We start from the raw sequence: 56,082 nt of genomic DNA on the forward strand, positions 1-56,082 counted from the left end.
AAAAAAGTTGAACACAATCACATGCCAACCAATCCATCTCAATGCAGCCGAAACACCAAACAGCATTCAAAAAGGTACATGTTCCACATACCCAACCGGCACACACCAACCAACAAACCACCTAGGCCTGCTGGCAGACAAACCAATCAACACACAACCATGCACACAAAAAATAAAAAGTACATTGGCACACTATTGAGTTCTCAAACATCATCACCACACAATAACCACACATTATGGCGTGCAGCTCATTGTGAGCAAAAAGAATTTTGTTTTGTCAGGGCCTGTTTTCCTATCGCCGCTTCAGCCAGGAACTTTTCTTTTCCTGTGGGGCGCTGTCGGTCGCGCTGACTCGTATTAAGTTACACAGCCACTTAAACAAACACAAATCCCCAGGCCAAAGCTCCTTTTGAGTGGTTTAAGATATGCCCATCCAAGCACTCATTCCGCCACGGTGTGCATTTGCTCGGCGAATGTAGCTGGGCAGCGTCAATGCCCAGACTGCATAGAAGGCGACCGCCAACAAAAGCTGGGTACCCGCAGAGACCGGCACCAGAGTATGCAGAAGAGCCATCGCGGCAACGAGGACCAGATAGAGAGCGGGTAGATACCAGTTCTTCTTTCCCAGAAATTCCACGCTGACCACCACAGGGGCGCAGGTGGCACTAAGCAGCACGATGTCCGCTATAAGTTCACCGTCGTTCGTCAGTACCGCGCTAAAGGCGCTCGCGACTAGGACAGGTATCAGGCCGAGCACGGCAGTATGCCGGGACCAAACAGCACGGCTTCCACCAAGTACCGTGTATTCGCGCAGAGATACTCGCAAACTGTGGAAAGCTGCAGCGAGCATCGCAATTGACAGTGCCCAGATAAAGATGCCAAGGAAACCAAGCAACGGGATTTCCTCCTTATACCGGCTAAGGACAAATCCGATTGCTTGTGCCAGACACGCAGCACCCCATGCCTTGACCTGCCGGCGGTAAATAGTTTGCCCAGCCAAGGTGCGGGGGAACCATCCGAATCTGCTTGAGGGTTGGGTGCCGGTGGTGGTGTACCCGGTCCGTTGAGGCGCAGCTTTGCGGTACATAGACCACGCCGCTGCGACGGCATAGATCGGCAATGCCCACCACAACTGCATGGTGAGGGCGCCAATAGCTGCCGCCAATGCGCACAGGGCAACAAGACTGCGGCGATGCTCATTCCAGATTTTCGAACCCAGACCCACCAGCTGGTACTTCTTAAAGTCTGGTGCCAGGGTAAGTATTAGCGACAAAGAAAAGATCACCGGGAACACGTTCCACGCTCCCTGCGCCATGACGGGCATGACCAGCAAAGCAACAAAGAAAAAGGACCAGCTCCACCAATCGCCTAGGTACCACAGTAGCTTCATGCTTTCTCCTCCAATGCCAGCACCGCTCGCTCCAAGGAGACCTCATTGACTCGCAGGCCGTAGGCCTGGGCCGTGCGGAAAATGGGGTCGGTGGAAGCGGAGCGGGCGTCGATAAGCACGCGATCCCCTAAGGACGTAGTTTCCCTAGTCAGCTCAGGAAGGCCAAGCTCTTCGGCCGCTGCGGTGAGGGACTCGGATGGACCGGTGAGCTCCAGAATTCCCTCGATGAAGTCATCGATGGGACCGGAAATGGGGTTATCCCCCATAAGCGAGACGGTATCGAGGAGGCCGGCCACCTCATTGAGGTGATGGGTGGAGATGACGATGGTACGGCCGTGCTCCTCGCGCAGCACCTGATAAAAGAGCTCGCGGCGCTGTGTATCGAGGCCCAGATAGGGTTCGTCGAGGAGCATGACTTCGCAGCCAGAAGCAACGGCGAAGATGAAGCCCACCGCAGACTTTTGCCCGCGGGACAGGGAAGAATAGGCCTTGGCCGGTACGTCGAAGCGAACCAACAGCTCATTGAACCGCTCCTCATCCCAACGCGGCCAGCGCGCCTTACCAATGACGCCCAGCTTTCCGATGCCCCAGGAATCCGGCAGTGGGTTATCAATCCCCATCAAAATGACCCGGTTAAGGACCGATTGCTTGTCAAAGGGCTCTTCCCCGAAGACCGTAATACCGCCAGATTGGATTTGGCCAGCTATTTTGCGCAGGAGCGTGGTTTTGCCAATGCCATTGGGGCCAACTAAGCCGTGTGTGAGGCCATCAGCAAAAGTGAATTCTCGTGTTGTAATCATGAGTACATTCCTCGACTTTCTGCGACGCGATCAAATAGGTCGTGGAGCTGGGCGCGGTTGTAGCCAAGGCGGACGGCTTCATCGACCAGCGGTGCCATGTATTCCGCCGCAAAGTCCGCTCTCCGCCGCTCGCGGATAGTCGCCAGGGCCCCTTCCGCCACAAACATGCCGATGCCACGGCGCTTATCCAGCACCCCGATATCCACCAGGAGGCTGATGCCCTTGCGGGCCGTGGCCGGGTTGATGTTGTGAAAATCAGCAAGCTCATTAGTGGAAGGGGCCCTATCCCCCTCGCCCAAGGTTCCGTCCACGATGGCGTCCTCCACCAAGGAAGCAATCTGGCGGAAGAGTGGTTGCGTGGAATTATCCATTGACCCTCGGTTCGTTGGTTAGTTACTTGTGTAACCAACCATATCGGCAACACCCCACCCCTGCAATACTTCCAAAGAGAAAACTTTTTTGCTGCCACTGCGCTGGGATTTTGTCCAAGGTTATCGACGTTTTGTGACTAATGGGGCACACTGGAAACCACAAAGATTTTTATTTAGAACAATTAGAACGGAACTTAGGAGCCATGCTTGAACGCACACTCGTCTTTGTCGATACCTCATACTTGCTCGCTAGCTTTTATAACTCGTGGGAAACGGGTGCCCGCGCACAACTAGAGATTGACCTGCCCGAGGTGGTCAGCACTATGGGCGGGATGATCGAGAACCAACTTGGGACCCCCATCCAACGCCAATACTGGTATGACGGCATTCCCGACACCGGCCCGCACCGCTACCAGCGTGCACTACGCACCTGCGAAGGAGTCCAGCTGCGCACCGGTCAGCTCATCGAATGGGGCGAGCGCCGCACCCAGAAGGCCGTAGATACCCGCCTCGTGGCAGACATGGTCATCGCCGCCATGAAGGGCCAATTCACTGACTTTGTGCTCGTCAGTGGCGATGCGGACATGATTCCCGGCGCTCAAGCGGCCGTGGATAACGGCATCCGTGTCCATCTTTATGGGTTTGGCTGGGACTCCATGTCCTCCGCACTGCGCCATGCCTGCGATTCCACCACCATCTTGGACCCTCGCGAGGACTTCGCAGACGCTATGGAATTGCAGGTCCTAGAAGGCCCGCTTCCTCCAGTGGTGCGCGAAAATGCGCATAAAGATGGCGAGGAAATGCCCGAACCGGATGAATGCGGCGAGCCCTCAGAGGTGGAGGCAGCCTTCGGCGCCACAGAAAAACCCACCCCGGCCCCGACACCCAAGCCGGCTCCGCCCAAGGTGGATGCTGCAGAGGATTCCCCCGCCGAGGAGGACTCTCCCGCGGAGAAGCCGGCACCCAAGCCATCCATGATGGCACCGCGCCGCAAGCTGCGCTCCAAGTATGTGCCGCTGCCGGAGGAAGTATGGAGCTCGGCTGGGTTCCAATCCCCCTTTGATGTGGGCCAGCAATACGCCTCGTGGTGGTTCGATAACGCTGCTAGCACCGAGCAGCGCGATCAGGCACACCTACTTTCAGGCGGCGGGCTTCCCCCGGAGATAGACCGCCCGCTGTTGCAGTTTGCCTGCGAAACCCTGCACGAATACACCCTGACCGAAACCCAGCGCGTGAACCTGCGCGATGGATTCCACTCCGGTATTCGTGGGGTTCTGATTAACGTTCGCCGGCAGAATTAATCCCCGGATTCGAGCTCTTTCTTCTTTTTAAGATCCGCCCGGATGGCATCGAGGCGCGCAGTCGCCTTCATGTCATTGCCGGCGGCTTGGATCTCATTAATGCGATCGCCGCCGGTGGCGTGCTGCAATTCTTGGGCGCCAAGGGCATCGGCGTAGCGCTTTTCAATCTTGGCACGCACGGAATCAAGAGTAGGTACGGAATCGTCCGGGTTGAGCTGATTCATGGAATCAATAGCCTGGGCGTTCTTTTCTTGCATAGCCGCCTGGTCCGCCTGAGCCTCCAGCTGGCTAACCTGCGCTAGTTGTTCCTTCAAGCGCGCTTCAGACTGCTGCTGCTGGCTCTTGGCCTGCGCGGCAGCCTGCTCTGCGGCTGCGTACTGCTGCTTAACGTCTTCCAGCTCCTGCTCCACTGCAACCAGCTGGGAAGCAACAACTTCGGCAGCCTGATTGTACTCGGAGGCCTTTTGCGGGTCCTCTGCAGAGTCCGCCAGCTCCAACGCACGCTGGGTTTGAGACTGGTAATCCTGCTGAGACTTAACCAGGCGGTTCATCTGCATCTCCAGCTGGGACTTATGACCGATGATTTCTGCAGCGTGATCAGAAATCTGCTGGTGCTGCTCCTTCGCAGCCTGGACGGCCTGCTGGATCTGCACCTTTGGGTCAGCGTTCTCATCAATCTTCTGATCGAAGGAACTCATCATGTACTTCCAGCCCTTGCTGAAGGGATTAGCCATTATCTTCTCCTTTGGTCATAAAAAAGACGCTTTCTAGCGAGTTTAGCGATACTCACCAGAAAGCGCCGAGGAAGTTGGTGGGTTTAACCCTGCGCATTCTGCTCTTCTACTTGGCGGCGAACCTCTTCCATGTCGAGGTCCTTCACCTGCTTCAACAGGTCCTCCAAGGCCGCGGGAGGCAGAGCTCCAGCTTCACGGAAGACAAGGATGCCATCGCGGAAGATCATCAACGTAGGAATGGACTGAATCTCCAGCGCGGATGCCAAGCCCTGATTCGCTTCAGTGTCGAGCTTGGCAAAGGTGGCATCCGTGTGCTCTTCGGAGGCCTTTTCAAAAACCGGCGCAAAGCGCTTGCAAGGGCCGCACCAATCGGCCCACGCATCTACAAGCGTGATGCCCTCGCCGGTGACGGTTTCTTCAAAGTTTTCTTCGGTGACATCGATAGTAGCCATGATCGTTCTAACTCCTTTGCGGATTGCTTTATTCCCCAACGTACATGAAATATCCTTGACATATACCCCTAGGGGGTATAGAATGAGCCCAGAAACCAACTCTAAGAAAGGATCATTATGAGCACCAAGAACTACACCGTAGAGGGCATGACCTGCGGACATTGCGAAATGTCAGTAAAGGAAGAAGTCGGCGAGATTTCCGGCGTTAGTGAAGTCACTGCTGACCACACCACCGGCGCCGTTACGGTTACCGGAACCGATTTCACCGACGAGCAAGTAGCGGCCGCCGTAGCAGAAGCCGGCTACACACTGAAGTAGGCGAGACTATGTCCCACTTGGACCTTGGCGTCACGGGCATGACGTGCACCTCCTGCTCCTCCCGCGTCGAGCGCAAGCTAAACAAGCTCGACGGAGTAAACGCCAGCGTCAACTTCGCTACCGAAGCGGCGGCCATCGAGTACGACTCCCAGACGGTAAGTCCACAGGAGCTCATTTCGGTGGTAGAGGGTGCGGGTTACGGCGCCTTCGATATGGCAGCGGCAAAGACGGAGGAGCCCCAAGCCGAGAAGAACAGTGACGGGGGATTGCTGCGCCGCACCGTTATCTCCGGCGCACTATCGCTACCGCTCATGGTGGTATCGATGTGGCCGGCGTTGCAATTTCCCAATTGGCAGTGGGCCTGTGCCATCGTAGCCACCATCGTTTTCGTCTTCGGCGGCGCGCCTTTCCACACTGCTACGTGGACGAACCTCAAGCACGGTTCTTTTACCATGGACACGCTTATCACCATGGGAACCTCAGCGGCCTACTTTTGGTCGCTGTGGGCGCTATTTTTCGGCAACGCGGGCGAACCGGGCATGAAAATGCACATGACGCTGGACGCGAACGCGGCACAGATGGATCACATCTATTTCGAGTCCGTGGGCATGGTCATTACCTTCCTCCTGCTCGGTCGGTGGTTCGAGGCACGAGCCAAGGGCCAGTCCTCTGAGGCCCTGCGGGAGCTACTCTCCCTAGGAGCTAAGGAAGCTTCGGTGCTGCGCGAGGGAGGCGAGCAGCGCATTCCAATTGCCCAGTTGCAAGTAGGCGATGTCTTCGTAGTACGCCCGGGCGAAAAGATTGCCACCGATGGCATCGTTGTTGCCGGCAATTCGGCGGTCGACGCCTCCATGATTACCGGCGAGCCCGTGCCCGTTGAGGTCGGCTCCGGCGATGCAGTGACCGGCGCGACCATTAATGCCTCCGGCAAGCTTGAAGTTCGAGCGACCAAGGTGGGCGAGGACACGGTACTGGCCCAAATGGCCCAGCTGGTCACGGATGCACAAACGTCCAAGGCACCAGTACAGCGCCTCGTGGACCGCATTGCGCAAGTCTTCGTCCCCGCGGTCATCGCCGTAGCAGTGCTAACACTCCTCGCCCATCTCCTCTTCGGCGGGGTGGCCCCGGCCTTTATCGCCGCGGTCTCCGTCCTCATTGTGGCCTGCCCTTGCGCCATGGGCTTGGCGACGCCCACGGCGATCCTCGTCGGCACCGGCCGCGGCGCGCAGCTGGGGCTTGTCATTAAAGGCCCGGAGATCCTGGAATCTACACGGCAAATCGATACCATCGTCATGGATAAGACCGGCACGGTCACGGCCGGAGAGATGTCCGTTACCGCCGTACACGGCGACGTCCTCGACTTAGCCGCAGCCGTGGAACACAACTCCGAGCATCCCATCGCGCGCGCCATAGCCAAAGAGCGCGACGTTAAGCCGGCTACCGACTTCGCAGTAGTTCCGGGTGGCGTGGAAGGAACTGTGGAGGGAGCCCGGGTGGGCGTCGGCAAGCCGCAAGGCCCTTTGGGTGACTTAGAAGCACCGTTCCGCGAGGCACAAGATTCTGGTGCCACGCCGGTGGTTGTCTCCGTGGACGGCCAACCCGCTGGAATCATTGAGGTCCGCGATACTATCAAGCCGAGCTCGGCGGCCGCTGTGGCCCAAATGAAGGAGCTGGGGCTTACCCCTTACCTGCTGACCGGCGATAACGCTGGGGCCGCCCGCGCCGTGGCCGCCGAGGTGGGGATCGAACACGTCAGCGCCGAGGTACTACCAGAAGACAAGGTAAACCACATCAAGAAGTTGCAGTCCGCCGGGCACACCGTGGCGATGGTGGGCGATGGCATTAACGACGCCGCCGCACTGGCCCAAGCCGACCTCGGCCTCGCCATGGGCGCGGGTACCGATGTAGCCATCGAAGCCTCCGATATCACCCTCATGAATGGCGATCTGCGTTGCGCTGCTGATGCTATTCGGCTCTCGCGCCGCACACTAGCAATTATTAAGGGCAACCTTTTCTGGGCCTTTGCCTATAACGTCATACTCATTCCCGTGGCCGCGCTGGGCTGGCTCAACCCCCTACTGGCCGGCCTTGCCATGGCACTGAGCTCGGTTTTTGTAGTTACCAACTCACTACGCCTGAAAGGTTTTTCTGTTCAGCGATAGTATTATCGCATGCTCAGCCGCACCGAACGTCTCGATCGCCTTCCCGTCACCTCTAAGCACAAGCGCCTACTCCTAGGTTCCGGCCTTGGATGGGCGCTTGATGCCATGGATGTAGGGCTAATCTCCTTCATCATGGCCGCCCTTGCCGTTCACTGGGATCTAGGTCCTAGCCAGACCTCTTGGTTAGCCTCAGCAGGCTTCCTTGGCATGGCGCTCGGCGCAACCTTTGGCGGATTGCTGGCAGATAAATTCGGGCGCCGCAATGTCTTTTCTCTCACCTTGCTTATCTACGGTTTGGCAACAGGGGCTTCCGCGCTAGCTGGGGGACTTACGGTTCTCATCTTCTTCCGATTCATCGTCGGGCTGGGCCTCGGAGCCGAGCTACCAGTTGCCTCCACGCTCATATCCGAATTTGCGCCTCGACGGGTCCGCGGAAGGATGGTAGTCATTCTCGAGGCATTCTGGGCATTGGGATGGATCCTTGCGGCCATCATCGGCACTTTCGTAGTGAGCACGGGTGAATCCGGATGGCGCTGGGCCCTGGCCCTTGGCATGCTGCCAGCCGCGTATTCAATCTATGTGCGCCGCGGTCTACCAGAATCTGTGCGCTTTCTTGAATCCAAGGGCCGTCATGATGAGGCCGAAGCTATCGTTGCCAGTTTCGAAGCCGCGGCAGAAGATCGTCCGCTGGACGATGCCCTCCCAGACCCCACGCCTTCCCCCGCAGCGTCTATTTGGAGTCCGCAGCTACGAAGGCGGACCGCAGCGTTATGGACCATTTGGTTCTGTGTAAACCTCTCCTACTATGGCGCCTTCATCTGGATTCCCTCTCTGCTAGTAGCCGACGGTTTCTCCCTAGTGAAGTCGTTTAGTTTCACCCTCATCATCACCCTTGCCCAGCTGCCTGGCTACGCGGTGGCAGCTTGGCTCATCGAGCTCTGGGGCAGGCGGGTAACCCTCGCGGTATTCCTGCTCGGCTCGGCAGCAGCGGCCGGCCTATATGGAGCAGCAGCTACGGAAGCATTAATCATCCTGGCTGGTTGTCTGCTCTCCTTCTTCAACCTCGGCGCCTGGGGAGCCCTCTATGCCATCGGTCCGGAGCTGTATCCCACTTCACTGCGAGGGCGTGGTACGGGAGCGGCAGCAGGCTTCGGTAGGCTAGCATCTATTGCAGCGCCACTTATTGTCCCGCCACTGCTTGCTGCGGGTGGGACGGCCTGGTTATTTGTTGTATTCGCCGCAGCGTTTGCCATTGCGGCTGCCGCCGCCTTCAGTCTGCCCGAGCAGAAAGGAATAGCGCTTGCTCAGTAGGCTCTCCCTCGCCGCGTGGACGGCCGTTATGGTCGCATTGACCACGCTCAAGCCTTTCTACCAGATCGGCTATTTGTGGAAGCCGGAAAATCAGCGTGCACGAGAACTGCGCTGGGTGCCACTGGATGAATTCTCCGGCGGCAGCTGGTTTGGTCCGCTATTTGAGTACGCGGGAAACACAGCCTTCTTTATCCCGTTTGGAATGCTGGTGTTTAGTCTGTGCCGTTCCATTAAAACTACTGCGGCGTGGGGATTTGGCCTGAGCCTAGCGCTGGAGGTGTGCCAATATGCGTTTGCGCTTGGGCGAACGGATATTGACGACCTCATATTTAACACCATAGGCGCATTCATCGGTGCTGTATTGGCACGCCTGTGCGGCAAACGCCTTTTCCCTGTGTGGCGCTGGTTAACCCTTGCCGCAGCTGCGGTTTTCTTGGTATTGGTCATACTCGGCCCACGATTGGGCGATCCCAACGCGGTGGTGGACCTATAATTTATCCGTGCGCCATATTGACGAACTTGGAGTAGTGCAGCTGGTGAGCCACCTGCACGGTATCGATCGGGCCGCCACGGTGCTTAGCTAGGATAATATCCGCCTCGCCGGCGCGCTCATTATCGCGGTCCTGGGAATCGGGACGGTAGAGCAGCATGACCATATCGGCGTCCTGCTCCAGCGAGCCAGACTCACGAAGGTCCGCAAGCTGCGGCTTTTTATCCGTACGCGCCTCAGGTCCGCGGTTCAGCTGCGAGATCGCGATGAGAGGAACCTCCAGCTCCTTGGCCAGGAGTTTCAGCTGACGGGAAAACTCAGAGACCTCTTGCTGGCGGGACTCAACCTTTTTGCCCGAAGACATTAGTTGCAGGTAGTCCAAGACGATGAGATCCAGGCCGTGCTGCTGCTTGAGGCGGCGGGCCTTGGACCGAATTTCCATCATCGTGAGGTTCGGTGAGTCATCAATGAAGAGTGGGGCGTCTTGCACTCGGTTGAGGGTCTCATCGATCTTTGCCCAGTCCTCGGTGGAAACTCGGCCACCGCGCATATCGGCCAGCTTCACCTCTGATTCCGCCGAGAGCAGGCGCATGACAATCTCAGAAGCTGACATCTCGAGAGAGAAAATCACCGAAGACTTACCGTGCTGCAAGGAGCAGGAGCGCATAAAGTCCATGGCCAGGGTCGATTTACCCACACCAGGGCGAGCAGCAACGATGACCATCTGGCCCGCGTGAAGGCCGTTGGTCAACTTATCGAGGTCGATGAAGCCAGTAGGCACGCCTAGCTCCACGCCGCCGGCTTGCTGCAGGGCAGCGAGCTCATCAATGGTCGGGTCAATAAGGTCTCCCAGGACTCGGTAATCTTCTGCCGTCTTGCGCTGGGCGACGGCGAAAACTTCCTGCTGCGCACGGTCCAGCACGGACTCGATTTCTGCGTCTTCGGTGCCGGAAAATCCGAGCTGTACTACGCGCGTGCCGGCATCCACAAGCTTGCGCAATACTGCCTTTTCCGCGACGATTTCGGCGTAGTAGCGAGCGTTTGCAGCCGTGGGCACCGTGGCCAGCAGCGTGTGGAGATAGGGGGCGCCGCCAACGCGCTCGAGGTTATTAAAGCGGTCGAGCTGGGAGGCCAAAATGACGGCGTCGACGTCCTTGCCCTCGGAATATAGATCCAGCATGGCGCGGTAAATCAACGTGTGCGCCGGATAGTAAAAATCCTCTGGCTCCAGCTCTTCAATGACTTCCATCACCGTATGGGGACTGAGCAACATTGCGCCCAGAACACCCTGCTCCGCTTCGCGGTCCGCGGGGGGTTGGCGGAACTCGCCATAGCGCTTTGGCTCTTCCTGCTGATAGCGGCGGCGTGGGGCCGGTTCTTCCTCCGGCGGCGGCTCCGGTGGCAGGTGTTCATCATCAAAACTGGCGTTGGTCATGTCTTCCCCCTTGTAGCTATTCGAGCGAGCGTATCGGAATCTCAGTGTAGTCTAGTGCCCAGACACCACCCCCTGGGCATAACTTCCACAGTTATCCACAGGGCGCTGTGAAAATTGCAGGTCGCGAGAGCCTTTGCCCATATCTGCCCTGCATAGGCCTGTGGATAACTCCAAAACTCTATGACCTGCACAAATCAAATTCCCAGCTCAGAGCATGTTTTTCTAGGTGTGAAAATAGGCACACCCTGCGTGGATAAGCGGCCTGACCTGCGGGTTAATAAAAAGGCCTCCGCGTAAACATAGAGTTAATTTGCCAAAGAGTTATCCACAGAATTCCACAGTTATCCACAGCCCGGTGAAAACGCGCTAAAGGCCTCAAGTTCCTGCCACCTCACATAGCGGGAACTTGAGGCCTAAAGCGTTGCTGTTGTCTTTGGGTCTATATGGACCGTCGTGCGCCTAGTTAGGCAGCAACGACCGAGAAGTTCACCTTGCCGATAACATCAGCGTGCAGCTTCAGCTCGACCTGGTAGTTGCCGGTCTTCTTGACCAGGCCCTTAGGAAGCACAACGATGCGCTTATCCAGCTTGGGGCCACCGGCCTTGGAGACGGCGTTGACAATGTCTTCTGCTTGAACGGAACCGAAGAGCTTACCGGATTCGGAGGTCTTAACCTCTACCTTGACATCCGTCAGCTGCTCGAGCTGGTTGCGGACCTCACGTGCGTGATCCAGGTCGCGAATCTCGCGAGCTTCCTGGGCACGCTTGATGCCCTCAATCTGCTTCTCTGCGCCGCGGGTAGCCACGATGGCCAGGCCGCGAGGAAGCAGGTAGTTACGTCCGTAGCCGTCCTTAACCTCAACAATTTCGCCAGCGGCGCCGAGGTTCTCAACGGCAGCGGTGAGGATCAGCTTCATGATCCCTGCCTTTCAATTGAGTTAGTTGAATAGTTGCGGGTGACAGACTTAAAACGGAGGTTCAGAATCAGCGCCTCCGAAACCACCGGCAGGTGGTGCGGAGTTCCACGGATCCTCAGAAGGAGCCTGGTTCTGCTGCGGCTGCTGTTGCTGGCCGCCTCCAAAACCGCCCTGATTATTGTTATTCGAACGCTGCTGGCCACCGCCAAAGTTATTGCCGCCCTCACGCGGATTGCGGTTTACCTGGGCGGTGGCGTAGCGCAGAGACGGGCCGACTTCGTCGACGTCAATCTCGAATACGGTGCGGTTATCGCCCTCACGGGTTTGGAAGGAACGCTGCTTCAAGCGGCCGGTAACGATGACGCGCATGCCCTTAGACATGGTCTCGGCAACGTTTTCCGCTGCCTGACGCCATACGTTGCAGGTCAGGAACATAGCTTCGCCGTCTTCCCACTGATTCGTCTGCGAGTTATAGCGACGAGGGGTGGAGGCGACGCGGAAGTTAGCTACTGCCGCACCCGCCGGGGTGAAGCGCAGCTCGGGGTCAGCAACGATGTTGCCCACCACCGTAATATTGGTATCTCCCTGTGCCATGTCTTTACTCCTTATCGGTTACGTGGATTGTGCTTGATCCCAGTATCCGCTACTTGCTGTCGGTGCGCAGAACCTTGGTACGCAGGATGGTGTCGTTCAGGTTCAGACGGCGGTCGAGCTCGGCAACCGAAGTGTGCTCGCACTCCAGGTTGACGACGGCATAAATGCCCTCTTCCTTCTTGTTGATGGGGTATGCAAGACGGCGCTTGCCCCATACATCAAGGTTCTCAACCTTGCCGCCTTCCTGGCGGACGATTTCGAGGAACTTATCCAGGGACGGGGTTACGGTGCGCTCATCCTGATTAGGATCCAGAATGATCATGACTTCGTAGTGACGCACGGACCTCATCACCTCCTATGGTCTAGTAGTTTTCGGCTGCATCACCTTTGCGGATGCAGCAGGAGGGTACGTTGCGTCAAGCAACCCCACTACAGTACCGCAAATGACCGGCGAAAAGAAATCTAACCAGTGGTCGTTGCGGCGAAAAACACAGCCGCAGTCGCCGGAATGATGGTGAGGAAAAGAATGGCCAAAAGCCCCAGCACGATTGGCCCGCGACGATCCTCCCGATTGTGGAAGAGCCAGAAGGCTGCCATCACGCAGAGGAATCCCAAGAAGATGGATGCCATTCCGATATAGGTAACGATCATGCGAATGCTCCTGCTAGAGGGTCGCGGCCGGCGTGCGCATCGCGCACCTTATCCGTGGTCTTGCCGCACATCTGGCGAATAACGAGCACTGCCATGGTGATGATGAGGGCATCACGGGAGATAATCGCAACGTCAAGCAGCTCGTGCGGAATGCCTTTATTATCTGTTCCCAGCATGTGCCACATGAGCAGGGGCCACACCAGGGCATCGACAAGCGCCCAGCTAAAGACCAAGCGCCAGCGTGGCAGGGCTAGAGCCGCGGGTACCACCAGCCACAGCGAATACTGGGGCGACCACACCTTGTTGAACAGTAAGAAGGCTGCCACGATGAGGTAAACCAGCTCAGCCATGCGCGGGGTCCGTGAACTGCGCAGCCCCAGCACCGCAATCGCCGCACAGAGAGCCAAAAACGCCACTAGGCTGAAGGTATTGAGGAACTCTGGGCTAAAGCTAACCCCAGTATTGCGGGTGAACACCGAGTAGATGGTGGTCCACTCCGCACCGCGTTCTTGGTTGAGGCGGAAAAATTCGCGCCATGCCTCCGGGTACTTCAGTGCGACTGGCGCGTTGACCACAATCCAGGTCACGGCCGCAGCGAGCAAAGCTTGAAAAAATTGCGGCCACCGGCGGTTGCGCGCCGCCAAGACCAGGAACGCCCCCAAGAGAAAGAGCGGCCACAGCTTAAATGAGGTACCAAGGCCGATGAGGACACCCGCTACGGCAGGGCGCTTGCGCGCGGCGGCCACGAGCGCTCCTACGGCAAAGGCGATGGAGGGGATATCCCAGTTACTGAAAGCATGGATGATGACAAGGGGGCTGGCGGCGACGAGGATGGTGTCCCAAGTGCGGTTGCCCACCAGCAGGTAGACCATGTACAGCACGCCTATCCAGATGCACGCCATGACCAAGGCCGTCAGGCCGAAATACCATCCGGCCTCTGGGATGCCGGCCCACTCAACCAGAGAGTACGTATTGCGGGCAATCCAGCCCATCAGCCCCTGAAATAGGCCCGCGAGGACTGGGTACTCCATGTAGCGGGTCAGGTCACCCTCTTGCCAAGAATAGGCATAGGGGAAGCCGCCTTCATCGAGGCCACGGCCGCCGTAGAGCGGGATGATGTCGTTATAGCAAAAAGAGGTGTACTGGCGGTTGCCCGCCCAATTCAGGTTAATGACCCCGTCATCACCGCGGGTACCGCCGGCGCAATTGGCTTTGGAGAGGAATCCGCAAGCCAGGAATACCCAACCTACGGCGATAATGGCGCGCAGCGGGGTCCACCACTGGGTGCGGCGTACACCGGCAAAACGGCCCATTGGCCCGCCGAGGAATTCAATTACCCCGCGGGCCAAGGGTTCTGAGGAGGCGGGAATGCGCTGGTGCGGATTCGCTGTCACTGTCGCCTACCCTAGAAGGTCTGCCAAGTCGCTATCGGGGCCGATGAGGTCATCCAACGACGGCGCCTCTGGCTGGGTCGGTGCCTGGTTGTTATTACCACTATTGCCGCTATTGCCATTGCCGCGTTGCGGTTTCGGGGCAGGCTTCGGGCTCTCCGGCTTGTTCTCCGGCTGAACCGGTTTGGTCTCCTCTTCCGGAGCTGCTTGCTCGGCAGGGGCCTCGTAGTCCTGGGTATCGCCGGCGCCGCTATCCCAGCTCGGGTCATAGGCCGGAGCGGCCGTTCCGGCGCCCACATTGCCGAATCCCAGTGGATAGGCGGCCGGGAAGTTTTGGAATTCGGAGTTGGCCAGGGAGTTGTCCAGCACGGCCTTCCAAATCTTGGTCGGCGCGCCCGCGCCGTACATGATGCCGCCGTACTGGTCGAAGATGGCGGAGGTATTATCTGCGGTACCTACCCACACGGCGGTAGCCAGCTGCGGGGTAGCACCGACCATCCAGGCATCCTTGTTATTTCCGGTATCGCCCATCTGAGTGGTACCGGTCTTGGCGGCGGAAACACGGCCACCGGCTAGGGCGCCATTAGACCATGCGGCCACCGGCTCCATGGCTTCGAGGACGTTATTGGCAACGTTGGACGAAACGCGGCGCTCGCCGCCGTCTTCGGGGTGCTCGTACAGCACTTCGCCAGCAGCGTTTTCTACGCGCTGCACAAAGTGCGGGTTATGCCATACGCCCTGGTTGGCCAGGGTGGACATGGCGGTGGCCATATCGAGCGGGCGGGACTGGTACTGGCCCAATACGATGCCTTCGAATGGCTGCTTGCCCTTTTCCGTCAGCGTCTTTTCAATGCCCGGCAGGGACTTAGCCACGCCAAGGGCGTGCGCCATATCCGCGGTGTCCTGCGTGCCGTTCTTGAGGTCCGCCTGCAGGCGAAGGAAGGAGGTATTCAGGGATTGCTTAGTAGCCTCGCGCAGGTTGCATACGCCGCAGCCGCCGCCCACGTTGGTGACAACATCCGAGCCGGGCAGCTGGTACGGAGCGGACGAGTAATTGGTATCTAGGCTGATGCCCTGCTGCAGGGCGGCCGCAAGGGTCATGATCTTGAAAGTAGAACCGGTTTGCAGCGGCGAATTGGCGTAGTCCCAGCCATTGGAATCGTGGCCGCCAAAGTATCCGCGGACCGCACCGGTCTTCGGATCGATGGTCACGGAAGCCGCACGCGCATCCTCTTGTAGCGGAGCCATCTGGTCATCGACTGCCTGAATGGTGTTGTTCTGCACATTCATGTCGATGGTGGTGGTAATGCGCAGGCCGCCGGTCGACACCTCGTTTTCGGTGATGCCTACCTCTTCCAATTCACGGATGACCTGATCCTTGATGTGGCCATTGGCGCCGGGTGCCTCGGTGTAGGCGGAGTACTCAGCTGGGTCGCGGGTCTCTGGGAAGATCATGCCATCGCGCTGTTCCTGGGTGAGGTCACCCATTCCCACCAGGCCGTCAAGAACGTAGTTCCAACGGTCCTCGGAGCCCTCCTGGTTCACACGCGGGTCGAGGCCGGACGGGGACTGAATGAGACCGGCGAGCATGGCGCCTTCCTCCGGAGTGAGATCCTTGGCGTCCTTATCAAAGTAGGCGTTGGACGCTGCCTGGATGCCGTAGGCATTGCGGCCGAAGTACACGGTGTTGAGGTAGGCATTGAGAATATCCTTCTTATCCCACTCATTGGTCATCTTCACCGAGTAGATGAGCTCGCGAATCTTGCGCACGTAGGAGTATTCGTTGCCCACCAGCGTGTTTTTCACATACTGCTGGGTAATGGTGGAACCGCCGCCAGCATCTTCATTGCCGGTTACCTTACCCACCACGGCTCGGCCGAGGCCGGTGAAGGAGAAGCCGGAGTTATCCCAGAAGTCACGGTCCTCCGCGGCCAGCACGGAGTCCTGCACATATTCCGGGATTTCATCCAGCTTCACGTGGGTGCGGTTGCCTTCCGGCGGCACCAGGCGGGCGAGCTGGGTCTGATTATCGCCCGCGTAGATGGTGGAGACTTGGTTATTGGCTAGGTCCTTGGGCTCCGGAACGGTGTATTGCGAGTATGCGTAAGCAAAAAGTCCTGCGGGCAATGCCACAAAGACCAGTAGGATCGCCAAAACGACCCACGGCCAGATGCGGCGCTTCTTTGTCGCCTGCTTTTTGCTGGGGCGAGCCACTTTAGTGGACTTGCCGGTAGATTCCTTCTCGGTCACTGATTCGTGTCCTCATTCATCCCTGATCACAAACTAAATAATTGCAGCTTACTGCCTAACGCGGTGTGCCGGAAACTAACACGCGTTGAAAGCAGTAGCAGAACGCAACAAGTGGTTCCACCGGCACTGGCGGCATACCTCCACCTCGTGCACCGTAAACTCCAAGCCCTCGGCGACAAACTCCGCTATTTCTTTCTCACTGCGCGCGCTCCCGGCGCGGCGGCCGAGATTCTCGCCATAGACCCAGCGTGTGAGCCGCAAAGGCTCGCCGCACACGGGGCATTCCTTATCCATGGTGCGCCCGTGGTGCTCAGCTGCGGCGCGCAGCAAAAAATCGGCATCGCACACGTCCTCCCGCGTGAGCTGCCCGGCGCGAAATTCACGCAGGTGGTGGGCGCGCTCCCATTCGTGGGAGAGCACGTGCTTATAGGCAACGGAATTCACCCGGATCATCCTAATTACCTCTTCTTGATCGATCCACATGGTGTTATGCCACCGTAGGGCATAATTTTTGACTTAGTCTTGCGCAGTCACTGACAGCCACAACTCATGGAGTTAAAGGAGTAGACCGTGTCCGAAAAAGTAAAGGTCGCCATCGTGGGCGTCGGCAACTGCGCCACGTCCCTCATTGAAGGCGTGGAGTTTTATCGCAACGCCGCGGCCGATGCAGATATTCCCGGTTTGATGCACGCCCAGTTTGGCCCGTACCACGTAGGCGATGTGGAATTCGTTGCCGCCTTCGACGTGGATGCGGACAAGGTAGGCAAGGACCTAGCGGAGGCTACGCGCAGCTCTCGCAACTGCACCATTTCCATTACCGACGTCCCTGAGCTGGGCGTTACCGTGCAGCGCGGTCCTACCCTGGACGGCCTCGGCCGGTACTACCAAGAATCCATCGCGGAATCGGAAGCTCCGCTTGCCGACGTCCCCGCCATACTCCGCCAGTCCGGCGCCGACGTCGTAGTCTCCTACCTGCCGGTGGGCTCTGAAGAAGCGGATAAGTTCTACGCCCAGGCGGCCATCGATGCTGGCTGCGCCTTTGTCAATGCCTTGCCGGTTTTTATTGCCTCTGATCCTGTATGGGCGAAGAAGTTCGAAGACGCCGGGCTGCCCATCGTAGGCGATGATATTAAGTCCCAGGTGGGCGCCACCATTACTCACCGCGTCATGGCGAAGCTCTTTGAAGACCGCGGCGTGCGCTTGGAGCGCACCATGCAGCTTAATGTGGGCGGCAATATGGATTTTAAGAATATGCTCGAGCGCGAGCGCCTCGAATCCAAAAAGATCTCCAAGACGCAGGCCGTAACCTCTAACCTGCACAACTCGCCCATCGCTGGCAAGCGGGAGGACCGCAACGTCCACATCGGGCCTTCCGATTACGTGGAATGGCTCGATGATCGCAAATGGGCCTATGTCCGCTTGGAAGGCTCTGCCTTTGGCGAAGTACCTCTGAACTTGGAGTACAAACTGGAGGTCTGGGACTCGCCTAACTCCGCCGGCATCATTATTGATGCGGTGCGTGCCGCCAAGATTGCCCTCGACCGCGGGGTGGCGGGCCCGGTACTGGCTGCCTCGTCCTACTTGATGAAATCCCCGCCGGTACAAAAGGCCGATGACGTGGCGCGCGCCGAGTTAGAAGACTTTATTGCCGGAAACTAATTTTTTAACTTCCGAACTACCGCACAGGGAAAACGGGCTATACAATCGTTTTCTATGACGCAGCAACATGAGGAGAAGGGCCCCGCTCAATCCCCGTCTACGTACGAGGATGCCGTCGAGGTCGCGCGTTCCATCCAGCCGTCGCTCAATAAGCTCATTCTTATTTTCCAGCGCACGGCGGAGGGCTCTTCACTGACCACCTCCCAGGTGTCCATCATGAACCAGCTGCGTATGCGCGGACCGTCGCGCGTTTCCACTATCGCGCAGGCAGAGCTTATCCGCATGCCCACCGCCTCCAACGCGCTCTACCAGCTAGAGCGCCGCGGCTACGTGGAACGCCACCGCGATGAAGAGGACCGCCGCGGCGTCTTGGTAGCACTGACGCAACTAGGCGAATCCGAACTAGCCATCGTCTCGCAGCAGCGCGCTTCCGCCCTAGCAGAAATCATGCGGTGGCTCGAGCCGAAGGATTTGGAGACCGCGAACGACGTTGCCACCGTCATCTCCAAGCTGGCTGATGTCTATCGCCCCACAATGAACGGCGAACAGCGCTAGTTTTGCCCGCGGTGATTTCATTTTTCTTGGCCTTAACGTGATAATTGAGAAAACGAAAACCGTAATCTCTCACTAGTTCACTCCGTATGGCAACTGATTCTTCCGATGGGCATCTGCCGGCCTTGAGCAAGGGTTCGGCCGATAAACCCCTTCGTATTCTCATTTCTTGGAGCCCTTCTTCCTCCGGCACCGAGGCGCTTGATTGCGCCGCGTGGCTCTCCCGCACCGCAGAAATCCAAGTACGCGTCATCTCTACCGTATTCCAGCCGTGGACTACTACTTCTCTCAACAAACTCGGCGGAAAATATAAAAAATGGTTTAAAGGACAAAAGGAGGCCTGCGCCACAGCTACCCGTGCCGCCCTCGATGAAGCCGGCGTGCCGCGTAGCTGCTGGGATGAGAAACCCTCCCTATTGGTCGACGGCCCTTCGCGCCCCCATCTGCTGACGGAAATGGCCAAGAAGTTCGAGGCAGACCTCATCATTTTGGGGCCCAACCAGGCTGCACCGAAGGGACGTTTCTTCGCCGGATCTACGGCCGATACCTTGCTGCATTATTCTCCTCAGCCGTTGGGTTTGGTGCCCCGCAAGGTAAAGCTGTCCAAGCACGGCGTCACCCGCTTTAACTTTGCCATTACTGAACGCAGCCCGCGCGAAGATCATGAGATGCTCGCCGCAGCCGAGCTTGCCAATCGCTGGAACCTGCCGCTGCGCCTGCTGGCCTTTTCGGCAAAGGGACTGCTCAATACGCCGTCCAAGGATAAGCACGATATGGCGCTCGAGCTGGCGGCGGAGTGGCTCGAGGATTCCCTAGCCATGCTGGACCGCGCCCGCGATTGCATTCAAGAAAAATTCCCCGAGCTGGATGTCACTTCTGAAATTGGTTCCGGCGCGGGCTGGGGCGGCGCGGTGGATTCGCTCAAGTGGAAGAAGGGCGATCTGATGCTCATGTCCTCCACCCCGCAGGGCCCCATCGCCCGCGTGTTCTTGGGTTCTACCGCCACGGAGCTGCTGCCGCATATTCGGGTGCCTATCTTGGTCCACCCATCCTGCGGTTAGGATTGGGGCATGAGCCTGCGACCAGAGCATCCCGAAAACGATCTGACCTCCGATGCGGATTATGCCAATCTGCGCCGCCCGGAACCGCGGAGCTTTGATGAGCTGGCCGATGAACCGGACCCCTTAGAGGTTGCTGCCGCCAACCGCCGCTCTACCCGCCAGGCTGTCTGGTACATGATCGGTGTTTTGGTTCTCTCCGCGCTTTATGGTTTCGCGGTCGCGCTCGTCACCCGGCTAACGGGTGGTCCATTGTGTGAGGACGGCACCGCCGCGTGGCTCTGCACCGACGGGCAGCGCACCTTCTTTAGCCTGACCACCCCGATCATTCCGTTCTTCGGCATGATCGGCTGCGCCATCATCATGGTGCGCAAGCTGCACCGCTATCTGCGGTGGCGCAGTTGGATGGCCATTTTCTGGATAATGGCCTGCAATTTCATGCTGTGGACCATTACCGATATCCAGCTGTTCCTCATAGACTCGGCCGCCGCGTAGAAACTTTCCGCCTCCCTATGATCCTCCTGCTTGATAATTACGATTCTTATACCTTCAACCTTGCCCACCTCATCGCGGAGGTAGCCGGACGCGAACCACTCGTCGTCGCCGCCGGTGAAGCGGAAGGGCTGGCCGAGCGCGTCCATGGGGGCGAATTTTCCCACGTGGTGATCTCTCCTGGCCCGGGCACGCCGGAACGCGAAGAGGATTTCGGTGCTGCCCGGGGCATTATCGCCGCCGCGGCCGCGGCCGAGATTCCGGTGCTGGGCGTATGCCTTGGCCACCAGGGGCTAGGTCTGCTAGCCGGAGCCCAGGTATCGCCGGCGCCGCAGCCGCGCCACGGTTTCGTCTCCACCATCCGTCACTCGGGCGAAGGTATCTTTGCCGGAATCCCGCAACACTTCGAGGTGGTGCGCTACCACTCCCTGCATATAGAGGAGGCCCCCGGTATCACCGTCCATGCCCGCAGCGAAGACGGCGTCATCCAAGCCCTCAAGGTCGATGGCTTGCCGCACTGGGGCGTGCAATTCCACCCCGAGTCGGTCCTCACGCAATACGGCCGGGATATTATGCGCAACTTCCTGGGCGGGTTTCGCCTGCTCCACCGGGAGGTGCCCGGCGCGGTGGACTGCCCGCGGGTCTTTGCCGCCCTGCGGGCCGAGGGCAACGATGCCTTCTTCCTCGACTCCGCGGATCCCCGCGGGCGCTATTCCATCCTCGGCGATACCGCGGGAGCGTTGAGTCGCTCTTTCCGCTACCAGCTTGGCGACGCCCCCGATATCCTCACCCTCCTCGACCGCGAGCTCGCCACCCGCATCATCGATGCACCGGCCCTCCCGTTTACCGGCGGGGCCATCGGGTACCTAGGCTACGAGTGCGCCCAGTTAACGCTGCCGATTGAGCTAAACCACCGCTCACCGTATCCAGATGCCTATTTTGTGCGGCCGCAGTCCTTCATCGTCTATGACCACCACGCAGAAACAGCGCACCTGTGCTGCCTTGCCGGTGACGGCGCCGAGCAATTGCTGAACCGTCTGGAAGCCGCCTTGGCCGCAGAGGAATCACGGTCCAGGGGGGAGGACAGTGGGGCGTCGCTAAGCGCGGGCTCTTGGCGCAGCCCCGGCTACCTGGAGCGGATTAAGCGCGCCCAAGAATTCCTGCACGCCGGCGAAAGCTACGAGGTCTGCCTGACCGATACCTACTCGGCCGCAGCCGAGGGGGAGCTCTATCCCCAACTGCGCTCGCACAATCCCTCTCCCTACGCCGCGCACCTCGTCTTCGATGGTGTGGAGGTCTGCAGCGCCTCGCCCGAGCGCTTCCTCACCGTGCGCGGCCGTAAGGTAGAGGCCAAGCCGATTAAGGGCACTATCTCGGCCGACCAGGATCCCGCGCTGCTGACCACGGACCCGAAGACACGCGCCGAAAACCTCATGATCGTCGACCTACTGCGCAATGACCTCTCCCGAGTGTGTGAGCCCGGCAGCGTGCGCGTGCCCAAGTTGATGCAGGTAGAAAGCTATGCCACCGTCCATCAGTTGGTCTCCACCATTACCGGGCAACTGCGCGCCAGTGCCACCGCGGTCGATGCCCTCCGCGCCACCTTTCCTCCCGGATCGATGACAGGCGCGCCGAAGCTGCGTACCTGCGAGATCATTGACCAACTCGAAACGGGACCGCGCGGTGTGTACTCCGGCGTGGTGGGCTACCTGGGGTTTGACGGTCAATCCGATCTCAGCGTGGTTATCCGCACGGCCGTGCGGGCGGCCGGTGAGGTCACCATCGGTGCCGGCGGAGCCATCGTCCTAGATTCGGATCCGGCCGCCGAGCTGGAGGAGCGTAACCTCAAGGCCCAATCCGTATTGGGGGCGTGGCAATGAGCACCTACCTCTGGCACGAAAGCAGCTTCATTCCAAGCCAAGCCCACCCCGGCCCCTTTGACGTGGCGGACTCTTGGCGGATGCTTGCCAACACCCACTCCAATGCCCTCCCCCTGCACCTCCGGCGCTTCGAGTCAGTGGCCGGCCCACTTCCCACCGGCTTCGTACCCGCGATGCTGCAGCTTGTGGGCCCCGGCGATCTCTTCCCCCGCATCTCGCTAGCCGGCGGACACCTGCGCCTCGATATTCGCCCCGCACCCCCTGCACGCAGAACCACCCGGCTGACCTATGTGCAAGCCCCAGACCCGCGCACGCAGCCTTTGGTCAAGGGCCCCGACTTCCCAGCGCTGGCAGGCTTCCGCGCCGAATACCAAGCAGACGGTACCGATGACACCGCCATCGTTGATGCCTCCGGCGCCATGGTGGAGACCACCACCGGCGCGCTCGTCGCTTGGGATGGGGAGACGCTCATCCTCCCCACCGGACTGGCGCTGCCTAGCATCACGCTGCGCCAAGTTGCCCGGCGCGCCTCAGACCTTGGAATTCACACCGAAACGCGCCCCATCACCCCCGCGCTCGCCGCCGAGTGCCCCCTGTGGTTCCTCAACTCGCTCCACGGCATAAGCCCGGTTAGCGAACTACACGCCCCCACCGGTGTCATCCATCCACCGCACAGCCCGCATACCACCGGGTGGCAGCAAAGGTGGTGGGGCTGCTTTCGCAGGGAAACGGCGCGCGACTAGCTCTCCTGCTTGGCTAGCTGCGCTGCCACTTCGGCGCAATCCGGCCGACCGCAATGCTGCGTTTCTACATGCTGGATGCAGTCATCACAGATGAGCACCTGCTGGCGGCAGGTATCTTCATTGATGCAATTGTGGAAGGTATTCGTGCCCTTACCGCAGTGCACGCAGTGGCCGAGCTGAATGAAGCCGGGGTCTTGGAGTCCTTGGCCAAACTCGTGGTGCATGCGCTTATCAAAGACATACATGGAGCCTTCCCACAGGCCATCATTGCCGTACTTTTCGCCGTAGCGCACGATGCCGCCATCGATCTGGTAGACCTCTTTGAAGCCACGGTTCTTCATCAACGAGGACAGGATCTCGCAGCGAATGCCACCAGTGCAGTAGGACACCACCGGCTTATCCTTCATCCAGTCATACTTGCCGGACTCGATTTCTTCGATGAAATCATGCGTGGTTTTCACATCGGGCACGACGGCATTTTTAAACTTGCCAATCTCCGCTTCCATGGCGTTGCGGCCGTCAAAGAAAACGACCTCCTCGCCACGTTCTTCTACCAGCTTATTTACCTCTTCTGGCTTGAGGTGCACGCCGCCGCCAACGACGCCGTTTTCATCCACCTTCAGCTCGCCCGGCGCGCCAAAAGCCACGATTTCATCGCGTACCTTGACCGAAAGCCGCGGGAAGTCATCCGCGCCGCCTTCGGACCACTTGAACTGCATGCGCTTAAAGCCGGGGTATTCCTTGGTCTGGCGGACGTAGCGCTTGCAGGCTTCCATATCGCCGCCAACGGTGCCGTTGATGCCATGCTCGGAAATGAGGATGCGCCCCTTGAGCCCCAGGGACTCGCACAGGGTGCGCTGCCACAGCATGATTGCGGTGGGATCTTCGATGGGGGTAAAGCAGTAATATAGGAGAACTTTGCCAATAGTCACGCCCTAATCTTAGGCCCGCAGCTGCGCAGATCCCCAATCTTGTAGCTCTCCCTTATATGACTGCGGCCCCTCCAGCACAAGCTGAAAGGGCCGAATCTTGAGCATGCAGAAGTTAGCGCTTTTGGTAAAGCGCCTTCTTGCGGGCAAAGACTGGGTCAGAGGTCACGAGCACGCCAAGGTTGCGGAAGATTCCCTCATCCACAGAACCCAGGATGGTGGTGGTGTGGACGTCGCAACCAGCAAGTTCCTTGATCTGCTCCAGCGCCTTGCGGGCATTGTCATCTTTCGCCGCAGACACGGACAAGGCGATCAGCACCTCGTCGGTGTGCAGGCGTGGATTCTTGGAACCCAGGTGCTTGGTCTTGAGCGTTTGAATCGGCTCGATGGACTCGGGCGACAGCAGGTGGATATCGTCATCGATGCCCGCCAGGTGTTTTAGCGCATTAAGCAGCATAGCTGCAGAACAACCCAGCAATGGCGAGGTGCGGCCGGTGATCATGGTGCCGTCGTGCAGCTGCATAGCAGAGGCAGGCTCGCCGGTTTCTTCCGCACGCTGGCGAGCAGGCGCCACCACAGGGCGATCCTCAACCTTGATGCCGGCCTTGGCCATGATGACGGCGGCTCGCTCGGACTGCTCGGTGCCCAAGCCGGCACGCGCCTCTTCCACCTGCGCTTTGAAGTAGCGGCGGATGATTTCTTGTTGGGCGGCAGCACGGCACACGGCGTCATCAGTAATGCAGAAGCCGGCCATATTCACGCCCATGTCCGTTGGAGACTGGTATGGCGTGGTGCCGGTGAGCTTTTCCAAAAGCGTGCGCAGCAGCGGGAATGCTTCCACATCGCGGTTGTAGTTCACGGTGGATTCGCCGTGGGCGGACAGGTGGAAGTGGTCAATAATATTGGAATCATTGAGGTCTACCGTGGCGGCCTCATAGGCCAGGTTCACGGGGTGTTCCAGGGGGAGATTCCAAATAGGGAAGGTTTCAAACTTGGCGTATCCGGCGTTATTGCCGCGCTGATGCTCGTGGTAGACCTGCGAAAGCGCAGTAGCCAGCTTGCCGGAGCCGGGGCCCGGCGCGGTGACCACGACGAGGTCGCGGGAGGTTTCCGCAAACTCATTACGGCCAAAACCTTCTTCGGACACGATGAGGTCCGTATTGGTGGGGTAACCAGGGATAACGCGGTGGCGCGCCACCTTGAGCCCGAGGCGCTCTGCCTTGTCGATAAAGGCTTCGGCTTGGGAGTTGCCTTCCTCCAGCTGGGTCATGACGATGTTTTCTACCAAGAATCCGCGGCTGCGGAATACGTCCACCAGGCGCAGCAGGTCATCTTCATAAAGAATGCCCAGGTCCGCGCGCACCTTCTGGCGGGAGATATCTTTCGCGTTGATGCAGATGAGGATCTCTACGTCTTCTTTGATGCGCTCCAGCATCGCGATTTTATTGTCTGGGGTGAAGCCGGGCAGCACGCGGGAGGCGTGCATATCGTCAAAAAGCTTGCCGCCCATCTCTAGGTAGAGTTTGCCGCCGATTTCCTCGCGGCGGGCGTGGATGTGCTTCGACTGCAGCTCGATGTATTTCTCGCGGTCAAAGCCGATTTTTTGCGTCATGATTTGAAAGCCTTCCCCTGAGTTAAATCATTCCGCATTTCGAGTTTACGCTATTGTCACCTCCCGAATAAGTGGGCTGGTTAGCGGCAGGTTTGGCCAAAAATTCTTCCCGGTTAGACTGAGTTCTATGCCTGAAGGTCACGTCATCCACCGCCTAGCTAATAAATTCAACGCCGATTTTCGCGGCATGCCGCTGCGCGTGACCAGCCCGCAGGGGCGCTTCGCAGCGGAGGCGGAGCTTCTCGATGGCGAGCGCATCGAGCTGGCAGAGACTCACGGCAAGCACCTTTTCGTGCACTTTAGCGCCCAGGATCCGCGCCATATCCTCTATATTCACCTAGGCCTGATTGGCAAGCTGCGCTTCGAGCCCCGCGCGGAAGTAGGCGGACAGATCCGGGTGCGCATCGATAATGGCACCGAGGCCGCCAACCTGCGCGGACCGCAGTTTTGCCGCCTGCTCACTGAAGAGGAGTTCCGCGCACAGCTAGCCAAGGTAGGCCAAGACCCGCTGCGCACGGACGCCGACGTGGAGGCGCTCTGGGCCAAAGTGCATAAATCGCGCCGCAGCATCGGCTCCCTCATGATGGATCAGCACCTTTATGCCGGCGTGGGCAATATCTACCGGGCCGAGACCCTCTTTCGCCACAGCCTCTCCCCTTTCCTCCCGGGCCGGGACGTTTCCCGTGAAACCTTTGAGGCCACGTGGGCGGACTTGGTGGATCTCATGGAATACGGAGTGGAGCACGGCCGCATCGATACCGTGCGGCCCGAGCACTCTCCCGAGGCCATGGGCCGCGAACCGCGCAAGGATGACCACGGCGGCGAGGTCTACGTCTATCGCCGCGCCGGCCTACCTTGCTATATCTGCGGCACCCCGGTGGCAGAAAAGGTCATGGAGGGACGCAACCTATTTTGGTGTCCGACCTGCCAACCGACTCCTTAAAAGCCTATCCTGGCGAACATGCGACATGCCTATAGCGTTGCCGCCGTTCGCGCGGCAGAGCGTTCCCTTCTAGCCCAGCAGAACTTTGACGATGAGCTCATGCGCTTGGCCGCACGAGGCGTGGCGGCCACGGCCGCGAGCATGCTCGGCTCTTATCGGCGCGTAACTATCCTTGTCGGACCAGGCGGCAACGGCGGCGATGGCCTCTATGCTGGCGCTTTCTTGGCGGAGGAAGGCTATTCAGTAGTGGCTATCCTCGCGGCGGATGCCGCACACGAACCCGCGCTAGACGCATTTGCCACGGCCGGCGGAACCATAGCGCACGACCTAAGAAACGCCGATCTGCTTATCGACGCCGTCGCCGGCCTGGCCTCCACCCGCGGCCTTTCCGGTGCCCCACTGAGGGCCTATACCGAGGCCAAGAAGCGTGGGGTGCCGGTATTAGCTGTGGACATACCCTCGGGCATTAACGCCGATACCGGCGTGACTGCAGCCGATGCCGTAGAGGCAGACGTGACCATTAGCTTTGGCTGGGCCCGCGCCGGACATATCTTTGCCCCGGCATGCGGTGGGGTGGTGCTCTGCGATCTGCTCCTGCCCGGCACCCCGCGCTCCTTTGCAGAAGAGCTTTTCGCTACCGCGGAGCCGGTGGGCTATATCGCCAACGAACCCACCATCCCCTTGCCCTACCGGTGGCCGACCGAGCCGGTGCTTTCCGGAGCACAAGGCCTAGTCACCGCCCCGAAGCCGGTGGGCTGCACTGGACCAATCCTGGATCCGACTCCGGGGGCGAAAAGCACCAAGTACACCGGCGGGGTGACCGCGGTATGTGCTGGCAGCAGCACCTTTCCCGGCGCGGGCATTCTCGCCGCCACGGGCGCGGTGCGCGCCACGCCATCTATGGTTCGCGTCGTGGGCAATGACTCCGTAGTCACGAACCTGCCGGAGGTAGTGCCCCATGCCAGCGCCCAAGAAAAAGTCCACGCCCAAGCCTGGGTTGTAGGCCCAGGGCGAGGCACCGGACCGGAGGCGGCCGCCGAATTGCGCGCCGTGCTAGAACGTGGACTGCCCACGATTATCGACGCCGATGCGCTCACCGTGCTCTCGACCGACGGCGATCTACGCGAACTCGTACGCGATCATCCCTGCGCCGTCCTGACCCCGCATGCCGGGGAATTTGAGCGGCTCTACGCGGCAACTTTCGGCCGCGAACTTGATCTTTCGAAGGGACTCGGGGTGCGCCTGCGCGAGCTTTCCGACGCGCTCGACTGCTTCATCCTGCACAAGGGCCGGATCACCACGGTCACGGCCCCAGGCCAGAAGATTTATGGCATGAACGCTGGGCATTCTTACGCAGCCACCGCCGGTTCTGGTGACGTGCTCTCTGGCATCCTCGGCGCCACGCTCGCGCAAGTAGATGCCGCCGAGGCGGATGCGGAGACGATAATTATGGAAATCCTGCACGCCGCGGCCATCCACCAACACGCGGCAGCCATTGCCGCCCACACCCCAGACGGCTTTGGCCTATGCTCCGCCTCCCAGATTGCCGCAGCCGTGCCGCAGGCAATCGCACGGCTACTAGTAATGCAGCGCTAGCCGAGCGCAGAGACCTTCTCCTGCTCGGAGACGTGGCCGTCCTTGACCTCCACCACGCGATCAGCGAAGTTCAGCAGGGAGCGGTCGTGGGTCACCAGCACGGTGGCGGTGTTCATCTCCTGGGTGACATCGCGCAAGAGGCGGATGATCTCCTGCGAAAGGTGGGAATCAAGCGCAGAGGTAGGCTCATCGGCCAAGAGCAGGTCTGGCTGCTCCATCAGCGCCCGGGCGATATTGACGCGTTGGCGCTGACCACCGGACAACTGACCCATGCGTCGATTGCCCATTCCTGCCAGGCCGACAAACTCCAATAACTCATCGGCGCGCTGCGGACGCAGCTTGCGGCCAGCGATGTGGTCCATAATAAGCAGCTGGTCGCGCACATTGAGCGAGGACAGCAGGTTGGCCTGCTGGAAGATGATGGAGCGGGTACCGTCCACGTGTACGGAACCGGAGTCTGGGGTGATGAGGCCTGCAGCTACGGACAGCAGCGTGGACTTGCCAGACCCTGACTCACCCACGATGGCGGTAAGCGTATTGGATTCGGCGATGAGGGAGGCTTCGGCAAGCGCAGTAGTCGTGGTCTCACCGTCCTGGTAGGTCACGGTGGCGTTGCGGATATCAAGAATGGTGGACATGTTAAGCATTTCCTCCAAGGGCATCGAGTGGGTTGGCTTTAGCTACGCGGCGGGTAGCAATAAGGGCTCCAGCCATGCCGAGGGCCCAGATGCCAACCGCGGGAACGGCGATGGTGCGCAGGGAAACATCAAAGGGCACGGTGCCGGAAGCAAGCGCGCCGAGCACCCAACCAACGACGGCGCCCGCAATAGTGCCGGCGGCCAAGATGATGGCAGCCTGTGCCAGGGCATCGCGCAAGAGGTAACGCACGGTGGCGCCAAGCGCGCGCAGGATGGACAGGTCGCGGGTGCGCTGGATGGTCCATACGGTCAGGAAAGCGACGGTAACCAGCGCGGAGATGCCGTACAAGAAGCCCTGCATGCTAAGCAGCGAGCCGCGTTCAGACTGATAGGCCGCCAAGCCGGAGAAGGACTTAGACATCTTTACGGAGCCAGGAACCTCTTGTTTATATAGCGCTGCCGTACCAATCACGCCCTGCGGAGCGTGGCTGATGCGCTGCCAGGTTTCGGTAGATACCCATACCACCTCGGAATGTGCATACATCGTCTCTGAGACGGTGCCCTCCACCGAAAAATCGGCGCCACTTAGGGTGACGGTATCAGCCCCGTCGATGGACTCTGGCAGGAGCACGCCCTGCTCCGGAATGGTCCTATCGCTACCCGGAACCTGGGTGCCGGCCGGCAGGCTGAGGACGGCAACGCCGCCGTGCCCCTCCAGCTTGGTCTGCGCTACGCCGAAGGGAATGCCGTCGCTGGCGATATCGCCGGCGTGCATCTCGGATTCACTAAAGGAGGGTTCCTCGGTGGAGAAGGAGATATATGGGTATTCCTTTTCCAGGGACTCCAACGCGGAAGTATTTTGCTTGGACAGGCCCTCCGTCAGGCCGGAGAGCATCACGAGCAGAAGGGTAATGAGCGCTACCGTGCCGCCGATGAGCGCGAAACGGCCGCGCGCTGTGGTGATTTCTCTGATTGCTAGGAACATGGTTCTATATTCGCTTTGCGCAGGTCAGAAGTAATCGGCCAGCTCGCTGAACCTCCACTCAACCAAGTGGTTGATTCACGGTCCACCCGTACGCGGATATCCTGGATGGTTGTGTTTAAAGGACAAAAATTATGGGTCTATGGCCTGCACGCCATGTTCGCGTTTCTGCTGGTCTTCGGCGTGGCGCGCGCCTATGTGGATGACCGGCTCGATGCCCGGGTGATCGCCTTAGCCATCGCCCTCGCCGTGGTCTATGCCGCACAGCGTTGGCTGCCCACATGGTTATGGCTGGGTGGGCTATGCCTGCTGTGGCTGGGCCTGATGGTGCATGCGCAGGATTTCATGTGGCTGGAATTCCCGCTCATTTTTGTCTTTCTGCGTGCCCTGCCCACCGTGCCTGGGTTAGTCTCCATCGCCGCGCTGTGGGCAGCAGCGGCATTCATTCCCGCCTGGCTGCACCCCGAAGGCTGGTCCATCGCTGCGGCCGTGGGGCCGCTTATCGGTACCGCCTTTGCAGCCACGGTCTTTTTCATCCAGCGGCGTCTGCAGGCAGAGGCGGCGCACCACAGGGACATAGCCAAGCAGCTGCGCGAAACCCAAGCCGAACTGGCCGCCAGCGAGCACCAAGCCGGCCGGCTAGAGGAGCGTGAGCGCCTCTCTCGCGAGATCCATGACACCGTCGCGCAAGGCCTCAGCTCCATCTTGTTGCTCTCCCGCGCAGCCCGTGGCACCGATGATCCCTGCACCAAAGAAGAGCAGCTGGCGGTCATCGAGGATGTCGCGAGCGAGAATCTGGCCGAAGCCCGCCGCTTTGTCCGCGAACTAGCCGGCCCGGATGAGCGACTGGAAACCCAGCTCACTTCCCTGCTGTCCCAGATGCGCAGCCGCGTGAAAGCCTTGGGAGAAGAAACCACCTTCGAACTGGTGGTATCTGGAAGTGGCAAGGTGCCCAGCCGAATCAAAGAGATCATCGTACGCGCAGCCCAGGAGGGCCTTAATAACGTCATCAAACACGCCCACGCCTCGCGCGCCGTGGTCACGCTCGGGCTTTTCGAAGATGCGGTTACCCTGGACGTCGTTGATAATGGATGCGGACTATCCGCCTCCCCTCGCCCCAGCGGCAGGGACCATGGTTTTGGGCTCAACGGCCTCCGCGGCCGCGTGGAAGCTGTGGGCGGGACCATGAACCTAGAATCGGGCGAAGGCACCGCCCTGGCCGTCCGTATCCCGCTGAAGGAGAAAAGCAATGGTTAATGTCATGCTGATTGATGATCACCCCGTGGTCCGCGCCGGCCTGCGCGCCATCCTCAATACCTTCTCCGATGTCGAGGTTGTCATGGAAGGCTCTACCGGCGCGGATGTGGATAAGCTCTTTACTGACGACGCCCCACAAGTAGACGCCGTGGTCTGCGATATCCAGATGCCCGGCATGGATGGCATCGCGGCCACCAAGCGGGTGGTGGAGGCCGGCGGCCCACCGGTACTCATCCTCACCACCTATGACACGCAGGCCGATATCCTTGCCGCCGTAGAGGCCGGCGCGATGGGCTATCTGCTTAAAGATTCCCCCGAGCAGGCGCTGCACGAAGCCGTGCTCAATACCGCCGCGCGCCGCCGCACCCTAGCGCCGGAGGTTGTGGATCTCCTCGCCCAGCGCGTGGGCCGGCCACAAGAATCGCTGTCCACCCGCGAACTGGAAATCTTGCAGGCGCTATCTAGCGGTGCCTCTAATAAGGAGCTCGCCAAGCAACTTTTCATTTCTGAAGCCACGGTCAAAACCCACCTCATCCACATTTTTCAGAAGTTGGGTGTGGAAACCCGCACCGCCGCGGTGACCGTGGCGCGAGAGAGGAAGCTCATCTAATGCTGGACTGCATAGTCATCGGCGCCGGCCAGGCAGGCCTTGCGGTGGGTTATTACCTGCGCAAGAAAGGCCTGGATTTTGTCATTCTAGACGCTGAGCCCGGCCCCGGCGCGGCCTGGCGCCATACCTGGCCCTCGCTCACGCTCTTTAGCAATTCCGCCTCCTCCAACCTGCCTGGGTGGCCCATGCCCCACCACGAGGGCTTTCCGCCCGCCATCCACGTTATTGATTATTTTGCGCGTTATGAGAAGCGCTATGAACTGCCCATTCGCCGGCCGGTCACAGTGGATGAAGTTACCCATGACGGCGCGTGTTTCCATGTCTTTGCCGGTAAAAAGCAGCTGACCGCGCGCACAGTCGTAGCAGCCACGGGTACGTGGTCCGCTCCCTTTATCCCCTACTACCCCGGTACTTTTGACGGGAGGCAATGGCATTCCGCCTTCTATCCAGGCCCCGCGGACTTTGCCGGATCTACCGTGGCGGTCGTCGGCGCGGCCAATTCCGGTGCCCAAATCGCGGCCGATCTCCTGCTCTCCGGCGTGGAGACAACCTGGTATACCCGCAGCTCCCCGCGGTGGATGCCCGACGACGTTGACGGCCGCGTGCTCTTTCAGCGCAATCGCGCCCGCCTCAACGCCATGCTCCGCGGCGAACCAGACCCCGGCGCAGATACCAATTTGGGCGATATCGTAATGGTCCCACCGGTCCTACGCGCACGGGATTCCGGGCTCTTGCAGGCCACTCCAATGTTTTCTTCCCTCGATGAGGTCAACACAGACCACCTCATCTGGTGCACCGGTTTCCGGCCTGCCCTCCGGCCCATCCGCGGGCTCCTTGATGGCACCTCCCCCACCGTCGACGGCCTCTTCCTCGTGGGTTACGGCACGTGGACCGGACCCGGATCCGCAACCATTACCGGGGTAAGCCCCTTTGCCAAGCAGACCGCGCACGATGTAGCGAATATATGTGACTAAAGCTATAGGTTTGTCCCAACTAATTCGATTACACTGCCTTCACACAAAGAGTGCGACACAATTTGGGAAAGCTGGTTTATACATGTCTGCCTGGGATCTCTACGATGACCTCATCGATGCCATTCCCCGTGACATAATGGTCTCCCGCGCCGCCCAAGGCCCGCGGTGGACGCGGGTATACACCGAAAGCCCTAGCTGCGGCATGGCCATGACCATGTCTGCCACCTCTCGCCCGGCCCAGATGCGCGCCGAGTACACCGGCGTTCCTCTACGCGCCATCGCACAGCTGGCCAAGAGCTGGAATTTCTCGGAGGCTTCCTTCGGCATGGCTGCGCTAAATTCCTACTACGCCACGCCTTCTGTAGCCGATGAGCATGGTTTTACGCTTGTCGACTCCCCCTGGCCCCACTTCTTTGATCCCTTCCGCAACGACGTCGCGGGGAAGAAGGTCGCGGTCATTGGCCACTTTCCTTTTGCACCCAAGGCACTCAACCAGGCTGCGGATTTTTATATGTTGGAGCGCTCGCTCAATGAGGGCGACTACCCCGATTCCGCCGCCGAATACATCCTGCCCGAGTGCGATTATGTCTTTATTACCGGCTCTGCCTTTGTCAATAAAACCGCTCCCCGCCTGCTCGAGCTCTCCCGCGAGTCCTTCAATGTCGTCCTGGGCCCATCAACTCCCCTAGCCCCTGTACTGCTTGAACACTACGGCGTATCGCAAGTCACCGGCATGGTTTCGTCCAATCCCGCGGGGATGTTTGAGGGCCTAGAGAAGGGTGATTCCCTCGATATGTTCAACTTCGGACACCGAGTCACCCTAGGGCGCTAAACAATCAACCCGGCCAAGATTACAGCAGCGAGAGCACCCAGGCCCGCCGCCGCAGTCCAGCCGATGAAGCGCACAGCTCGCAGCTGCGCCTTAAAACTGCTCCGGCTTACCAGGAACGCACCCAAGGATGCGCCGAGGGTATTGAAGACCAAGTCGTCTACGTCGCTAAATCCCAGCGAGAATACGTATTGGGTAATTTCGATACCCAGGCTGAGCGCCATTGCCAGCAGGATGGTTCCGCCGCGGCCAAAGCGGATGCGCCGCGAATTGTGCCCCATTACTACCAAGCACGCACCGAGCGGCATAAACAGCGCGATATTGCCAAAGGTATTGGTCCACGGACCCCACCACGGATGAGGGTTATTAAAGCCGTTGAACATTTGCAGATCGAGGCTGCGGCGTGCGTGCGCAGACGCATCAACCACACCGGGGATATCTATGAAGGGCTTGCCCACCGTAGCTACTGCGATAGCCACCATGACAACCACGCAGGCTACGGCTGCACTGCGCCACAGCGTGCGCTTAGCAGGCAGTCCACGCGCACCAATCTGGCGCGAGGTGCGGGTGGGCATTGTGGTCATCGTCATGTTATTCAAGTTAACAAGCGAGCCTGAAAAATCCCCGTGATATTCGCTGTTAAATCGCTGCATCACATTTAACGTACGATGGTGAGCATGAGCACTCTACTAGTTACTCGCAACGATGATAAATCCGTCACGACCTCCTTTGAAGAGGGAGAGTTCCTCGGCGAGGGCGACCTTATCGTCGATGTGTCTTATTCTTCGCTGAACTACAAAGACGCCATGGCAATTGCCGGGGATCGTGGTGTCATGCGCACCAGCCCACTGGTTCCGGGCATCGACGTGGTCGGCACCGTTGCCGAGTCCAACGTGGAACGCCTCCCGGTTGGCACCCTGGTAGCTTCCTTCGGTGATGGCCTAGGCGAGTTCCGCCACGGTGGCTACACCCCGAAGCAGCGCGTGAATTCCCAGGCAACCGTCGCCCTGCCCGCGGACTTCACCGCAGAGCAGGCGGCCGCCGTTGGCACCGCGGGCTACACTGCCGCCCTATGCGTTAATTCTCTGCGCGGGCTACCCGATGGTCCAGTTTTGGTCACCGGCGCCACCGGTGGCGTAGGCTCCATCGCTGTGAACCTCCTCTCCAATGCTGGTTACGAGGTTCACGCGATGACCGGCCGCCCGGATGACTACTCCCAGTACCTCCACGAGCTAGGCGCCCACACCATTGTGGACCGCGCCGAATTTACTGAGGCCGGAAAACCCTTGCAGAAGGCAACATATGCCGGTGCGGTTGATACCTCCGGCTCCCACGTCTTGGCTAATGTATTGTCCCGCACTGTGTGGGGCGGCACCGTCGCCTCCACCGGTATGGCCGCCGGCCCAGACCTGCCTACCACCGTCTTGCCGTTCATTCTGCGCAACGTGCACCTCGCCGGCGTTAACTCTGTCGACGCCCCGCTGCACTACCGCCAGAACGCTTGGCAGCTGCTCGCACGCAAGCTGGACCGGTCCATCCTTGAGTCACTGACCAACACGATTCCATTGTCGGCTGTAGTCGAAGAATCCACGTCGCTCCTCGAAGGCACCCACCACGGACGCACCGTTCTTAAGATTTCCTAGGTCCCGCCTAGCCAATCTTCTAAGGCGCCCGCCGTTATAGCGGGTGCCTTTTTACATGCACCGGTCGGCGCGGACAGCTAGCTTTCCGACGTCCCCTCTTTAACTACCGCGCGTAGCAACGTGCGGGAAACCCTGCCCAAGGTTTGTAGGTCTTCATCACTAAGGGTGCCCACCACGATTTCCTCAACTGCAGCGGTATGTCGCTCGATCGCTGCGTTGAAAGCAGCACTTCCCCTTTCCGTCACAGTGACTTCAACTGCACGGGTTCCTAACTCCGGCGCCTCGCGCCTGGAAACCAATTTTCGGGACTCCATGCGCACTAACTGCCGATGCAACCGCGACTTCTCCCACCGAAGCTCCGCCGCCAATTCATGCGGGCGTGTAGAAATCTGGCGCCGGCGATTCAGCACGGCCAAAACCGCGTAGTCTGCCTCGCTCAATCTAGAGCCACTCTGCAGCTCCCCAGAAAGCCGCGCGTGGAGCGCTTCCTGCATGGCAACAAAGTCACCCCACGCCGCACTCTGCTCCACGCGCATCGCATTCCTCCTTTGGTTCTCCTTCTATCAACAGTCTATACTGCAGAGTTGATCTAGCAACTCATTGGCTTACCAGGAGTTGATACACCAACTCCCACTACTGCACAGAGATGTGGGTCTATGAGAACCACAATTTCACAAACCCATACCTTTGCTACCAAAATCGCTTTAATATTCCTTTTGAATATCTATCTGCTGAAACGCACCATTGTTTGAGTGGAAATGTTCTTGCCTTAAAAATTAAATAGTGAAACAAATACTCGCGGCAAAGATGCGAGTGCGAACGGAATGACCGCTCCGGCAGAAAAGACCGCAGCGTTTAGAATGGCAAGCATGGATAAGCTATTTAGCACGTGCGGTTTCGACTTCGCGGATATGGAAGAACTCATTGCGGAGCTACCTAACGACCACGACATGTGGGAGGCGCCCGGATTTGATCGAGTGTTATTCCACGCCGACCCGTCTGGCATGGCGGTTACAGGTATGGAGTACGAAGGGGAGTGGGCCGCAGTTCCTTCCTATCGGGGCGGGGAAGAGGCACCGGGCACGATATATCGCGCAACGCCCTATATCGGCATTGTGGAAACTGGTGATCTACAGTTCGCGGTGCTGGCGGATGCGCCCTTCGCCCTGCCGGCAGGCAATCCAGTTGGAGGAGAAAAGCTCCAGGGACCGGTGCGGCCGGCGGTTGTGGCTTTGAAATACCAGGTAGGGGAGCCGCAAGAGTTTTCCTTAACTTCGCCCGCTACCGAGCGCTTCTACCGGAACTTCAAGCCCAGCATGCTTAACCCGCAGGTAGAGGTAGCGGGAACTATCGGAGGCGTCGCCAAGCACAGCAATGAGCTAGGCACGGGGGAGTTTTGGGTATGCGACCTCGACGGCCTACCGCTGATTGTCAACGAAAAACTGGAGGTCGGCCAGGGGATCCGGGCGCACGGCGTTGCGCTGTGCGCCACGGAATTTTGGGACGAGTAACTACTTGACCACGAGATTGACCATGCGGCCAGGGACGTAGATCTTCTTGACTACGTTCTTACCGTTGGTCAGCTCGGCAATCTTCGCGTCAGCGAGGGCAACGTCAAAGACCGCGTCCTGGTCCGCATCAGCGGCCACGTTGATCCGGGCCTTGACCTTGCCATTGATCTGAACCGGTACCTCGATTTCATCGTCTACCAGGTACTTTTCCTCAAAGGTGGGGAAGGGCTGATAGGTGATGGTCTCGTCATGGCCGAAGCGCTGCCACAGTTCCTCCGCGATATGCGGGGCAATGGGGGAGACCAACTGTGCGATCGGCTCCACAGCGGCGCGCGGGGCCTCGGTGCGGTAGGTCTTGGTCAGGTAGTTGACGTACTCGATGAGCTTGGCCACCACGGTATTGAGCCGCAGGTTCTCGTAATCATCGCGCACGCCTGCGATGGTGCGGTGGAGCTGCTTGAGGTCATCCTCGCTCAAGGCGGCGTCGGTAGTGGCCAGCTCGCCGGTGTCCTCGTTGACAGCTAGGCGCCACAGGCGCTGCAGGAAGCGCTGGGAGCCTACGACGTCCTTGGTAGCCCACGGGCGAGACGTATCCAGCGGCCCCATGGACATCTCGTAAACGCGCAGGGTATCGGCACCGAAGTCGCGGCAAATATCGTCCGGAGCCACGGCATTCTTGAGGGACTTGCCCATCTTGCCGTACTCCTGATTGACCTCTTCGCCGTTGTAGTAGAACTTGCCGTCCTTTTCCTCTACTTCAGCGGCTGGAACGTACACGCCGCGGGCATCCGTGTAGGCATAGGCCTGGATATAGCCTTGGTTGTACAGGCGGCGGTAGGGCTCTTGGGAGCTAACAAAGCCCAGGTCAAAGAGCACCTTATGCCAGAAACGGGAGTAGAGCAGGTGCAGCACGGCGTGCTCGACGCCGCCGACATAGAGGTCCACGCCGCCCGGGTCCTGCGGGCCATGCTGCTCCGGACGCGGGCCAGTCCAGTAGCGCTCGTTCTCGATATCGCAGAATGCCTCATCATTGCGGGGATCGATATAGCGCAACTGGTACCAGGAAGAACCCGCCCACTGCGGCATAACATTGGTATCGCGGAAATAGGTCTGTGGACCGTCGCCCAGATCCAGCTCGACCTCGACCCAGTCGCGCACCTTTGCCAACGGTGGTTGTGGTTCGGAGTCCTTGTCCTCTGGATCAAAGGAAACGGGCTTATAATCCTCTACCTCTGGCAGCTCCACCGGCAGCATGGATTCCGGCAGGGCGTGGGCAAAACCGTCCTTGTCGTAGACGATGGGGAAGGGCTCGCCCCAATAACGCTGGCGGGCGAAGAGCCAATCGCGCAGTTTGTACTGCACCTTTTCGCGGCCGGAGCCGTCCTTTTCCAGCCATTCGATGGCCGCGGCAATGGCCTCGGCCTTGTTCAGGCCGTTGAGGTCCAGGCCCTTGTCGTTGGAGGAATTAACCAGTGCGCCGTCCTCGGTCCAGGCCTCTTCCTCCACGTTTCCGCCAGAGACAACCTCTGTAATTGGTAGGCCGAAAACCTGGGCAAACTCGTAGTCACGGGTGTCGTGCGCCGGAACTGCCATGATGGCGCCAGTGCCGTAACCGGTCAGCACATAGTCCGCGATGAAGATCGGGACCTTCTTGCCAGAGACCGGGTTGGTGGCATAAGTACCCAGGAATACGCCGGTCTTTTCCTTGTTCTCCTGGCGCTCCAGGTCGGACTTGGCGGCAATATCGGTGCGGTAGGACTCCACGGCCTCCTTCGGATCATCGTGGCCATAGGTCCAACGCTCATCCACGTCATCGTCATAAGGGATGGGGGAGAGGAGGGCATCGACAAGCTCATGCTCTGGGGCCAGGACCACGTACTCGGCGCCGAAGAGGGTATCCGGGCGGGTGGTAAAGACCTCGATCTCGTAGCCTTCAGCAGGGAATGAGACCTCTGCGCCGCGGGAACGGCCGATCCAATTGCGCTGCATGGACTTGACTTTGTCCGGCCAATCCAAAAGCTCCAGATCATCCAGCAAGCGATCGGAGTAGGCGGTAATGCGCATCATCCACTGCGAGAGGTTCTTACGGAAGACCGGGAAATTTCCGCGCTCGGACTTACCCTCAGCGGTGACCTCCTCGTTTGCCAGCACAGTACCCAAGCCTGGGCACCAATTCACCGTGGAATTAGACAGGTAGACCAAGCGGAATTCATCGATAGCCGCGGCCTTTTCCTCTTCGGTGAGGTCCTCGTAGTAGCGGCCGTCCTTGGTGGTGCGCTTATTGGCCTCTAGTTCCTTGATGAGCTCTGCAATCGGGCGCGCCTTCTGCTGCTCCTCATCGAACCAAGAGTTATAAATCTGCAGGAAGATCCACTGCGTCCACTTGAAGAACTCTGGATCGGTCGATTCCACGGAGCGGCGCGGATCGTGACCCAAGCCCAACATACCCAGCTGGCGGCGCATGTTTTCAATATTCGCCTCGGTAGTGGTGCGCGGGTGGGTACCGGTCTGAATGGCGTACTGCTCGGCCGGCAGGCCGAAGGCATCGTAGCCCAAGGTGTGCAGCACGTTCTTGCCTAGCATGCGGTTATAGCGGGCGTAAGTATCGGTGGCGATATATCCCAGTGGGTGTCCCACGTGCAGGCCCGCACCGGAAGGGTAAGGGAACATATCCTGCACATTGAGCTTTTCCTTAGGCAACTCGCCCGCATCGGTGGCGAGCTCGCCGACCGGGTTCGGGGCATTAAAGGTGCCATTGTCTTTCCAGTACTGCTGCCAGGTCTTCTCGATCTGGTTCGCCAGCTCCGGGGTATAGCGGTACGAAGTGGAATCGCTCTGGGTAGTCATAATCACACAGTGTAATAGCCGCATCCCGGCGCGGGGTAGTTCGCTACGCTTTCCGCGTTCCGCAGGGCACGCACATCCAAAATCCCCGCCGTATTCGCCCCCGGTTTTCGCATCATTTCCGCCGCCCGCAGCCAAAATGCGGATCTGCATGAAAATGATCTAGGCTGGGGTAAATGAGCCAGGAGAAGTTTCGCAGCCAGCTATCATCTTTTGCAGACGCAGCGGTTTTTCAGGGGATTCCGCACCTGCGCCTCTCCCCAGCTACCGACACATTGGAGCTGTACCTACCGGCCGTAACCGCAGGTTATGAGCCAGAAGATCCCCAGTGGACCGTGACCGCACAGCTGCTCGATGGCAGCGAGGACACCCGCAAGTTCTACTATGTGGAGGGCGAGGAGCCCGGGTTGTGGATCAGCATGCCGCGTGCCTTTAGCCACCTCAGCGTCTCCTTTGAGGAGCACACTGTGGAATTCGCCGGCGTGGCCAATGGCGGCCTGCTGTTGGATTCCACCCATCGCCCAATCGATACCACCACCGCGGTAGCCAAGGGCTCGTATACCTTCATCTCCCCCGCTGGCACGGAGCTCGCCAAGGCCAAGGTCGGCGAGGCCCGTCCCCACGGTGCATGGGAGGGCTGGACTATCGCCCCGGTAGAGGTCAGCCAGTCTTTCACCGTGGAGGTCCCGCGCCAAGAATCCGCAACCATCAAGGTCTCCGGCAGCCCTGATTTTGCTTGGGACATGGCCGTAAAGACGCTACCCAATGCCCATGGCCTAGATGGCGAACTAGTCTATACCCAGTCCCCGCGGGTCATCGCCAATACGGATCTCAGCATGGAGCTGACCTATGTCCCCATTGGTGGGGAAGAGGAGGCCGTGCTGGAGGATGAACTACCGGAGGGCATCCACGAGGTGCTCCCCGCAGACGCCTTCGAGGATCCCTGGGTAGGCCGCTACCGCTTCACCCTGTACAAGGACGAAGAACTGGTGGATATCCAGTACCTCAACTTTGCGGAGTCGCTGCACATGCGTGCCAAGAACGAGGGCCCGCGCGGCACCAACTTCCGCTTTATCGACGCCTTGGGCAACCTTTCGCCGTTTAGCTATGCCTTGGCTTCTGCGCCGGGCAAGGCTATCCAGATGGAAAAGGGCCAGCGCGTCTTTGGCGAAGACGAAAGCGTGCGCGAGGAGACCGTCGGCAGTGAAGCCGGCTATGAGCTGACCTTCCAGGTGGAACCGGCGACGATTCGCACCCGCGTCAAACGTACCGCGGCCGAGCCCGTGGATTACCTGGATAAGCAGGTCATCCTGGCGGACCAGCTCGATGCCGATGCACTTTTTACCATCCACTCACCGGAGCCACTGCCGCTGGCAAAGTTCGTGGTTATTGATAAAAACCAGAAGATTAGGGACCTAGTCACCGCCAATGGCTCTACGGAGGCCGCCACCAGCCTGTCCGTGCCTAACCGCGCGCTGAAGTCGGCGCTGACGAAGAAGACCTCGCTGGAGCTCTACCTCCTGTGGTCCACGTTGTCCTATGAGGAATACCTCGAAGGACTGCCGGAAAAGGAGCGCGCAGCGCACCAAAAGCGCAGCTTTGAGCGTCGCGTCATGGAATATGAGGCCACCGCGGCCAGCGACCTCATTTATGCCGCCATCGCCACCGTGCGCAAGGCACCGTTGGTCGCCCGCGCAACCATTGAGGACGGCATCCTCGTCCCCGAGCAGGCGCATGAGGAGGAGGTAGAGCTGCTGGCTTGGGCGTGGCCGCTGGGCAATCCCGCGGGCGAGCCGCAACCGCTGGAGCCCACGGAGGAAGGCTTTGAGCTGCCCGAGGAGCTGCTGGACGCCGGCCACCTCATCGTGGACTTCCGCGAGGATGAGCCGGCCAGCGACTTGGCCGCGCCGCAGTACCCGCCGGCTAGCGCCCTCATCATCTTCCACGACGGTGAAACCGAAAACACCGAGGGTATGTGGCCTACCTACGCGGCCATGCGCCGCCTCGCGCCCAAGGCCAAGGAAACCTTCGAGGGAATCATCAAGGAGATTGAGGCGGATCCGCGCGCCAGCATGGATGCCCTTATGGCCGCAGATTTTGAGCCGGGGCAGCGCATGCGCGCCTTTGTCCGCACCGGCTTGGTCTCCCGCAGCTTCCGCCGCGAAGAACCAGCCAGCGAGCCTTCCTCACTCTTGGCCGCGCTTGCCGACGCCGCCCATGACTACGTCGAAGCCCACGGCTCCGCCTCCCTCGCGCGCGTGCCGTCCACCGGCGTCGACGATGTCACCCGCCCCATGCTGCTGATGAGTGCAACGGGCGAGGCACCTACGCCAGCAACGGACAGCGACCAGCTCTGCGATGATGCCCACCGCATCGCCGCACTGCGCGAGTGCTTTGCCAATGACCGTGCACTCACCCGCCTGGGCACCATTTCTAACCTGCGTAGCACCGCAATGCAGCTGCGGGTGACGCTGCAACAGCTGGGCGTCGATAAGTCCGTCCTGCATACCCTGCTCGCGCTGGACGCCTTTGGCGATGGCAATTCCGAGCTCGGCGATTCCGCCTGGATGCCGTTTATTTCCTATGTCTTTGCCATCACGGCGCGCGGCGTAGCCAATGGCAAGCTAGCGGACCCTGCTTTCGCCGCCACGCTTGACGACGCCCTCCCACAGCTCGCCGAGGCCGTCTCCCTCGCCCCGCAGCTGTTCTACCGCGATATTCTCACCGCGGAGGCGCTCACGCTCAGCTAGGGTGGCAGGCATGCAAGTCATCTCTACCAATGTCGCCGTCCGCCGGCCGGACCCGAGCGGGCGGCATGAGTTCTCGGGCATCGACAAGCAGCCGCAGGACTTTATCGATCTGGCAGCACCCGGGCCCCATTACGGCGATGGGTCTGGCGTGCGCGGCGATATAATTGGTGACACCCAACATCACGGCGGCAACGATAAGGCCGTCTATGCTTACTCCCGCGAGGAACTGGATTACTGGCAATCTGAACTTTCCCGCCCGCTGACCTCCGGCGGCTTTGGCGAAAATCTCACCACGCAGGGTATCGATCTGTCTGCTCTGCTCATCAATCAGCGCGTGTGCATCGGCACCGCCGTGCTTGAGGTATCCGTGCCCCGCCAACCGTGTGCCACCTTCGCCGGCTGGCTAGGGGAGCGCGGCTGGCTCAAGCGCTGGACCGCGCGTGGCGACTGCGGCACCTACCTGCGCATCATTTCCCCCGGCCGCATTCGCCCCGGCGACGCCATTGAGCTGGAGACCCCACCCAGCCACGGCATCACCATGCGCATGGCCTTTGCCGCCAAGATGGGCGACCGCGCCCTTGCCCGGCTCGTTGTAGATGCTGGCTGCCTGCCCACTCACCAACAGAACTCGCTTCGCACCTAGTTACACAAGGGCTCATAGCCCGCCGATCCAATCCACCTTGAACGTTCCCCATCACTATTGGCACTGCTCGAAAGGTATCGTTTTGCCGCGTCCTCATGTCGAGCTCATCAATGTCCCGTTGTTCCGCCCGCACTCGATGAGCCCAAACATCCAGTAGGCAACGGGACCGCTAATTAGCACATCCATGCTCAGCGGATCTCGACGCATACTCTACTTCCGGAACCGCAGGCTGTGTCAGGGCCTTTAGCTTACCGGCTAGGCCAGCACCCTCTTCTTGCCCGGAGTGCGCGCAAAACAAAAGCACGCCAGCGCTTAGCGCTGGCGTGCTTTTCATGCCGAGTGCGAAGGAGAGGCAGTGGCTGTGTTACTTGCCCGCTTCAAAGCTCAGATGGTGCCCCTTCGCCTTAGGGAAGCGGCCGTGCACGAAGAAGTAGTAGATAGCGGCGATGACCACGAGACCCGCGAGAATGAGATACATCGTGTCAAAGCCCGTTGCCCCAACAATGGGGCCCAGGCCGAACGGGGCCAGGCCAATACCGAGGTCCATGAGCAGGAACATGGTGGAGATACCGGCGCCCATCTGCGCGGCAGGAACCGAGCGCACGGAGATGGCTTGGCAGGCGGGGCTGAGGGTGCCGAAGCCCAAACCGGTACAGGCGCCCGCGACCACCAGCATGACGTCATTGGTGGGGAAGCCCATGATCAGCAGGGCCACGACAAAGGCGGCCAAGCCGAGGTACATCACGGCATTATCACCCTTATGGTCCTGGATACGGCCCAAGACGAAGCGCATGATGAGCATCGTGACCGCATAGCCGACAAAGAAGAGCCCTGCGCCGGTGGCCAGGTCTTCCTTGCGGGCGTAGGCGTTGAGGTAGGTCACCACGCCGGAGTAGGCGATGCCGACTAGGAGCATGAATAGACCGATGGGCACCACGTTGGGGTGCACGGCATTGCGCAACTTAAAGGCCGGCTTTTCGGAGGAAACCTCGGCCGGATAGCGCAGCACCAAGGCCAGGATCAGGGAAACAATATTTGCACCAAGTGCGACAGCAAAAAGCGCGGTGTAGCCGATGTTATTAGCCAATAACAGGCCGATAGCTGGACCAAACGCGGTTGCAAGGGTAGTGCCCAGGGCGAAATATCCGGTGCCTTCCGCACGGCGTTCGTGTGGGATAACGGACTGCGCCACCGCCATGAGTGCGGTGGAGGTCAAGGCATAGCCCGCGCCGTGCACCATTCGCACGATAATCAAGACCGCAACATTATGCGCAAAAAAGTACGCCACAGCTACAACTGTGACGAAGGCCAGGGAAGTCAAGGCCGCCTTCTTGTGGCCCACGCGGTCCACGATCCAGCCGGAGAACACGCGCATGCACGTCGCGCCCAGAACAAAGGCACTGGAGGCGAAACCACCGACGGTATCCGATGCCCCGAAGCTCTCTACCGCGTAGAGGGCCATGGTGGTTACGGACAGGTAAAAGACCAAGAACTGACAAAAATTAGCCACCCACGCGAGGACAAACGTAGGCGTAATCAGCTGCGGTTTAGCCGCTGCAGATTCCGTAGGCGTCATATACTCACTCCAAATAACAAAAAGAAAATTCCCTCTCCACGAGCTGGCCATAAGGCCATGCATCGCAGACGAAGGAAATAGAAATTGAATTATACGGAGAGGCACTATACGCCCCGCAGGCTGCAAAGGTTAATCAAAAGCCCTTACAGGCTCTTATCAAAGCCGCCCCCGTTTCGGCGGCTACCGGCAAATTGCCAGGCCTTGAACTGGCAAAATGCTACCCACTGGGCAGGTAGCACAGATTCGTGCACGCTTAGGAGACGCTGGTCAGGAGATTTGCATAAATAGCTTGAGCCGGGTCGCGCAAAGGGGACCCGGCTGGTTTCTCCCGCCTTGTAAAGCGCTCAAACCTTTAGGCCCCGGTATAAGGATCACGGATACCCAAGTACTGCACCGCGGTATATTCTTCAATACCTTCGGCGCCGCCTTCGCGTCCTAAACCAGATTGCTTGACACCGCCGAATGGGGCAGCGGCATTAGAGATGACACCGGCATTGAATCCCATCAAGCCAAACTCGAGGCCGTCGGCAACGCGCCAGAGGCGATCGGAATCCTCCGTATATACATAGGAGGCAAGTCCGTACTCCGTATCGTTCGCAATCCCTAACGCTTCCGAGTCGTCCTTGAAGGTAAGGATGGGCGCAATCGGTCCAAAAATTTCTTCCTGAGCCACGCGAGTTTCACGTGAAACATTGCTCAGGATAGTGGGCGCATAGAAGTGGCCCGCGCCCTCGCCGCGGGTGCCACCGGTGACAACGGTCGCGCCCTTGTCCACCGCATCCTCAACCAGGGCTGCAACATTGTCGAGGGCCTTAGCCTCAATCAACGGACCACACGTCACGCCTTCGTCCATGCCATTGCCAACGACAAGCTTCTCAAACTCTGTTGCCAGCTTCTGCGTAAACTGCTCTGCCACGGACTCGTGCACCAAGAAGCGGTTGGCCGCGGTGCAGGCCTCGCCGATATTGCGCATCTTGGCGCCCATAGCTCCCGCAACCGCTTGGTCAATATCCGCATCCTCGAAAACAATGAACGGTGCATTACCGCCTAACTCCATAGAGGTGCGTAAGACATTGTCCGCAGCACCCTTCAGGAGGGTTTTGCCCACTGGAGTAGAACCGGTGAAGGAGAGCTTGCGCAAGCGGGCGTCGGCAAGCAAGGGCTCTGAAATGGCCGAAGCGGAGCTGCCAGAGACAACATTGAGCACGCCTTGTGGCAGGCCAGCATCGAGCATGGTTTGCGCGAAGTACTGCGCGGTGAGCGGCGTCAGCTTGGCCGGCTTCAGGACCATGGTGCAGCCCGCTGCAACGGCCGGGGCAACCTTTCGGGTGGCCATGGCGAGGGGGAAGTTCCACGGAGTAATCAATAAGCACGGACCCACGGGCTTGCGGCGGGTAACCATGCGCAAGGTGCCTTCCGGGACAGGGGAGTAGCGGCCATAATCACGCGTGGCTTCTTCACTAAACCACCGCAAATATTCCGCGCCATAGGTGACCTCACCTTGCGACTCGGCAAAGGGCTTTCCCATTTCAAGGGTCATCAGGGTAGCGAACTCATCGGCGCGCTCGTGTACTAATTCGAAAGCGCGGCGGAGAATATCTGCGCGCTCGCGCGGGGTGGTGTGCGCCCACTCATCTTGGGCAGCACAGGCAGCATCGAGGGCAGCCACCGCATCACTAGAATTCGCCGACGACAGCGTGGCGATCCTCGCGCCCGTCGCCGGATTTTCTACGTCAAAGGTCTCGCCGGAAGACGCGTCGCGCCACTGTCCGTCAATCAAAAGCTGAGTGGGGACCTTCGCTAGTAGTTCCTTCTGGTCGATGCTCATATTCATCACCTTTCTCCATTACGTGAATGCACCCCACAGTACGCGATTCCTTAGCTGGCTTTCTTGATTCTGCGCCTAGCACAAACTCATAGGGGGAGAGGATGAATATTTTTATCGATTACCTTCCAGGTTATAGAAATGTAGGTTAGTATGACCGTTATGAAGAAGATGACTACTGCCTGGTGGTGGCGCGCGTAACCCGCGGGCCTTATTTCACCTCCCATTTTTAGGCTCGCATTCTGCGGGCCTTTTGGCGTTTTAGTGCCTCTGCTCGCGGAAGCTCACTATCCGTTTCCCCGTTCCCCACACCCATCGAAAGGGCACTGCAATGCCATTCACCGCCACTCGCGATATCTCCTACGGCAGCGATGCCGCCGCAATCTTTGACGCCCTCGCACAACCGCACGACTCCTTACTTCTTGAAAGCGCGGACATTGAGACCAAGAAGAATCTCAATTGCCTCGCCGTACTTCAAGCGGCCCTGAAGGTAACGTGCCAGGGCCAGAGGGTCGAGGTACGCGCTATCACGGAAGCAGGGGAAACGCTCCTTCCTTCCCTCGAGGACCGGTTCCACCATCGCCTAGTTTCACGTGAAACTACCGCGGCGGTTTTCGAGTTCTCGCAGTCTACCCATCCAGACGAGCGGGAGCGGCTCCTTGCCGAATCTACCGCTGATATTTTGCGGTTCTTGCAATTAGAAGCCAACTATTCCTCTCCTTTATTGCCGTTCCTTGGGGGCGGATTCGCTTATGACTACCTCGCTACTTTTGAGGAACTGCCTGAGGTTGAGCCCGGGGCCAACACCTACCCGGACTTTGAATTCTTGGTAGCCCAAACGGTCCTCGCAGTGGACCACCTACAAGGAACTGCACACCTAGAAGGCTGGGACATCGACGACAAGCGCCTGCGGGAAGAGTTGGATTCTCTTGCCTCACTGCCGGTGGCTGCTCGTCCCACGGCGCCGCAAAGGGAAAGGATCCGGGCGGTGGCCGATGTGAATGATGCGGGGTTTCGGGCGGACGTTGACAAGCTTAAAGGCAATATTCACGTCGGCGATATCTACCAAGTAGTGCCTGCGCGCGCCTTCACCGTGGAATGCCCCAACGCCCTGGCTGCCTACCGGGCGCTGCGCGAGACCAACCCCTCGCCCTATATGTTCTACGTCCGCGGTGCCGCCTATGAGCTCTTCGGCGCCTCGCCAGAATCAAATCTCAAATTCACGCCGGAAGATAGGCAGATTCAGCTCTATCCCATCGCCGGAACTCGCCCACGCGGGCTCAACCCGGATGGCAGCATCAACCATGAACTAGATATTCGCAACGAGCTAGAAATGCGTACAAACCAGAAAGAGATTGCGGAGCACACAATGCTGGTGGACTTAGCACGCAATGACCTCGCTCGCGTGGCCGTGCCCCGCAGCCGGCAAGTGGCAGAACTCCTGCACGTTGACCGCTACTCACGGGTCATGCACCTAGTCTCCCGCGTCACGGCGATGCTCCACCCGGACTTCGATGCCCTCCATGCCTACCGTGCGTGCATGAACATGGGAACGCTCACCGGAGCTCCCAAACTGCGCGCCACCGAACTGGTGCGTCGCACGGAGGGAAAGCGCCGCGGCTCCTATGGCGGGGCGGTGGGATACCTGCGCGGCGATGGAGCCATGGATAACTGCATCGTCATCCGCTCGGCCTACGTCCAGGACGGCACCGCAGTTGTGCAGGCCGGTGCCGGCGTGGTCAAGGATTCCGTGCCGCAAGCCGAGGCCGATGAAACGGTGCATAAGGCCTACGCCGTCCTCCATGCCATCGCCATGGCACACGGAGCCGAATTGGAGGTACAGCGATGAACGCGCCGCATATTGTCCTTCTGGATAACCACGATTCTTTTGTCTACAACCTCGTCGATGCCCTCGCTGGATTCGATACCACCGTGTTTCGCAATACCGTAGCGGTGCACGACGTGCTGCACGCGCAACCCGACATTATTGTGCTTTCCCCGGGCCCCGGTCATCCACGGGACGCCGGCTGCATGATGGAACTTATCGACGCCACCCTAGGCACCACCCCGCTCCTCGGCGTATGCCTCGGCTTCCAAGCGCTACTCGAGCACCACGGCGGCGCGGTCGAACCGTGCGGCCCGGTGCACGGGAAGTCCCTCCCGATGACCCTGACCGAGGCCGGCGTTATGCACCCCGTCTTTCAGGGCCTTGCCACCGATACCGAGCCGGACCAACCGGGTCACCTTGGTACGCAAGTTCCGGTGGCGCGCTATCACTCGCTTGGATGTACGGACCTTCCTCGGGGGATGCGTTGTCTCGCGCGTACGTCTACGGACATCGGAGAGGTAACCATGGCGGCCGAAACGGACGATGGTAGGGCCCTCGGCATGCAGTTCCACCCCGAGTCCATCCTCACACCCCGCGGCCCCGCCATGCTTGAGCGTTGCATTAACCAACTATATACACCCGCAACTATGGATACGGAGCACTAAAATGAATCACACACCCCTGCGTACCTTGCAAGCCTTCCTGAATAATTCTCAACCCACCATCGAAGAAGCCATGGAGGTATTTACCCCCTTGGCCGTGGGCGACTACGACGATATTCATATCGCGGCGCTACTTACCCATATCCGCACCCGCGGCGAGACCTTCGCAGATATTGCCGGCGCAGCCAAAGCTTTCTTGAAAGTGGGCTATCCATTCCCCCTCACCGGAAAAGGACTCATGGATTCGGCCGGCACTGGTGGCGATGGCGCGAATACTATCAATATCACTACGGGCGCTTCCCTCGTTGCCGCCGCCGGGGGAGTGAGGATGATCAAGCACGGCAACCGCTCGGTCTCTTCCAAGTCCGGATCGGCCGATGTTCTCGAAGCCCTGAATATCCCACTGGACCTAGACGCCGCCCGGGCGGTGCGCCAATTTAAAGCTTCCAACTTCACGTTCCTATTCGCGCCAGCCTACAACCCAGCGGTCGCCCACGTACAACCGGTGCGCAAGGCGCTAGGTATCCCCACCATCTTCAATACACTAGGTCCCCTCCTGTCCCCAGGGCGCCCGTCGCTGCAAATCATGGGCATCGCACACCCGGCCCAAGGCCAACTCATCGCGGAAGTCTTCCGAGAGCTCGGCCGGGAACGCGCCTTGGTCGTCCATGGTGCTGGCACCGATGAGATCGCTACCCACGGCACGACACAGGTCTGGGAGCTCAACGACGGCGAGATTGTCTCTTATGAGCTCAACCCAGAAGACCTCGGCATCAAGCGCCACGAACTAGCGGACCTAGCCGGCGGCGATGGCGCCGCCAATGCCCAAGCCCTCCGTGCGGTTTTTGCCGGCCGTGGCGAGCCCGCCCATTGGGACGCCATTGCCGCCACCGCCGGCGCCATGTTTTACCTCAATGGGACCACGGAGACTATCGCGGCGGGAGTCACCCACGCAAAGGAACTGATTGGCAGTGGCACTGTTGAAGAATGGCTCTCGCGCCACGAGAGCACAAATTATGCAGTAGGGGAGGAGAATTAATGTCGGAGAATACTTTACCTACGGTGCTCGAGGAGATCGTCGCCGAGCGCCGCACTCACCTGCCCGCACTCCGTGAGCGGCTATCCCACGTAGACCTGGCTAGTGTGCCACGATCGGAGCGTTCGCTTGCCGATGCCCTGCGTGGCACCAACCGCTTCATCCTAGAGTGCAAGTCTGCCTCGCCGTCCCTTGGCAAAATTCGCGAAGACTATCGCCCGGGCGATATTGGCCGAATCTACTCTCGCTACGCCTCCGCCATCTCGGTCTTGTGCGAGCCCGATCGGTTTGGCGGCGACTACGACCATTTGCAGACTGTCGCGCTATCCACCCATGTGCCGGTGCTGTGCAAAGACTTCATTGTCGATCCCATCCAGGTCTATGCCGCGCGTTATTACGGCGCCGATGCCATCTTGCTCATGATGTCTATCGTCGACGATGACATCTACGGTGAGCTCAAGGCACTGGCGGACGAACTCGGCCTAGACGTCTTGACTGAAGCAATCACCGAGGACGAAGTCGATCGCGCGGTGGATTTTGGCGTCGATATCATCGGCATCAACAACCGCAATCTCCACGATCTCAGCATTGATTTAGGCCGTACCGAACGCCTAGCCCGCCATGTTCCAGACGGAAAGGTGATAGTTTCCGAATCTGGAATCCGAGATAACGCTGCCGTCCGCCGGTTAGGAGCCCACGCGCATGCCTTCCTTGTAGGCTCGCAGCTCACCTCCCAGGAAGACATCGATCGAGCGGCACGCGACCTCGTCTTCGGTACCAATAAAGTATGTGGCCTTACCACCGCCTCCTCCGCACAAGCAGCCCGCGCTGCCGGAGCCCGCTATGGAGGCCTCATCTTCGCACCGGATTCGCCCCGCAGTGTTTCACGTGAAACCGCACAGAGCATCATTTCCGCGGAACCAGAGTTGGAGTACGTAGCCGTGACGCGGTCTACGGATTTGGAGACGCTAGGAAACCTAGCCAGGATCCCCGGCCTCAAAGTTCTCCAGCTTCACGCCCCATTCCAAGGCAGTAGGGAAGCAGAGCTGGAATTCCTTCAAGATGTTCGTGACGTCGCTGATGGTCTTAGCCTTTGGCGGGCCATCGACATGAATAACCCTGACTTCGCTGCCTTGACACCGGACCTAGTACCAGAAGTAGGCGCTCTTGTCCTCGACTCCGGCAGTGGCGGGACGGGAACCACATTTGACTGGCAGACGATTCCCCCTGAAGTGAAGGAGAAAGCTCTCCTCGCCGGAGGGCTCCGGGTAGAGAACCTCGAAGAGGCACTGAGAATCGAAACCTCGGGACTGGACCTCAACTCAGGCTTGGAGTATGCACCCGGCCGCAAGGACTCCTCATTGATCGCCCAAGCCTTTAGCACCATCCGAAACTACACACACCCATAGAAAGAAGAGAACGATGACAGTTTCACGTGAAACGCTCCTTCCGGCATACTTTGGTGAATTCGGCGGACAGTTCGTCCCCGAATCCCTCATCCCAGCACTCGACCAACTTGAGAAGGCTTTTGTCGAAGCACAAAACGACCCAGCCTTTCGCAACGAGCTAAGCGCGCTATTGCGTGACTACATCGGCCGTCCCACACCAATTACAGAGGCGAGGAACCTCGGGGGCAAGGCGCGCATCTTCCTCAAGCGTGAGGACCTTGTACACGGTGGAGCACACAAGACGAACCAAGTTCTCGGTCAGGCACTGCTAGCAAAGCGGATGGGGAAGACACGCATTATTGCGGAGACCGGAGCGGGCCAGCACGGCACCGCTAGTGCACTTGCTTGCGCACTACTGGATCTCGAGTGTGTGGTCTACATGGGCGCGAAAGATGTGGCCCGACAGCAGCCAAATGTATTCCGTATGGAGCTGATGGGCGCGAAGGTCGTCGCCGTCGACACCGGATCCGGAACTCTTAAGGACGCGGTGAATGAGGCCCTCCGTGATTGGACCGCCACTTTCCATGAATCCCATTATCTCCTCGGTACCGCGGCCGGACCCCACCCATTCCCAACCATCGTCCGAGAGTTCCACAAGGTCATCTCTGAAGAGGCTAAGACCCAGATGCTTGAGCGCACCGGTGGGCTACCGGATGTAGTAGTGGCTTGCGTCGGCGGCGGTTCTAATGCAATCGGTATGTTCGCAGATTTTATTGAAGAAGAGGAAGTCGAACTCGTCGGCGCCGAACCTGGCGGCGAAGGCCTAGACTCCGGCAAGCACGGTGCCACCATCAACAACGGTACGGTTGGCATCCTCCACGGCGCGCGCAGCTACCTCATGCGCAACGCGGACGGCCAAGTAGAAGAATCCTATTCGATTTCCGCCGGACTCGACTACCCGGGTGTAGGACCACAGCACGCGCACTTACACGCCAGTGGCCGCGCACAATATGTCGGCATTACTGACGCCGAAGCACTCGAAGCATTCCAGCTTCTTTCCACTAAGGAAGGCATCATTCCGGCCCTCGAATCCTCTCACGCGTTGGCCTACGCCTTGAAGCGTAAGGACGAGGACATCACTATCTTGGTCTCCCTTTCCGGCCGCGGCGATAAGGACATCGACTACGTTCGCCACACCCTTGAGAACCACCCAGAATTTAAGCTCCAGGAGAAGAACTAATGAGCACGCGATACGAAGACCTATTCCACTCACTACACAACAGGGGAGAGGGCGCTTTCGTCCCATTCCTCATGTTGGGCGATCCCACGCCGAAGCACACGCTGGCCATCGTGCGAACCGTCGTCGCGGCCGGAGCCGATGCATTGGAGCTAGGCGTTCCATTTTCTGACCCGGTGGCCGACGGCCCCACCATTCAGGCCTCCCACCTGCGCGCGCTCGACGGCGGCGCCACCGTAGATTCCGCCTTAGAACAGGTGCGAACAATCCGCGCGGAATTTCCCGAGCTTCCCATCGGCATGCTCATCTACGGCAATGTGGCGTTCACTCGGGGTTTCGACCGCTTCTACGCTGAGTTTGCAGAAGCGGGCGCGGACAGCATTTTGCTTCCCGACGTCCCCGTGCGCGAGGGCGCCCCCTTCATCGCCGCAGCAGAAAAAGCCGGTATTGATCCAATATTTATCGCCCCGGCCCGCGCGACTGGGCACACCCTCGAGGGCGTCGCTCGAAGCTCACGCGGCTATATCTACGCAGTATCACGAGATGGAGTCACGGGTGCCGAAAAGGAATCTGAGACTATTGGGCTCGAAGATGTCGTCGCCAACATAAATAGATTCGACGGACCTCCAGTACTGCTAGGATTCGGCATCTCCGAGCCGCAACACGTGCACGATGCCGTGACCGCTGGGGCAGCGGGCGCCATTACAGGCTCCGCAATCACCAAGATTATTGATCGCCACGTTTCACGTGAAACAGACGCGAAAGGCGGGCCAGTGGAAGGAACTCCAGGCCGCATTTCCGATGAGAAAGCATTGCATAAAGAACTCGCCGCGTATGTAGCTCGTATGAAGGCAGCGACTCAAAAGTAGTCTTGAAGACGCGAAGAACCCCTTCTCAGCTATCGGCAGCTGAGAAGGGGTCCGAATTAAGAAAGCCTCTAAGCGGTTGCTTCTGCAGGTTCCTCTTCCGTAGGGCCCTTTTTGTCGCCTGCGAACTTGTCCACGATCATCGCAATGGCGCCGTCGCCAGTAACGTTGGCGGCAGTGCCAACCGAGTCGATTGCAATATAGGCCGCGATCATCAGTGCCACCATGCCATCGTCAAAGCCCATCATGTCCGCCAGTAGTCCAGCTGCGACCATGACCGCACCGCCAGGCACACCTGGTGCGGCAATCATCATGATCCCCAACAGGAAGATGAAACCAAGCCCAGTGCTCGTACTAATATCCAGGTTCGCCATGTACACAATCGCAAAGGCATAGAGCGTCAGCTTAATCATGGAACCAGAGAGGTGAATGGTCGCGCACAGCGGGATAACGAAGCTTGCCACCGGCTTCGAAATGCCATTCTTCAAGGTGGACTCCATAGACACCGGGATGGTGGCGGCAGAAGAGGAGGTTCCCAGTGCGGTGAAATATGCCGGCAACATATTGCGCAGTGCTTTGAAAGGATTCTTGCCGGTAATTGCACCAGCGATAATGTACTGGAGCACCAGGTAAACCAGAGTCATGACAACTGCCAGAATGAGGACCTTGGCGAAGGCCGAGAGCACTGAGCCTAAATTGCCATTCATGCCCAAGCCCAAGAACATGCCGAAGATATAGAAGGGCAGAATTGGCACTACAAAGCCCCAAATGACCTTGACTACTACGCTCTCCAATTCCTTTGTGACCGCATACAAGGTATCGGACTTCACTGTAGTCATCGCTACACCGATGCAGAATGACAACAAGAGCGCCGTCATAACCTCAAAAGGCGGCGCCATTTCCACCTCGAAGTACGGGGTAAGTGCGCCCTCATCGATATCGGAGACATCTGTAATCAGATCCTGACCACTGAGCATGGTGGGGTAGAGCCAGTGCGCAAGTACGTAGGCCAGAAGACCCGCAACAATCGTTGAGCCGTAGGCAATGCCTGCAGTAACACCCAACCATTTCCCGGCTCCCCGCCCCAGAGCAGCAATCGACGGGGCAATAAGCGCGAAGATGAGGACCGGAATAAAGAAATTGAGGAAGTTACTAAAGAGCCCATTGAAGGTGGCGAATACGCGGCCAAACCATTCTGGCGCGAATTGGCTCACCACCACGCCAAGGATGATGGCGACGATGATGCGGAACAATAAAGATTCCGAGAGTTTCTTGAGATTCATGTACTTACAATCAAATCGGGTGTTTCGCCCCTTGGTAAACAATTCCAAGGTGAAACAGCGCGGTACAAAGGCAACGGTCGATTCAATATCTATCGATCGACCTTAAAGGCATACTACCCCACCCGGATGCATAGTCAGAACACTCACCCCAGCCACGATTTTTATCTTGGCGCTACAAGGTTAAACTAAGTACATGATCGCTGTGGGAATCATCTTTTTAATCCTCGCCGTCTTTCTTATCGTCGTGGGAGCCTTGGCCTCAACCAAGCGCCTACCTGGAAATAGCTATATCGGCTTGCGCCTACAGGAGATTCGCAAATCTCGTGAAGCATGGGACAATGCCCATCGCGTCGCCGGACCATTCTGGATCCTTAGCGGTGTCTGTCTAGTTTTTGGCGGCATCGTCGCGCTTCGTGCGCAAGGCTGGATGTGGCTCATCCCGGTTCTTACTTTTGTGGCCGCTGTTCTAGCCCTCTCCATCGGTTCTAACCTCGGCTCACGTGCCGCGTTCCTCTACGAACAAGCACACGCGGATGAGGAGGGTTACGGAGAATCCTGTAATTGTAGTTCCGACGGTTGCGGTGGGGAAGAGGCCGCCGGAGCTTCCGCCCCCCAGGTTGATGTCGACGCGCTCCGTCACGCCGCTCGCGAATCCGACAGGTAGCCACGCACTGCTGCGCAACCAACCCCTTCTGGAGAAAGATTCATCTTCCGTCCAGAAGGGGAATTTTTGTAGCTATCCCATGTGGATAGAGAGCATCCGCAAGCACTTAGGTTTAGTAACCGTGACGGTAATAGGGGGGCCGGGTTGTTGTGCGTTTTTAGTAACTGTCGAATTTCTCAATCACCCGTGTTCTTGATTGACCCCATACTTGGACACACAAATAGTTGATTTATCGTCGTTATCCGGTTTCTGCGAGAGGGTAGAGATTACATAAAGGTGCCATGGAACCCTAACAGGCAAAAGCGCAACCAGCCCCTGAAGGGCAGAATATACTGCATGAAGAAAAGTACCGCCCTGGCGGCCATCGCCGCTTCAACTTTTGCGATCGGCGCTTACGCTGAGCAAGACCACAAGGTAACGACGTCCGTAGCAGAAGCACACGAACAGCAATCTGCACAGAGCATCGTTGATGATTTAGGAATTGAGTCCGGCACCTATGAACTTATCGCTACCTCCGATGGCTCTCCGGAGACGTGGGAGGGGCTCCTAGCTGACTAAGTTCAGAGTTTCACGTGAAACTATAATTTCAACCGGGTAAACGGGAATAACACATTACGCGAGACCAACGGGCTAGAGTAGAGACATGATTAAGTGCTCTCGTCGAATGTTCTTGCTTGGAACCGCCACCACATTTGCAGGCGCCTACGCCGCGGCGTGTGGCTCTTCTCCCTCCGCAGAAATTGCGGCGACCGAGATTCCAATTGGCTCCGCTAAGATTGTCGATGGTGTGATCTTCACCCAGCTCAAGGAAGGCGAGTTTAAGGCCTACTCCCAAACGTGCCCTCACCAGGGCAATCCAATCACCGAGATCGATGGCATGACGGCAACCTGCACGGCACATAACACCTCCTACAATCTCAGCGACGGAAGCGTAATCTCCGGCCCGGGGCGCGATCCATTGGAAGAATACGAAGTTAAACAAGACGGCTCTAACGTCACTACGGCC

At 59.1% G+C, this 56,082-nt stretch carries 53 protein-coding genes (1 of these 53 only partly in view); 30 read left to right on the plus strand and 23 right to left on the minus strand.

What is annotated here, in order from left to right:
• Positions 1-418: 418 nt before the first annotated feature.
• The 3 genes from RAE04_RS04780 to RAE04_RS04790 are packed head-to-tail and all read right to left on the minus strand — an operon-like array spanning position 419 to position 2,561.
• Entirely contained in the window at positions 419-1,390 is a 972-nt protein-coding gene (locus RAE04_RS04780) for a beta-carotene 15,15'-monooxygenase (RefSeq protein WP_317026609.1), read from the minus strand.
• A complete protein-coding gene (locus RAE04_RS04785; RefSeq protein WP_317026610.1) occupies positions 1,387-2,190 on the minus strand; it encodes an AAA family ATPase in 804 nt (267 codons plus the stop codon). The genes RAE04_RS04780 and RAE04_RS04785 overlap by 4 nt, the downstream gene beginning before the upstream one ends.
• Positions 2,187-2,561, minus strand: coding sequence for a GntR family transcriptional regulator (locus tag RAE04_RS04790; protein ID WP_005325961.1), 375 nt, complete (start codon positions 2,559-2,561; stop codon positions 2,187-2,189). Before RAE04_RS04790 ends, RAE04_RS04785 begins: the two co-directional genes overlap by 4 nt.
• Before the next feature lie 203 nt (positions 2,562-2,764).
• Between RAE04_RS04790 and RAE04_RS04795 the strand changes: the two genes are divergently transcribed.
• Positions 2,765-3,862, plus strand: coding sequence for an NYN domain-containing protein (locus RAE04_RS04795; RefSeq protein WP_269953947.1), 1,098 nt, complete (start codon positions 2,765-2,767; stop codon positions 3,860-3,862).
• Here the strand turns inward: RAE04_RS04795 and RAE04_RS04800 are convergent.
• Together RAE04_RS04800 and trxA are read right to left on the minus strand one after the other, a co-directional pair.
• The gene (locus tag RAE04_RS04800) at positions 3,859-4,596 is read right to left on the minus strand and encodes a PspA/IM30 family protein (RefSeq protein ID WP_005325958.1); all 738 of its coding nucleotides are present in this window, start codon (positions 4,594-4,596) and stop codon (positions 3,859-3,861) included. The genes RAE04_RS04795 and RAE04_RS04800 overlap by 4 nt on opposite strands.
• An 83-nt stretch (positions 4,597-4,679) precedes the next feature.
• Positions 4,680-5,210, minus strand: coding sequence for a thioredoxin (gene trxA / locus RAE04_RS04805; protein ID WP_408933170.1), 531 nt, complete (start codon positions 5,208-5,210; stop codon positions 4,680-4,682).
• Between trxA and RAE04_RS04810 the strand changes: the two genes are divergently transcribed.
• The 4 genes from RAE04_RS04810 to RAE04_RS04825 are packed head-to-tail and all read left to right on the plus strand — an operon-like array spanning position 5,166 to position 9,332.
• Positions 5,166-5,366: a heavy-metal-associated domain-containing protein gene (locus RAE04_RS04810; RefSeq protein WP_005325954.1), complete on the plus strand. Its 201-nt coding sequence runs from the start codon at positions 5,166-5,168 to the stop codon at positions 5,364-5,366. The genes trxA and RAE04_RS04810 overlap by 45 nt on opposite strands.
• An 8-nt stretch (positions 5,367-5,374) precedes the next feature.
• Positions 5,375-7,528 carry a heavy metal translocating P-type ATPase gene (locus tag RAE04_RS04815; protein WP_317026611.1) on the plus strand — a complete coding sequence of 718 codons (2,154 nt, stop codon included), beginning with the start codon at positions 5,375-5,377 and terminating at the stop codon, positions 7,526-7,528.
• Between the two features lie 9 nt (positions 7,529-7,537).
• Positions 7,538-8,839: an MFS transporter gene (locus RAE04_RS04820; RefSeq protein WP_239274346.1), complete on the plus strand. Its 1,302-nt coding sequence runs from the start codon at positions 7,538-7,540 to the stop codon at positions 8,837-8,839.
• Between the two features lie 28 nt (positions 8,840-8,867).
• Positions 8,868-9,332, plus strand: coding sequence for a VanZ family protein (locus RAE04_RS04825; protein ID WP_317026612.1), 465 nt, complete (start codon positions 8,868-8,870; stop codon positions 9,330-9,332).
• Position 9,333: 1 nt separating this feature from the next.
• On the opposite strand, the gene dnaB is transcribed toward RAE04_RS04825, so the two are convergent.
• From dnaB to RAE04_RS04865, 8 genes are all read right to left on the minus strand, one after another.
• Complete coding sequence (dnaB, locus tag RAE04_RS04830; protein ID WP_005325950.1) at positions 9,334-10,764, minus strand: replicative DNA helicase; 1,431 nt, start codon at positions 10,762-10,764, stop codon at positions 9,334-9,336.
• Between the two features lie 463 nt (positions 10,765-11,227).
• Positions 11,228-11,680 (minus strand): 50S ribosomal protein L9, encoded by a 453-nt coding sequence (gene rplI, locus RAE04_RS04835; protein ID WP_005325949.1) that lies wholly within the window; start codon positions 11,678-11,680, stop codon positions 11,228-11,230.
• Positions 11,681-11,728: 48 nt separating this feature from the next.
• Complete coding sequence (locus RAE04_RS04840; RefSeq protein WP_005325943.1) at positions 11,729-12,274, minus strand: single-stranded DNA-binding protein; 546 nt, start codon at positions 12,272-12,274, stop codon at positions 11,729-11,731.
• A gap of 49 nt (positions 12,275-12,323) precedes the next feature.
• Positions 12,324-12,614: a 30S ribosomal protein S6 gene (gene rpsF / locus RAE04_RS04845; RefSeq protein WP_005326996.1), complete on the minus strand. Its 291-nt coding sequence runs from the start codon at positions 12,612-12,614 to the stop codon at positions 12,324-12,326.
• 122 nt (positions 12,615-12,736) lie between these two features.
• A complete protein-coding gene (locus RAE04_RS04850; protein WP_198492222.1) occupies positions 12,737-12,925 on the minus strand; it encodes a hypothetical protein in 189 nt (62 codons plus the stop codon).
• Positions 12,922-14,319 (minus strand): glycosyltransferase family 87 protein, encoded by a 1,398-nt coding sequence (locus tag RAE04_RS04855; RefSeq protein WP_317026613.1) that lies wholly within the window; start codon positions 14,317-14,319, stop codon positions 12,922-12,924. The genes RAE04_RS04850 and RAE04_RS04855 overlap by 4 nt, the downstream gene beginning before the upstream one ends.
• A 6-nt stretch (positions 14,320-14,325) precedes the next feature.
• Positions 14,326-16,566 carry a transglycosylase domain-containing protein gene (locus tag RAE04_RS04860; RefSeq protein ID WP_317026614.1) on the minus strand — a complete coding sequence of 747 codons (2,241 nt, stop codon included), beginning with the start codon at positions 16,564-16,566 and terminating at the stop codon, positions 14,326-14,328.
• Positions 16,567-16,641: 75 nt separating this feature from the next.
• Positions 16,642-17,019, minus strand: a complete 378-nt coding sequence (locus RAE04_RS04865) for a DUF5318 family protein (RefSeq protein ID WP_034667960.1) — start codon at positions 17,017-17,019, stop codon at positions 16,642-16,644.
• 117 nt (positions 17,020-17,136) lie between these two features.
• On the opposite strand from RAE04_RS04865, the gene RAE04_RS04870 reads away from it, so the two are divergent.
• The 6 genes from RAE04_RS04870 (at position 17,137) to RAE04_RS04895 (ending at position 22,950) form a co-directional block, all read left to right on the plus strand.
• The gene (locus tag RAE04_RS04870; protein ID WP_005326986.1) at positions 17,137-18,225 is read left to right on the plus strand and encodes an inositol-3-phosphate synthase; all 1,089 of its coding nucleotides are present in this window, start codon (positions 17,137-17,139) and stop codon (positions 18,223-18,225) included.
• 54 nt (positions 18,226-18,279) lie between these two features.
• On the plus strand, positions 18,280-18,780 hold the full coding sequence (locus tag RAE04_RS04875; RefSeq protein WP_005326985.1) for a MarR family winged helix-turn-helix transcriptional regulator: 501 nt from the start codon (positions 18,280-18,282) through the stop codon (positions 18,778-18,780).
• An 86-nt stretch (positions 18,781-18,866) separates the two neighbouring features.
• The gene (locus tag RAE04_RS04880; protein WP_284791684.1) at positions 18,867-19,838 is read left to right on the plus strand and encodes a universal stress protein; all 972 of its coding nucleotides are present in this window, start codon (positions 18,867-18,869) and stop codon (positions 19,836-19,838) included.
• 9 nt (positions 19,839-19,847) lie between these two features.
• Positions 19,848-20,330 carry a hypothetical protein gene (locus tag RAE04_RS04885; RefSeq protein WP_317026615.1) on the plus strand — a complete coding sequence of 161 codons (483 nt, stop codon included), beginning with the start codon at positions 19,848-19,850 and terminating at the stop codon, positions 20,328-20,330.
• A 17-nt stretch (positions 20,331-20,347) separates the two neighbouring features.
• Complete coding sequence (locus tag RAE04_RS04890) at positions 20,348-22,207, plus strand: chorismate-binding protein (protein WP_317026616.1); 1,860 nt, start codon at positions 20,348-20,350, stop codon at positions 22,205-22,207.
• On the plus strand, positions 22,204-22,950 hold the full coding sequence (locus tag RAE04_RS04895; RefSeq protein ID WP_317026617.1) for an aminotransferase class IV: 747 nt from the start codon (positions 22,204-22,206) through the stop codon (positions 22,948-22,950). Before RAE04_RS04890 ends, RAE04_RS04895 begins: the two co-directional genes overlap by 4 nt.
• On the opposite strand, the gene RAE04_RS04900 is transcribed toward RAE04_RS04895, so the two are convergent.
• Positions 22,947-23,882 (minus strand): rhodanese-related sulfurtransferase, encoded by a 936-nt coding sequence (locus RAE04_RS04900; protein ID WP_005326978.1) that lies wholly within the window; start codon positions 23,880-23,882, stop codon positions 22,947-22,949. The two genes, RAE04_RS04895 and RAE04_RS04900, sit on opposite strands and share 4 nt — an antisense overlap.
• Positions 23,883-23,994: 112 nt before the next feature.
• A complete protein-coding gene (locus RAE04_RS04905) occupies positions 23,995-25,491 on the minus strand; it encodes a DUF1846 domain-containing protein (RefSeq protein ID WP_302258778.1) in 1,497 nt (498 codons plus the stop codon).
• A 127-nt stretch (positions 25,492-25,618) separates the two neighbouring features.
• Between RAE04_RS04905 and RAE04_RS04910 the strand changes: the two genes are divergently transcribed.
• Positions 25,619-26,434, plus strand: a complete 816-nt coding sequence (locus RAE04_RS04910) for an Fpg/Nei family DNA glycosylase (RefSeq protein WP_317026618.1) — start codon at positions 25,619-25,621, stop codon at positions 26,432-26,434.
• Positions 26,435-26,452: 18 nt separating this feature from the next.
• Positions 26,453-28,030 carry a bifunctional ADP-dependent NAD(P)H-hydrate dehydratase/NAD(P)H-hydrate epimerase gene (locus RAE04_RS04915; RefSeq protein WP_317026619.1) on the plus strand — a complete coding sequence of 526 codons (1,578 nt, stop codon included), beginning with the start codon at positions 26,453-26,455 and terminating at the stop codon, positions 28,028-28,030.
• Here the strand turns inward: RAE04_RS04915 and RAE04_RS04920 are convergent.
• Positions 28,027-28,668 (minus strand): ABC transporter ATP-binding protein, encoded by a 642-nt coding sequence (locus RAE04_RS04920; protein ID WP_317026620.1) that lies wholly within the window; start codon positions 28,666-28,668, stop codon positions 28,027-28,029. The two genes, RAE04_RS04915 and RAE04_RS04920, sit on opposite strands and share 4 nt — an antisense overlap.
• A gap of 1 nt (position 28,669) precedes the next feature.
• Positions 28,670-29,653, minus strand: coding sequence for an ABC transporter permease (locus RAE04_RS04925; RefSeq protein ID WP_284787971.1), 984 nt, complete (start codon positions 29,651-29,653; stop codon positions 28,670-28,672).
• Between the two features lie 105 nt (positions 29,654-29,758).
• On the opposite strand from RAE04_RS04925, the gene RAE04_RS04930 reads away from it, so the two are divergent.
• From RAE04_RS04930 to RAE04_RS04945, 4 genes are all read left to right on the plus strand, one after another.
• Positions 29,759-30,907, plus strand: coding sequence for a sensor histidine kinase (locus tag RAE04_RS04930; protein ID WP_317026621.1), 1,149 nt, complete (start codon positions 29,759-29,761; stop codon positions 30,905-30,907).
• Positions 30,900-31,517 (plus strand): response regulator transcription factor, encoded by a 618-nt coding sequence (locus RAE04_RS04935; RefSeq protein WP_317026622.1) that lies wholly within the window; start codon positions 30,900-30,902, stop codon positions 31,515-31,517. Before RAE04_RS04930 ends, RAE04_RS04935 begins: the two co-directional genes overlap by 8 nt.
• Positions 31,517-32,491: an NAD(P)-binding domain-containing protein gene (locus tag RAE04_RS04940; RefSeq protein WP_317026623.1), complete on the plus strand. Its 975-nt coding sequence runs from the start codon at positions 31,517-31,519 to the stop codon at positions 32,489-32,491. The genes RAE04_RS04935 and RAE04_RS04940 overlap by 1 nt, the downstream gene beginning before the upstream one ends.
• Positions 32,492-32,573: 82 nt before the next feature.
• Positions 32,574-33,323, plus strand: coding sequence for a DUF364 domain-containing protein (locus RAE04_RS04945; RefSeq protein ID WP_317026624.1), 750 nt, complete (start codon positions 32,574-32,576; stop codon positions 33,321-33,323).
• On the opposite strand, the gene RAE04_RS04950 is transcribed toward RAE04_RS04945, so the two are convergent.
• Positions 33,320-33,910, minus strand: a complete 591-nt coding sequence (locus RAE04_RS04950) for a VanZ family protein (protein ID WP_284821111.1) — start codon at positions 33,908-33,910, stop codon at positions 33,320-33,322. The two genes, RAE04_RS04945 and RAE04_RS04950, sit on opposite strands and share 4 nt — an antisense overlap.
• Before the next feature lie 78 nt (positions 33,911-33,988).
• Here RAE04_RS04950 and RAE04_RS04955 point away from each other — a divergent pair, with 78 nt between their 5' ends.
• Positions 33,989-34,963, plus strand: a complete 975-nt coding sequence (locus tag RAE04_RS04955; RefSeq protein ID WP_284821110.1) for an MDR family oxidoreductase — start codon at positions 33,989-33,991, stop codon at positions 34,961-34,963.
• A 77-nt stretch (positions 34,964-35,040) separates the two neighbouring features.
• Here RAE04_RS04955 and RAE04_RS04960 read toward each other — a convergent pair whose 3' ends face one another.
• A complete protein-coding gene (locus tag RAE04_RS04960) occupies positions 35,041-35,499 on the minus strand; it encodes a MarR family winged helix-turn-helix transcriptional regulator (protein WP_317026625.1) in 459 nt (152 codons plus the stop codon).
• Between the two features lie 333 nt (positions 35,500-35,832).
• On the opposite strand from RAE04_RS04960, the gene RAE04_RS04965 reads away from it, so the two are divergent.
• A complete protein-coding gene (locus RAE04_RS04965; RefSeq protein WP_317026626.1) occupies positions 35,833-36,474 on the plus strand; it encodes a hypothetical protein in 642 nt (213 codons plus the stop codon).
• Here the strand turns inward: RAE04_RS04965 and leuS are convergent, their stop codons facing one another.
• Positions 36,475-39,321, minus strand: coding sequence for a leucine--tRNA ligase (gene leuS / locus RAE04_RS04970; RefSeq protein ID WP_317026627.1), 2,847 nt, complete (start codon positions 39,319-39,321; stop codon positions 36,475-36,477).
• A 173-nt stretch (positions 39,322-39,494) separates the two neighbouring features.
• Here leuS and RAE04_RS04975 point away from each other — a divergent pair, with 173 nt between their 5' ends.
• Both RAE04_RS04975 and RAE04_RS04980 read left to right on the plus strand, forming a co-directional pair.
• Entirely contained in the window at positions 39,495-42,068 is a 2,574-nt protein-coding gene (locus tag RAE04_RS04975; RefSeq protein ID WP_317026628.1) for a hypothetical protein, read from the plus strand.
• Between the two features lie 10 nt (positions 42,069-42,078).
• Positions 42,079-42,711: an MOSC domain-containing protein gene (locus tag RAE04_RS04980; RefSeq protein ID WP_317026629.1), complete on the plus strand. Its 633-nt coding sequence runs from the start codon at positions 42,079-42,081 to the stop codon at positions 42,709-42,711.
• 364 nt (positions 42,712-43,075) lie between these two features.
• Here RAE04_RS04980 and RAE04_RS04985 read toward each other — a convergent pair whose 3' ends face one another.
• Both RAE04_RS04985 and RAE04_RS04990 read right to left on the minus strand, forming a co-directional pair.
• A complete protein-coding gene (locus tag RAE04_RS04985) occupies positions 43,076-44,287 on the minus strand; it encodes an MFS transporter (RefSeq protein ID WP_317026630.1) in 1,212 nt (403 codons plus the stop codon).
• Between the two features lie 352 nt (positions 44,288-44,639).
• The gene (locus tag RAE04_RS04990; RefSeq protein WP_408933173.1) at positions 44,640-46,121 is read right to left on the minus strand and encodes an NAD-dependent succinate-semialdehyde dehydrogenase; all 1,482 of its coding nucleotides are present in this window, start codon (positions 46,119-46,121) and stop codon (positions 44,640-44,642) included.
• A 322-nt stretch (positions 46,122-46,443) separates the two neighbouring features.
• Between RAE04_RS04990 and RAE04_RS04995 the strand changes: the two genes are divergently transcribed.
• The 6 genes from RAE04_RS04995 to trpA are packed head-to-tail and all read left to right on the plus strand — an operon-like array spanning position 46,444 to position 53,132.
• Positions 46,444-47,961: an anthranilate synthase component 1 gene (locus RAE04_RS04995; protein WP_317026632.1), complete on the plus strand. Its 1,518-nt coding sequence runs from the start codon at positions 46,444-46,446 to the stop codon at positions 47,959-47,961.
• Positions 47,958-48,605 carry an anthranilate synthase component II gene (locus tag RAE04_RS05000; RefSeq protein WP_317026633.1) on the plus strand — a complete coding sequence of 216 codons (648 nt, stop codon included), beginning with the start codon at positions 47,958-47,960 and terminating at the stop codon, positions 48,603-48,605. Before RAE04_RS04995 ends, RAE04_RS05000 begins: the two co-directional genes overlap by 4 nt.
• A gap of 1 nt (position 48,606) precedes the next feature.
• Entirely contained in the window at positions 48,607-49,641 is a 1,035-nt protein-coding gene (gene trpD / locus RAE04_RS05005; RefSeq protein ID WP_317026634.1) for an anthranilate phosphoribosyltransferase, read from the plus strand.
• Positions 49,641-51,047, plus strand: coding sequence for a bifunctional indole-3-glycerol-phosphate synthase TrpC/phosphoribosylanthranilate isomerase TrpF (trpCF, locus tag RAE04_RS05010; protein WP_294165955.1), 1,407 nt, complete (start codon positions 49,641-49,643; stop codon positions 51,045-51,047). The genes trpD and trpCF overlap by 1 nt, the downstream gene beginning before the upstream one ends.
• 13 nt (positions 51,048-51,060) lie before the next feature.
• Positions 51,061-52,266 (plus strand): tryptophan synthase subunit beta, encoded by a 1,206-nt coding sequence (gene trpB, locus RAE04_RS05015; protein ID WP_317026635.1) that lies wholly within the window; start codon positions 51,061-51,063, stop codon positions 52,264-52,266.
• Positions 52,266-53,132: a tryptophan synthase subunit alpha gene (gene trpA, locus RAE04_RS05020; protein ID WP_317026636.1), complete on the plus strand. Its 867-nt coding sequence runs from the start codon at positions 52,266-52,268 to the stop codon at positions 53,130-53,132. Before trpB ends, trpA begins: the two co-directional genes overlap by 1 nt.
• 68 nt (positions 53,133-53,200) lie before the next feature.
• Here the strand turns inward: trpA and RAE04_RS05025 are convergent, their stop codons facing one another.
• The gene (locus RAE04_RS05025; protein ID WP_284791717.1) at positions 53,201-54,412 is read right to left on the minus strand and encodes a dicarboxylate/amino acid:cation symporter; all 1,212 of its coding nucleotides are present in this window, start codon (positions 54,410-54,412) and stop codon (positions 53,201-53,203) included.
• A gap of 193 nt (positions 54,413-54,605) precedes the next feature.
• On the opposite strand from RAE04_RS05025, the gene RAE04_RS05030 reads away from it, so the two are divergent.
• From RAE04_RS05030 to RAE04_RS05040, 3 genes are all read left to right on the plus strand, one after another.
• The gene (locus RAE04_RS05030) at positions 54,606-55,076 is read left to right on the plus strand and encodes an SdpI family protein (RefSeq protein WP_317026637.1); all 471 of its coding nucleotides are present in this window, start codon (positions 54,606-54,608) and stop codon (positions 55,074-55,076) included.
• 336 nt (positions 55,077-55,412) lie between these two features.
• Positions 55,413-55,634 carry a hypothetical protein gene (locus tag RAE04_RS05035; RefSeq protein ID WP_049377777.1) on the plus strand — a complete coding sequence of 74 codons (222 nt, stop codon included), beginning with the start codon at positions 55,413-55,415 and terminating at the stop codon, positions 55,632-55,634.
• A gap of 85 nt (positions 55,635-55,719) precedes the next feature.
• Positions 55,720-56,082: the 5' portion of a Rieske (2Fe-2S) protein gene (locus tag RAE04_RS05040; protein ID WP_294165965.1), read on the plus strand. 3 nt of this gene lie beyond the right edge of the window; the window shows 363 of its 366 coding nt (coding positions 1-363); it begins with the start codon at positions 55,720-55,722; its stop codon lies off the right edge, out of view.

The sequence above is a fragment of the Corynebacterium sp. CTNIH16 genome, assembly GCF_032821655.1.
Taxonomy (GTDB): domain Bacteria; phylum Actinomycetota; class Actinomycetes; order Mycobacteriales; family Mycobacteriaceae; genus Corynebacterium; species Corynebacterium marquesiae.

What these genes read in the sequence shown, in the direction of transcription:
- RAE04_RS04780 (WP_317026609.1), bottom strand. Translation starts at nt 1,390, where the DNA reads ATGAAGCTACTGTGGTACCTAGGCGATTGGTGGAGCTGGTCCTTTTTC.
- RAE04_RS04785 (WP_317026610.1), bottom strand. Translation starts at nt 2,190, where the DNA reads ATGATTACAACACGAGAATTCACTTTTGCTGATGGCCTCACACACGGC.
- RAE04_RS04790 (WP_005325961.1), bottom strand. Translation starts at nt 2,561, where the DNA reads ATGGATAATTCCACGCAACCACTCTTCCGCCAGATTGCTTCCTTGGTG.
- RAE04_RS04795 (WP_269953947.1), top strand. Translation starts at nt 2,765, where the DNA reads ATGCTTGAACGCACACTCGTCTTTGTCGATACCTCATACTTGCTCGCT.
- RAE04_RS04800 (WP_005325958.1), bottom strand. Translation starts at nt 4,596, where the DNA reads ATGGCTAATCCCTTCAGCAAGGGCTGGAAGTACATGATGAGTTCCTTC.
- RAE04_RS04810 (WP_005325954.1), top strand. Translation starts at nt 5,166, where the DNA reads ATGAGCACCAAGAACTACACCGTAGAGGGCATGACCTGCGGACATTGC.
- trxA (WP_408933170.1), bottom strand. Translation starts at nt 5,210, where the DNA reads ATGTCCGCAGGTCATGCCCTCTACGGTGTAGTTCTTGGTGCTCATAAT.
- RAE04_RS04815 (WP_317026611.1), top strand. Translation starts at nt 5,375, where the DNA reads ATGTCCCACTTGGACCTTGGCGTCACGGGCATGACGTGCACCTCCTGC.
- RAE04_RS04820 (WP_239274346.1), top strand. Translation starts at nt 7,538, where the DNA reads ATGCTCAGCCGCACCGAACGTCTCGATCGCCTTCCCGTCACCTCTAAG.
- RAE04_RS04825 (WP_317026612.1), top strand. Translation starts at nt 8,868, where the DNA reads ATGGTCGCATTGACCACGCTCAAGCCTTTCTACCAGATCGGCTATTTG.
- dnaB (WP_005325950.1), bottom strand. Translation starts at nt 10,764, where the DNA reads ATGACCAACGCCAGTTTTGATGATGAACACCTGCCACCGGAGCCGCCG.
- rplI (WP_005325949.1), bottom strand. Translation starts at nt 11,680, where the DNA reads ATGAAGCTGATCCTCACCGCTGCCGTTGAGAACCTCGGCGCCGCTGGC.
- RAE04_RS04840 (WP_005325943.1), bottom strand. Translation starts at nt 12,274, where the DNA reads ATGGCACAGGGAGATACCAATATTACGGTGGTGGGCAACATCGTTGCT.
- RAE04_RS04850 (WP_198492222.1), bottom strand. Translation starts at nt 12,925, where the DNA reads ATGATCGTTACCTATATCGGAATGGCATCCATCTTCTTGGGATTCCTC.
- RAE04_RS04865 (WP_034667960.1), bottom strand. Translation starts at nt 17,019, where the DNA reads ATGATCCGGGTGAATTCCGTTGCCTATAAGCACGTGCTCTCCCACGAA.
- RAE04_RS04875 (WP_005326985.1), top strand. Translation starts at nt 18,280, where the DNA reads ATGACGCAGCAACATGAGGAGAAGGGCCCCGCTCAATCCCCGTCTACG.
- RAE04_RS04880 (WP_284791684.1), top strand. Translation starts at nt 18,867, where the DNA reads ATGGCAACTGATTCTTCCGATGGGCATCTGCCGGCCTTGAGCAAGGGT.
- RAE04_RS04885 (WP_317026615.1), top strand. Translation starts at nt 19,848, where the DNA reads ATGAGCCTGCGACCAGAGCATCCCGAAAACGATCTGACCTCCGATGCG.
- RAE04_RS04890 (WP_317026616.1), top strand. Translation starts at nt 20,348, where the DNA reads ATGATCCTCCTGCTTGATAATTACGATTCTTATACCTTCAACCTTGCC.
- RAE04_RS04895 (WP_317026617.1), top strand. Translation starts at nt 22,204, where the DNA reads ATGAGCACCTACCTCTGGCACGAAAGCAGCTTCATTCCAAGCCAAGCC.
- RAE04_RS04905 (WP_302258778.1), bottom strand. Translation starts at nt 25,491, where the DNA reads ATGACGCAAAAAATCGGCTTTGACCGCGAGAAATACATCGAGCTGCAG.
- RAE04_RS04910 (WP_317026618.1), top strand. Translation starts at nt 25,619, where the DNA reads ATGCCTGAAGGTCACGTCATCCACCGCCTAGCTAATAAATTCAACGCC.
- RAE04_RS04915 (WP_317026619.1), top strand. Translation starts at nt 26,453, where the DNA reads ATGCGACATGCCTATAGCGTTGCCGCCGTTCGCGCGGCAGAGCGTTCC.
- RAE04_RS04920 (WP_317026620.1), bottom strand. Translation starts at nt 28,668, where the DNA reads ATGTCCACCATTCTTGATATCCGCAACGCCACCGTGACCTACCAGGAC.
- RAE04_RS04925 (WP_284787971.1), bottom strand. Translation starts at nt 29,653, where the DNA reads ATGTTCCTAGCAATCAGAGAAATCACCACAGCGCGCGGCCGTTTCGCG.
- RAE04_RS04930 (WP_317026621.1), top strand. Translation starts at nt 29,759, where the DNA reads ATGGTTGTGTTTAAAGGACAAAAATTATGGGTCTATGGCCTGCACGCC.
- RAE04_RS04935 (WP_317026622.1), top strand. Translation starts at nt 30,900, where the DNA reads ATGGTTAATGTCATGCTGATTGATGATCACCCCGTGGTCCGCGCCGGC.
- RAE04_RS04940 (WP_317026623.1), top strand. Translation starts at nt 31,517, where the DNA reads ATGCTGGACTGCATAGTCATCGGCGCCGGCCAGGCAGGCCTTGCGGTG.
- RAE04_RS04945 (WP_317026624.1), top strand. Translation starts at nt 32,574, where the DNA reads ATGTCTGCCTGGGATCTCTACGATGACCTCATCGATGCCATTCCCCGT.
- RAE04_RS04950 (WP_284821111.1), bottom strand. Translation starts at nt 33,910, where the DNA reads ATGACGATGACCACAATGCCCACCCGCACCTCGCGCCAGATTGGTGCG.
- RAE04_RS04955 (WP_284821110.1), top strand. Translation starts at nt 33,989, where the DNA reads ATGGTGAGCATGAGCACTCTACTAGTTACTCGCAACGATGATAAATCC.
- RAE04_RS04960 (WP_317026625.1), bottom strand. Translation starts at nt 35,499, where the DNA reads ATGCGCGTGGAGCAGAGTGCGGCGTGGGGTGACTTTGTTGCCATGCAG.
- RAE04_RS04965 (WP_317026626.1), top strand. Translation starts at nt 35,833, where the DNA reads ATGGATAAGCTATTTAGCACGTGCGGTTTCGACTTCGCGGATATGGAA.
- leuS (WP_317026627.1), bottom strand. Translation starts at nt 39,321, where the DNA reads ATGACTACCCAGAGCGATTCCACTTCGTACCGCTATACCCCGGAGCTG.
- RAE04_RS04975 (WP_317026628.1), top strand. Translation starts at nt 39,495, where the DNA reads ATGAGCCAGGAGAAGTTTCGCAGCCAGCTATCATCTTTTGCAGACGCA.
- RAE04_RS04980 (WP_317026629.1), top strand. Translation starts at nt 42,079, where the DNA reads ATGCAAGTCATCTCTACCAATGTCGCCGTCCGCCGGCCGGACCCGAGC.
- RAE04_RS04985 (WP_317026630.1), bottom strand. Translation starts at nt 44,287, where the DNA reads ATGACGCCTACGGAATCTGCAGCGGCTAAACCGCAGCTGATTACGCCT.
- RAE04_RS04990 (WP_408933173.1), bottom strand. Translation starts at nt 46,121, where the DNA reads ATGAATATGAGCATCGACCAGAAGGAACTACTAGCGAAGGTCCCCACT.
- RAE04_RS04995 (WP_317026632.1), top strand. Translation starts at nt 46,444, where the DNA reads ATGCCATTCACCGCCACTCGCGATATCTCCTACGGCAGCGATGCCGCC.
- RAE04_RS05000 (WP_317026633.1), top strand. Translation starts at nt 47,958, where the DNA reads ATGAACGCGCCGCATATTGTCCTTCTGGATAACCACGATTCTTTTGTC.
- trpD (WP_317026634.1), top strand. Translation starts at nt 48,607, where the DNA reads ATGAATCACACACCCCTGCGTACCTTGCAAGCCTTCCTGAATAATTCT.
- trpCF (WP_294165955.1), top strand. Translation starts at nt 49,641, where the DNA reads ATGTCGGAGAATACTTTACCTACGGTGCTCGAGGAGATCGTCGCCGAG.
- trpB (WP_317026635.1), top strand. Translation starts at nt 51,061, where the DNA reads ATGACAGTTTCACGTGAAACGCTCCTTCCGGCATACTTTGGTGAATTC.
- trpA (WP_317026636.1), top strand. Translation starts at nt 52,266, where the DNA reads ATGAGCACGCGATACGAAGACCTATTCCACTCACTACACAACAGGGGA.
- RAE04_RS05025 (WP_284791717.1), bottom strand. Translation starts at nt 54,412, where the DNA reads ATGAATCTCAAGAAACTCTCGGAATCTTTATTGTTCCGCATCATCGTC.
- RAE04_RS05030 (WP_317026637.1), top strand. Translation starts at nt 54,606, where the DNA reads ATGATCGCTGTGGGAATCATCTTTTTAATCCTCGCCGTCTTTCTTATC.
- RAE04_RS05035 (WP_049377777.1), top strand. Translation starts at nt 55,413, where the DNA reads ATGAAGAAAAGTACCGCCCTGGCGGCCATCGCCGCTTCAACTTTTGCG.